The following is a 57,671-nucleotide window of genomic DNA, read 5'->3' as shown; positions in this document are numbered from 1 at the left end:
CGAGGATGACTATTCGGCCGTCTTCGGCATCCGCGGTAACTCGTTATTCGATCAATGGCACTGGGACCTGAGCACCGCCTATGGCGCCGATAGGCCCGAAATCAGCATGACCCAATCGGTCAACGCGGCGCTCTATCGCAACACCGGCACCAGCCCCACCAGTTTCGACCTGGCTACGTATCGCAACACCCAGTGGACCAACAATTTTGACATCGGCCGCGCTTATGACGTCGGGTTCCTTACCAAACCGTTGAATGTCGCGCTGGGCCTGGAGCAACGGCGGGAGACCTATCAGATCAACGCCGGCGATCCGGCTTCGTACGACCTGGGCGGAGCTGAGGGGCTGGCCGGGCTCTCACCGCTGAGTGCGGGCAAATGGTCGCGTGATGTGCTGGCGTCCTACATCGATCTGTCGTCGTCGATCACCGAGAAATGGCAGGTGGACGTTGCCGGCCGCTACGAGCATTTCAGCGAGTTTGGCAGCACGACCAATGGCAAATTATCCACCCGCTATGACTTCACGCCGGGGGTGGCTGTGCGCGCCAGTGTGAGCAGTGGCTTTCGCGCGCCCTCTCTGGTGCAGGAACACTATACCGGGCTGAGCGTGGGGCCGGACATCGCCCTCGGGCTGCTGGCGGCCAATTCACCGGCCGCCAAATTGTTGGGGGCTAAGGACCTGAAACCGGAGAAGTCCACCAATTTCAACCTCGGGTTGGTGCTGACCCCGCGGGACGATGTGAGCCTGAACATCGATGCCTACCAGATCCGCATTCGTGACCGTATCGTCGACAGCGGCACCTATTCGGGTACCGAGGCGATCGATGCGTTGACGCTGGCCGGTATCTCGTTGCCCGCGGGCCTGGACACGGTCAGTACGCACTACCTGGCCAATGGTGCCGACACCCTCACGCGTGGGGTCGATATCACAGGGCATTACCTCACGTCCCTTGGCGCTTATGGCGCGATTGACTGGGAAGCATCGGCCAACTTCAATCGCACCAAAGTAGAAAAGAACCACCAGGGCGCCAACGGTGACGTGCTGCTCAATGCCCAGCAGATTGCCTGGTTGACATCTTCCACGCCGCGCAGCCAAGTGTCGTTGGGCAGTACCTGGAGCCTAGATAACCTTGACGTGAGCCTGCGTCTGACACGCTACGGCAAGACTACCTCGGAGCTCGACTACACCGTTGGGCCTAACGCCTGGTCCCCTACGGTGTTCAATCACTTTGTTAACAGCCCGAAATACATCACCGATGTCGCCGTGCGATACGCGGTAAATCGCAACCTGCAACTGAGTGCGGGCGCCGACAACGTGCTGGACGTACGCCCCGACAAGCTGCCGGCCGCGAGTACTACTTACGGCGATGTGTTGCGTTACGACACCTACGGCTCACAGATCGGTTTCAACGGTGCGTTCTACTACGTGAAGGCGCGGTATCAGTTCTGATACTCAACGGATAGTGGCTGATGGGATACGACTATGGCCCTTGAAACTCAAAAGGGCGGCCACGCGGAGTATTCTCCGGCCGCCCTCGGTGTGCTGCTGGCTTCGGTGATCGCCATCATGCTTGGCCCCACCGGCATCCTGCTCACTACGTTCAGTTTGTTCATCGCGCCGATGAGCCTCGAATTCAGCTGGGACCGCGCCCAGGTCGTGTTGCTGGTGACGCTGTTCGGTCTGGCGGTGGCGCTGAGCAGCCCGGTCAAAGGCTGGCTGATCGACCGCTGGGGGGCCAGGCGGTTGATGCTCGTAAGCACCGCGTTGCTGGCACCACTGCTGATGGGGTTGGCGATCATCGAAGAAGTCTGGCAGCTACGCGGTTTGTTTTTGCTGCTGGGTATCGTTGCACCGGGGAATATGCCCTACGGCAAGATTTTGGGCGGTTGGTTTGTGCAGCGACGTGGCATGGCCTATGGATTGTTGGGGCTGGGATTTGGCATCGGCGGTCCGTTCGGGTTGTGGGTGGGCCATGTGTGCATCGAGGCATGGGGGTGGCGTACCACTTACTTAGTGTATGGCGTTCTGGAGGGCGGGGTGGCGTTGCCATTGTTATGGTGGTTGTTTCGCGAGCGTGCAGTCCCCGCCGTCCAGCAAGCCGCGCCTGCGGTGGAGCAGGGCATGTCCGAGTTCGAAGCCTGGCGAACGCCAACGTTCTGGTTGCTGCTGATCAACCAAGTGCTGACGGTATTTGTGGTGTCGGGCGTGATGACGCACGGGGTACCAATGCTCATAGAACGTGAACTGACTCGGGGTCAGGCTGCTACGGTGCTGTCGGCGTTGTCGATCGGCATGGTGGTGTCCCAGCCACTGATGGGGGGCTTGATGGACCGCTTCCAGACGCCCAGGGTCGCGCTACCCTTTGCGTTGATCGCCGTACTCGGCATGCTGATATTCGAGTCTGCGAACGGCTTTGCCGGCTTGTGGCTCTCGATATTCTTGATCGGCCTGGGTGGCGGTGGCGAAAGCGGTACGACCAAATACTTCATCGCACGCTACTTCGGTTTGCGTCGTTTCAGTGTGATCTATGGGGCGGTGCAGCCGTTCACGTTTGCCCTTTCGATCAGCCTCGGTGCCTGGCTGATTGGCGCGCTGTATGACCAGACCGGCTCTTATGAGTTGGCTGAGTGGACGTTACTTGGTGCGTTTCTGCTAGCGACATTAATCCTGCTTGGATTCCGACCGTATCCATCGCCATACCTTACAGCCTGCGTGGTCTGAATAGCTCCAACGTGCTGGTGCTGGTCAATGGCAAACGCCGCCACAACAGTGCGGTGGTCAACCTCGACTCCACGACAGCCTACCGCACCAACCCGGTCGATCTGGACATGATCTCGATCAGCGCCATCGACCATATCGAGGTGCTGCGAGACGGCGCCTCGGCGCAGTACGGTTCGGACTCCATCGCCGGGGTAATTAATATCATCCTCAAGCAGAACGACAATGGCGGCTCGGTCAGCACCTCCTTCGGCGAGTACACCAAAGGTGACGGTGGCACCATCCAGCAGACCCTGAACAAAGGCCTGGCGTTGCCCAACGACGGCTTCTTCAACTTCTCCCTGGATGCCAAGTCACAACAGACCGCCGTGCGCGCCCGCGATGCCACCGGCTCGTTCTACTACCGGCAACCCGACGGCTCCGCCGACCCGCGAGAGGCCACTGCCGACAAGTCCGTGCAGAAAAACGGCCTGCCGAAAATCAAGGCACTGGGGGTGGCCTACAACGCCGAATTGCCCCTGGATGATGTGACCCTCTACTCGTTCTCGACCTTGACCAAACGCGATGCGCGGGGCGGGCAGAATTTTCGTCGGCCCAATTCCACCAACATCATCCCCGAGATCTACCCGGACGGCACGGCGCCGTTCTACACCCTCGAGGAAACCGACTACCAGGTCGCTGGCGGCGCCAAGGGGTTGGTGGCCGACTGGAACTGGGACTTGAGTTCGACCTTTGGCCGCGACAAGGGACAGGCCGATGCCGACGAAACCCTCAATGCCTCCCTGGGGCCTTCGAGCCCGACACACGTCGACAGCTACACCAACTATTTTGACCAGTGGACCAACAACCTCGACCTGACCCGCGCGTTTGAAGTCGGACTGAGTAAACCGCTGCAAGTGTCCGCAGGTCTTGAGCATCGGCATGAACGCTACAAGACCGAGTCCGATGATCCGTTGTCGTTTATCAACGGCGGCTACATCTACCCCAGTGGTCCGTTGCGCGGCCAGCCCGCGGTGGTCGGCGCTCAGGGTGCCATCACACTTACGCCGGAAGATGCCGGCCAGGCCAGCCGCAACAGCTACGCGACGTATGTGGATGTCGGGCTCAACCCGACCGAGAAGTTCTATGTCTGCCTGGCCGGGCGCTTCGAGAGTTACGACGACAGCGCTGGCAACACCACCAGCGGCAAGTTGTCGCTGCGCTATGACTTCACGCCTGAGTTCGCCATTCGCGGTACCTTGAGCAACGGTTTCCGCGCACCGTCGTTGTCGCAATCGGTGTATGCCCAAACGGCCAACCAATACACTACCGTCAATAGCGTCCCGCAGTTCGTTGAAGCCAAATCAGTGCGTGTCGACTCACCGTTGGCCAAGGCACTGGGCGCTGAAGACCCGCGATTTAGGTCCCGGACGGCGCGCAGGCCACCGACCTCAGCTAGGCAATCAACCATCAGGACCGTCTTGAGCGTGCGCTGCGCCAGCAGATCGTGCGTGAACGCCGTTCGCTGGAAACCGGGCTGGCGATCCTTGCCAGTATCGGCAGCACCTCGCCCTTCATCGGCCTGTTCGGCACGGTGTGGGGGATCATGTCGGCGTTGAGAGGCATCAGCGCGGCCGGTTCGGCCAGCCTGGAAACCGTGGCCGGGCCAATCGGTGCGGCGCTGGTCGCCACCGGCGTGGGCATCGCCGTCGCGGTGCCGGCGGTGCTGGTTTACATCTACTTCCTGCGACGCCTGAAACTGACCTCCGCCGACCTAGACGACTTCGCCCACGACTTCTACAGCCTGGCGCAGAAACATTCGTTCCGTGTGCTGCTGCACCCGGCGCAGAAAAAAATCCGGCGCCACCGCGACCGGGCAGAAAGTGAAGGAGGCGTCCTGAGATGGCCTTTTCCACCCAGGACAGCGATGAAGTGCTGAGCGAAATCAACGTCACGCCGCTGGTGGACGTGATGTTGGTGCTGCTGGTGGTGTTCATCGTTACTGCGCCACTGCTGACCAATGCGATCCCGATCAACCTGCCGAAGACCGAATCGGTGGCGCCGGTGGAGCAGAAAGATCCGCTGGTGGTGAGCATCGACGACAAGGGCAAGGTGTTCATCAACAAGGATGAAATTCAGGCGGACCTGCTCGAATTCAACCTGCAGGCGGCCAGGGCGAAAAATCCTGATGTGCGCGTGCAACTGCAGGCCGACAACTGGGTGAATTATGGGGAAGTGGCGCGGGCGATGGCCTCTGTCGAGCGGGCAGGGATTACCAAGTTGTCGGTGATAACGGCAAAGTAAGAAGCTTTAGAGTCGTGCCCGACGGGGGGGCATTAAGATCAGAGGCGCAAGATAGTGTACATCGGCGGCGTCCTGAGGATGTTCTACTCAAGGGGGCGCTCGATTATTCGTGCGAGCCAAGGAGTGCCGATGTCCCTGGAAACCTCGGCGGTGTCGTTTCTCGCCCCTTACAGTCTAGCGACAGGTTGCCTGCTGACGGCCGCCACTTTGCTGGTCTCGAGGTTCGGAGTGGGCGGGACGTTGCTACAATTTCCGATCGGCTGGATGGCTGACAGAAGCTCCTACAAAGCCGGGCAGTTAGTGTGTTGCCTGGTGTTGCTGGTGGGCACAGTGGCCATTCCGTTGAGCCAGCCTTTTCCATGGTTGGCCACGCTGATGGTCTTTCTCCGGGGCGGCGCGATTGGCGGAATGAACACACTGGCGGTGATTGAGGCCGGAGATCGGGTCACCACGCATCAGGTGTCCACGGCCATGACAGCCATTGCCATGTTTTACACTTTGGGTAGTGTGTTGGGACCGGTGGCTACGGGAGTGACCATCTCCTTTGTCAGTGCCCATGGCATGATGATTGCGTAGGAGGCGTAGGTACTCTCTTCATTGCGCTGTTGGTTCTGAGAAAAAATCATAGCGATTGAATCGAGGTCCGGCATACACCTTCGCATATTTCTCAACCATGTCTGCGACCTTGCTTCGCGTGCGTCTGGTGTGGAGCGGATCTTCTTCCTGTGCTGCTTTTGGCGGCTCTGTCAGCTAGCGGCGCCTGCTGCTCATCCTCTCACCAGGCTGCGCTTGATCCATTCATAAAGGTTGATGCCCTCTGTCGAAAGTTCACTGTTGGAACGACGGCACAGGTAGTACTGACGGCCGTCATCGACCTCCAGATCAAACAGTTTCACCAGCTCGCCATTGGCAACGTGGGGCGCCACCAAGGGTTCGCGCAGCAGTGAGCAACCGAGGCCGGTGAGCGTTGCGGTCAGCGCCAGTTGACCGTCTTCGAGTAACAAACCATTGAGCGCAGTGGCGTGCCGAACTTCGGCGGCCTGGAACCATTGGCCCCAGGTGCCGCGTTCTTCGTCGTGCAGCAGTGGTAGTTCGCTCAGTGCCTGGGGAGAGTCGATAGGGCCATGCTGTTGAAGAAAGGCTCTACCGCAATACGGCGTGACCGCCCCTGAGATCAATGGCTCGCTGTGATAACCCGGCCAGTGCCCGGTGCCGAAACGGATCGACAGGTCTGCGGCATCGCTGGGGTAACTGCGGTGGTTGGCGTACGTGACATTGATGTCCAGCTCCGGATGGTCGCGCAGAAACTCCGCCAGACGTGGAATGAACAGGTTGATCCCGAACAGCGGAATCAGGCTGATGGTGACCTGGCGCGTGGCGCTTTTCTCTCGCACATGCTCGGTGGCACTGCGCAGCACGGCGAAGGCCGAACGGATGGCGCGGTAATACTCGCGGCCTTCTTCGGTGAGGATCAGGTTGCGCCCCTGACGCACGGTCAAGGGTTGCTGAAGGAAACTTTCCAGCAAGTGCAACTGATGGCTGACCGCGGAGGGTGAAACATCCAGCTCGCGGGCGGCGGCATTCACCCCGCCGTGGCGGGCAAAAGCTTCAAAGGTGCGCACGGCACGCAGGGGAGGGTCATTAGCTAACTGTTCTATATAATTCATGTGTTGAATTAAATACTAATGTTGTTGGCAAATAAAGAGCTATAAATGCCGTATTGATGGCGTGTATGGCGCTTTATTGGTTTCGAATATGCATATGAACTTCTGATATTTGATAAAAATAGAATAAAGCCATAGTGTGCCGCGTTCTTGCTTTCCGGTCGGCGCACAGTGCAGTCCGACCCCTTATGTATGGGGTTGATGGTTTTCATGGATGCTTTTATCCAGCAACTGCTCAATGGCTTGATGTCGGGCAGTCTCTACGCGCTAGTGGCCTTGGGTTACACCATGGTCTACGGCATTTTGCGGATCATCAATTTTGCCCATGGCGATGTATTGATGATCGGCGCCATGTTCGGCCTGTCGGTTATTCGTCTGTTGCAGGCGACCTGGCCAGCGCTGCCCGCGGTTCTGGTGCTGGTGTTGGCAACCTTGATCGCCATGGCTTTTTGCGCCTTGCTGGCGGTGTTGATCGAGCGTGTCGCCTATCGACGTCTGCGCCATGCACCGCGTCTTGCACCGCTGATCAGTGGCATTGGAGTATCGCTGCTGCTGCAAACCGCCGCGATGCTGGTATGGACGCGTAATCCGCAGATGTTCCCGCAACTCCTCCCGCTGGAGCCGATCGAGGTACTGTCCGGCGATTCTGGCCACGCGGCAGTCACTCACGCTACCGCGTTGACCACCATTGCCGTAGCGCTGGTTGTGATGCTGGCGCTGCTGGTGTTGGTGGAGCGCACCCGCTTTGGCCGGGCCATGCGCGCCGTTGCCGAGAATCCCCAGGTGGCCAGCCTGATGGGTATCAATCCAAACCGCATCATCGTGCTGACCTTCGCCATTGGCGGGGGGCTCGCCGCGCTGGCCGGCATCATGATGGCCAGCAACTACGGCAGCGCACATTTCTACATGGGTTTTTTGCCAGGCATCAAAGCCTTTACGGCCGCAGTACTGGGGGGGATCGGTAACCTCAAGGGCGCCATGCTCGGAGGCCTGCTATTGGGGCTGATCGAGGCTCTGGGTACCGGCTACCTGGGCACGGCCACAGGTGGTGTCTTCGGCAGCAACTATCAGGACGTGTTCACCTTTATCGTGTTGATTGCGGTGTTGGTGTTCCGTCCTTCGGGGATTCTGGGCGAACGACTGGCGATCCGCGCATGACGCTCTCTACTGCGGTTGCGACCCCCTCCAGCAAGCGTGCCCACTTTGGTCTGCTGCTGTTCACCCTGGCTCTGGTGCTGGCGCCGTGGATTGTCGGCCACGCGGGCGGCAACACCTGGGTCAGAACCCTGGATTTCGCTTTGCTGTACATCATGCTGGCCTTGGGGCTGAACATAGTCGTCGGGTATGCCGGCCTGTTGGACATGGGCTTTATCGCCTTCTATGCCGTGGGTGCTTACCTGGCGGCGCTGCTGTCCTCGCCGCATCTGTTGCTGCAGTTCCCGGCCCTGGCGGCGCTGCTGCCCGTAGGAATGCACACGTCCATCTGGATGATCCTGCCTTTGGCGGCACTGCTGGCGGCCGGCTGCGGCGTGGTGCTGGGAGCGCCGACCTTGCGCTTGCGCGGCGACTACCTTGCCATCGTCACCCTGGGCTTTGGCGAAATCATCCGCATCCTGCTGCGCAACCTCGACCGGCCGGTCAACCTCACCAACGGTCCTAAAGGCATTGCTCAGGTGGATCCGGTGCAAGTGCTGGGGGTCAACCTGGCCCGTACCCAGGAGTTGTTCGGGCTGCGGCTGCCCTCGGTCTATCTGTATTACTACCTGTTTGCGGCGTTGGTGTTGCTGATTCTGTTCGCCTGTATTCGCCTTGAGCGTTCGCGGATCGGTCGCGCCTGGATGGCAATTCGTGAAGACGAGGAGGCCGCCCAAGCCATGGGCCTCAATACCCGGCGTCTGAAGCTTCTGGCGTTTGCCATAGGTGCCGCGTTTGGTGGTGTGAGCGGCGCGTTGTTCGCCTCGTTCCAGGGCTTTGTCTCTCCGGAGTCCTTCTCGCTCAATGAGTCCATTGCCGTGCTGGCCATGGTAGTACTCGGTGGCATGGGCCATATCCCCGGAGTGATTCTTGGCTGTGTGCTGCTAGCGGCCCTGCCCGAAGCGTTGCGAGCCAGCATGGGCCCGTTGCAACAGGCGCTGTTCGGTCAGGTGCTGATAGACCCGGAAATCATCCGGCAGTTGTTTTACGGGCTGGCGCTGATCCTGGCGATGCTCTATCGACCCGCCGGCTTGTGGCCTGCGCAGTCCGGAGGTGCCCGATGAGCGGCCCTTTGTTGCAGATCAATCAAGTGAACAAACACTTTGGTGGTGTTGCCGCGCTGAGTGATGTCAGCCTGAGCATCCAGCCTGGCGAAATCTATGGGTTGATCGGCCCGAATGGCGCGGGCAAGACCACCTTTTTCAATGTTATGACCGGGTTCTACACGCCGGACTCCGGCCGCTTCCAGCTGGACGGCAAGACCTACCGGCCAACTTCGGTGTTCCAGGTAGCCCAGGCCGGCATCGCCCGGACCTTTCAGAACATTCGCCTGTTCAACACCATGAGCGCCTTGGAGAACGTGATGGTCGGGCGCCATGTGCGCACCCGAAACGGTCTTTGGGCGGCCTTGAGCCGTCATCGTCGGGCCCGCGAGGAAGAAGCGCAGACCCGTGAGTGGGCCTATCACCTGTTGGATTACGTGGGCATGGCCGGCTTCGCCGATTACCGCGCCGACTCCTTGTCCTACGGCCATCAACGACGCCTGGAAATTGCCCGGGCCCTGGCCACCGAGCCGCGTTTGTTGGCCCTCGACGAGCCGGCGGCGGGGATGAACGCCAGCGAGAAAGTCCAGTTGCGCAGTCTGCTGGAAAAAATTCGCGACGACGGCCACACCCTGTTGCTGATCGAGCATGACGTCAAACTGGTGATGGGCGTCTGCGACCGCATCAGCGTGCTGGATTACGGCCGGGTGATCGCCCAAGGCGCGCCGGACGAAGTGCGGCGTCACCCGGCGGTTATTCAAGCCTACCTGGGAGCCAGCGCGGATGTCTGAGCCACTGTTGAACATCGACGGTTTGAAGGTGCGTTACGGCGCCATCTAGGCGGTCAAGTCCGTGGACCTGCAGATCGCCGAGGGTGAGCGCGTGACGCTGATCGGCGCTAACGGCGCGGGCAAGACGTCCAGCCTCAAGGCCCTGACCGGGCTGTTGCCGGCCGCGGCGGGGCAGATCCACTTTGCCGGACGTTCGATCCTTGGCCTGGCGCCCAATGAACTTCTACGCCGGGGCATTGCGATGGTCCCGGAAGGGCGCGGCATCTTCGCCCGCATGAGTGTGCTGGAGAACCTTCAGGCGGGGGCCTTCCTGCGTCGTGATCAGCAGCAGGTGAACCGCGAGATCCGCCAGTTGTTCGAGCACTTTCCACGGTTGGAAGAACGCTTGCAGCAGTCCGCCGGATTGCTGTCCGGCGGCGAGCAGCAAATGCTCGCCCTGGCCCGCGCGTTGCTATCCCGGCCGCGCCTGCTGGTGCTGGACGAACCCTCCATGGGGCTGGCACCGATCATGGTGGAGAAACTGTTTCAGGTGATCGATGACGTCTGCCGCCAGGGTATGACCCTGCTGCTGGTGGAGCAGAACGCCCGACTGGCGCTGCAGGTCACCGACCGTGCCTACGTGATGGATACCGGACGCATCAGCCTGAGCGGTGCCTCGCGCGACTTGCTCGACGATCCTGAGGTGCGCGCCGCTTACCTCGGGGAATGAATTAACCACTGACGCTACCGGACGCCCGGCGTGTTCCGACAAGCCCGTTCAGGCCATTTAGGCCTGTGAGATACAGGAAATACCGATGAAAACTTCTGCCCCCTTCAAACTCGTCGTGCTGCTCGGCTTGGCGCTTGGCAGCCTGGCCAGTGCAGTGGCTCAGGCCGACCAACAAATCCTGATCGGCCTCGCTGGCCCCCTGACCGGCCCTTCGGCGCGGATCGGCAAGGACCTGGAAAACGGCGCGCAACTGGCCATCGACAAGGCCAACGCCCAGCACCCGAAAATCAATGGCGAAGCGGTGAGCTTCAAACTGGTCTCCGAAGACGATCAGTCCGATCCACGCACCGCGGTCTCGGTTGCCCAGCGTCTGGTGGATGCAGGCGTGGTCGGCGTCGTCGGTCACTGGAACACCGGCACCAGCATTCCGGCGGCGCGGGTCTACCACGACGCAGGGATTGCTCAGGTAGCACCGGTCGCCACTGGCCATGCCTACACTCAGCAGGGTTTTGACACCAGCTTCCGGATCATGGGGCACGACGATGACGGTGGTCAGGTTGCGGGCGACTACGCGCTGAAAACCCTCAAGGCCCGCCGCATCGCCGTGATCGATGACCGCACCGCATTCGGTCAGGGGCTGGCGGACCAGTTCGTTAAGTCCATCGAGGCCGGAGGTGCCAAGGTCGTGGCCCGTGAGTACGTGGACGACAAGACCATCGATTTCAGCGCGGTACTGACCAATATCCGCAGTCAGAATCCTGACCTGATTTTCTTCGGTGGCGTCGATTCTCAGGCCGCGCCTCTTGCCCGGCGGATCAAGCAGTTGGGGATCAAGGCACCGTTGATGGGCGCCGGCGGCTTTGTCAGCCAGACGTTTCTGCAACTGGCGCAGAACGAAGGTGAGGGCGTGATCGCTCTCGAACCAGGGCTGGCGGTGGCGCAGATGCCTGGCGGCAAGGCTTTCGACCAGGCCTACCAACAACGCTTCAAGGCACCGATCGAGCTGCATGCACCGTTTGCCTACGACGGCGTCGGCGTGTTGATCGCGGCCATCGAAAAGGCCGATTCGACCGACCCGCAAAAGTACCTGCCGGTACTGCGCACTATCAGTTACCCAGGGGTGACCGGAACCATTGCATTTGATGCCCAGGGTAACCTGCAAAACCCGACCTTCACCGTGTACCAGGTCAAGGCCAACCAGTGGCTGCCGGTGAGTGTGGCGGGCGGCGCTAAATAACCAGGCTAAATCTGCGGACGAACCGGTGGGTTCGTCCGCTTCCGTGGAGCTGATGGAGGCACACAATGAGCAAACTCGAAGGTGAACTGGGCATCCTCGCCCGGCGGCGGATTGAAGCCGAAATCATCAAGCCGATCTACGACATCCTGGTGCGCGAGCACGGCAAGCAACATGCCGCCGCGGTGATCGGCGAGGCGGTGGGCAATGCCGCGATCAAGGCTGGAAAACATTTCGCCGCCCTGGAAGAAAAGGGCGCAGACCTCGAAAGTTTCGTCGAGCTACAGGTCCTCTGGGAGCAGGACGATGCGCTGAAAGTCGAGATCATCGCCAGTGACGCCGAACACTATGACTACGACGTCAAACGCTGCCGCTATGCCGAGATGTACCACGAGATGGGCCTCGGCGAGATCGGTCATCTGCTGTCGTGCAACCGCGACGAACTGTTTATCGTCGGCTACAACCCGGACATCGAACTGACCCGTACCCAGACCATCATGGGCGGAGCGCCACGCTGCGACTTCCGCTACCGGGCCAAGCCCCAGGACAAACCTCAGGACCCACGTTCATGAGCGTCCTGGCGCGAGTCAATGGCGAGCGCCTCTGGGACTCGCTGATGGAGATGGCGCAGATCGGTGCCACCGCCAAGGGTGGTGTGTCGCGGCTGGCGCTGAGTGACGAGGACCGTCGTGGCCGAGACCTGTTCGTGGTCTGGGCCGAAGCGGCCGGTTGCAGCATACGGGTCGATGCCATGGGCAATATCTTTGCCCGACGCGCCGGACGCAATGACCAGTTAGCACCGGTGTTGACCGGCTCCCACGGCGACTCCCAACCGGCAGGCGGCAAGTTCGACGGCATCTACGGCGTACTGGCGGGACTGGAAGTGCTGCGCACTTTGAATGACCTTGGGATCGAGACCGAACGGCCCATCGAAGTTGTTAACTGGACCAATGAAGAAGGCTCGCGGTTTGCCCCGGCGATGATCGCTTCCGGTGTCTATGCCGGGGTGTTTGACTTGGAATACGGCCTGTCGCGGACCGATGCCGAGGGCATCAGCATCGGTCAGGCGCTGGAGCAGATTGGCTATGCTGGCGCGCATCCGGTGGGCGGCCAAGCGGTGCATGCGGCCTTTGAACTGCATATCGAACAGGGCCCGATTCTCGAAGCTCAGGACCTCACCATCGGTGTAGTCACCGGGGCTCAAGGCCAGCGCTGGTATGAAGTCGAACTGATCGGCCGAAGCGCCCACGCCGGCACTACGCCGATGGATCACCGACTGGATGCCTTGCTCGGTTTCGCCCGGGTGGTGGAGGCGGTCAATCAGTTGGGCCTGGAACAGGGGGCCGAGGGCCGTGCCACCGTGGGCATGGCGAACGTCTTTCCCAACTCACGCAACGTGGTGCCCGGACGGGTGTTCTTCAGCGTCGAGTTTCGTCACCCGGATGAGGCGGTGCTGGCTCGGCAGGATGTGCAGTTGCGCGAGGTGGTGGAGCGGATTGCAGGGCAGATGGGTTTGCAACACAACGTCAAACAGATCTTCCAGTACGCGCCGATTGCCTTCGACAGTGGCTGCGTAGAGGTCGTGCGTGCGTCCTGCGAAGCCCTGGGTTACAGCCATCGGCCGATGATTTCCGGCGCAGGGCATGATGCCTGCTACCTGAACTGTGTGGCCCCAACTGCGATGATCTTCGTGCCTTGCGTGGACGGCCTCAGCCATAACGAAGCCGAGGAGATTCATCCCCACTGGGCCACTGCCGGAGCCGATGTGCTGTTGCAGGCGATGCTGGCCAAGGCTGGCGTCTGACCGTCAGCGGGGTAATTTCGTCCGTGCCGTGGTTGTCGAGGGCCCAGGCAGTGCTGCACCGAACCACCACTCTCGACCATACGGCATAAGTCAGTACGTTTGATTATTGGACAGGGAAAGTTGAACCGGTGGATGCTGGGAATCCTCTTGATTACGGAGTTCTTCATGAGTATTCGACGCCAACTCAAACTTGGCGCCTTCATGCGTCCGGTCAGCATCCACACCGGCGCTTGGCGTTATCCCGGCGCTTATGGTGACGCCAACTTCAACTTTGCTCATCTCAAGCGTTTTGCTCAAACACTGGAGCGTGCTCGCTTCGATGCGTTCTTCATGGCCGATCATCTGGCCTTGCTCAATATGCCCATCGAAGCGTTGAAGCGCAGCCATACCGCCACTTCGTTCGAACCCTTCACCTTGTTGTCTGCACTCAGTCAGGCGACCGACCACATCGGGCTGGTGGCGACGGCCTCGACCACCTACGACGAACCGTTTCATATCGCCCGGCGTTTTGCCTCGCTTGATCATCTGAGTAACGGTCGTGCAGGTTGGAATATTGTCACTACGGCTAACCCTGATGCGGCGTTGAACTTTGGCCTGGAGCAGGCATTTTCCCATGATGAGCGTTATGCGCGCGCGCGGGAGTTTTACGATGTGGTGACCGGGCTTTGGGACAGTTGGGCGGATGATGCCTTTATTCGCGATGCCGACAGCGGCGTCTACTTCGACCCGGACAAGCTGCATACACTCGATCATCAAGGCCGATATCTGAACGTTCGCGGACCGTTGCATATTGCCCGTCCGGTGCAGGGCTGGCCGGTGATCGTTCAGGCCGGCTCTTCGGAGCCCGGGCGCCAGTTGGCCGCCGAAACAGCTGAAGTGATTTTCGTTGCTCCGGGCACGCTGGAGGAGGGCCGAGCGTTCTATGCCGATATCAAGCGCCGCATGCGGGAAATAGGTCGACACCCCGAACACTTGAAGATTCTTCCTGGCGCCTTTGTGGTGGTGGGCGATACGAAGGAGGACGCCCGGCGAATCCGCGCGCACCTCGACAGCCTTGTGCATTACCAGAGTGCGATAGCTTCTCTGTCCATTGCCCTTGGAACAGATGCCACGAAATTTGATCCCGACCAGTTTCTGCCGTCGATACCTGAAACCAACGGCAGCCAAAGCGCCCGTGAACGGGTGCTGGCGCTGGCTGATCGTGAGCAACTGACGGTACGTCAACTGGCTCAGCGCCTTGGTGGCTACGCTGGCCTTTCGTTCGTGGGGACGGCTCAGAGCATTGCCGATGAGATGCAACAATGGCTGGAGACTGAAGGCAGCGATGGCTTCAACATCATGTTTTCGTGGCTGCCGGGAGGGCTCGATGATTTCGTGGCCAAGGTCGTTCCCGAGTTACAACGACGTGGCATTTTTCGGCGCGAGTATGAAGGATCGACCTTGCGCGAAAACCTTGGATTACCTCGTCCGGCAAATCGGTTCTTTACCTAGACGTGATGATCTGTGTGTTTTCAGGCACATCGACGTTTCGCGTCAACTCGTTCGCCCTGTAATTTTTTGCCATTCTGACCCTTTCAAAGAAAATGAGAACTTCCATGCAACCGTTGTTCACCGCCGCTGATTCCGAGTTTGATAGTGTTCGTTTCGTCCTCACCGACATGGACGAGCCCCTGACTTACCAAGGCCGCTTGGCGGCCGCTACGTACACTGCGCTTGAGCGTTTGCAAGCGTATGGCATCCGCGTTATTCCGGTCACGGCAGCACCCGCCGGGTGGTGCGATCAAATGGCTCGGATGTGGCCAGTTGACGGAGTGATCGGGGAAAATGGAGGGCTGTTTTTCCAGCGCGCAGTCGGTGGGCATGAGTTGCGGCGGCACTTCTGGCCCAATATGGCAGTCGCAACTTTCGCCAGCAGCTGTGGCGTTATCGCATGCGTCAGAGTATGAGCCGCCGAGGAAACTGCTGGGATAATGCGCCAATGGAGCGGGTTTTTCGCAGCTTGAAAACAGAGTGGATACCAACCACTGGCTACATGACCGGCCACCAGGCTCAGAGAGACATTAGCCAGTACCTGATGCATCACTACAACTGGATCCGACCTCATCAATTTAACGATGGACTGGCCCCAGCGAAAATGGAAGAAAAACTCAAAACCGTGTCCGGGATGAGTTGACCACTACAGTACATCTTTGAGGTAGGCATGACAATTTATCAAAAGCACTCACATGTGTTAGCTCAGCTTGATAGAGAAAATCGTTGGGATTTTGAGTCCTCGCACTCATCCGAGATCTCTAGGATCTGGAGTTTGCTGACCGCGCGCGAGCCTAAAATATTCAATGGGCCGGTTTTGATGTCGCGTGATGTGTCGGGGGATTATTCCACGCTGAAGGTGAGTCTGCTTCGGACCTCCTATGCGGCTTTCATGGCATGGCGCGAACTCAAACATCCGAGCAGGAGCGCAAAGCTCTGCTTTCCGATTGCGGCAATCAAGACGTCGGATGATTTTTTCCTTCTAGGCACTATGGCTGCACATACCTCGAATGCGGGAATGAGCTACTTCCCCTCCGGAACGTTGAATGACGACGATGTGCTGCAAGACGCGACGGTAGACTTAGAGCGTTCGCTCATTCGAGAAGTTGAGGAGGAAACGGGCCTGACACTTGAAGATTTCTCCCTAGCAGACGAATGGATTAGAGTTGAGAATGACGTGCGTTGCGCCTTTTTCAAGGAAGCGCAGTTGAAGTGGTCGCGCTTGGACGTCTCAGACCGGATTGAAACATTTCTAGCGGGGCAGGTAGATCCAGAACTGTCTGGCGTCGTGTTCGTAAAAGAAGCGTCAGATCTGGATGGACTCAGCCTGCCCGCAGTCCAGCGAGAATACTTTGAAAGGATTCTGCCTGATCGTTAAATGCGTTTGATGTGTTATCCAAGGTCGATCGCGCATGGAAAACCCGAGTATCGAGTACACCGACAAGCAACGCTGGTTCGCCCTCACCAAGATAAACACCCTCTCGGCCCTGTCGCAGATCGTGCAGATCGGTACAGTTACTCCGCTGCTGTCGCTTTCGCTTGAGCAGCAAGGTGTCGAGCCGGTAAGGATCGGCGTTGTTGTGAGCGCCTCGTGGTTGGCGATCCTGCTGCTCTACAAATGGATTCCTCGCGTGCTGGCCCATTTAGGGCTCGTCAAGACTAATATCCTCAGCTCTGCGCTGACTGTTACTGCGCTGATAGGTATGAGCCTGACAACCCAACTGGTACTTTTCTTTGCGCTGAATTTTGTGCTGGGTGTCGGCTTGATCCTGCGCTGGATCGCCTGCGATACCTGGATTGTCGCGATTGCCTCGAAAGACGAGCGCGGCCGGGCGATCGGCGTACATGAGACCTTGATGGGCCTGGGTATTGCTGTTGGCCCGCTGCTGTTGGTGGTATTCGGCGTCGGGAGCGCCGCGCCTTACTACGCCTGTGCCGTGATCGTATTGTTGTCCGGCGCGCTGGCCTTAGCCCTCAAGGACTACGATACGCAGCCGCAAACCCCGGAAGAAAAACGCCATGGCAAGTTGTTCAGCGTTATCCCTACTGCGCTGTGTGGCGCATTCATCGCGGGCTTTTCGGAAACCTCATCTGTATCGTTCCTTGCAGGCTACAGCCTCTCGGCCGGTTATCTGTTGACCGCCGCGACCCTGCTGATCTCGGTGTTCGGCACTGGTGGCACCGTCCTGCAACTGCCGATCGGCTGGATGGCCGATCGCAGTTCGTACAAAGTCGGTCAATTAGTCTGCGGTTTGATACTGTTGCTGGGCACCCTGACCATTCCGTTCAGCCAGCCGTTTCCCTGGCTGGCGACGATAATCGTGTTCCTCTGGGGCGGCGCCATTGGTGGCATGAACACGTTGGCAGTGATCGAGGCGGGAGACCGGGTGGGCGAACATCAAGTGTCCACCGCGATGACGGCCATCGCGATGTTCTACACCTTGGGCAGCGTATTGGGCCCGATTGCCACGGGCGCCACAGTGTCCTACGTCAGCGCGCATGGATTGATGATCTCGGTGGGGGTAGTCGGTGTGCTATTTAGTGCAATGTTGATGTTGCGCAGAGCCCCCGCTCAAGAATGATCTGCATAGCTTCCATGTCGATACTTATGCATGTTGGACAGAACTAATTCTGGCCGACGTCTACCCGCTCGGCCAGAAAGTCCAAAAACGCGCAGCGGCAGGTAGCCGCCTGGCCAGCCTATACGGCCTGGACTTCCAAGCCGCTCACGCACCATTCGTCCCTGAGCTATTTTAATATGCTATTTATTGAGTTCGTTGTAATTTCTTATTCTTTCCTAATCTATTAGAAGATAAGGCACAGTCCGCATTCCTGGCGATGGTCTCCATCGCTCATCGACAGCGAGGCTGAACGGCCGTTTCCCCGCGGAGCACGTAATGGGTGTGAATCAGAACCTGCACTTCGGTCTCATTGGTCAAATGTTCAAAAGCGACTATAGCTGGCTTTGCGCACGCGTTAACCGGGCGATGGGGTGCCCACATGGGGCTCAGGACATTGCGTCCGAAACCTTTTTGCGAGTGCTGGCGCTGCCGGACCCTTCGTCGATTCGCGAGCCTCGGGCGTTGCTTACGACGATCGCGCGCCGGTTGGTGTATGAAGGTTGGCGCCGTCAGGACCTGGAGCGGGCTTATCTGGAGACCCTGGCTCAGGCGCCGAAATGGGTGCATCCATCGCCTGAAGAGCGGTTGCTGTTGATCGAAACGCTGTTGGAGGTGGATCGCCTGCTCAATGGCTTGTCGGTCAAAGCCAAAGCGGCGTTCTTGTATCACCAACTGGATGGTTTGACTTACGTACAGATTGCCGAACGATTACAGGTATCGGTGAGCAGGGTGCAGCAATACATGGCGGATGCGTTCAAGCGCTGTTATTTGGCGATGGAGCAACCATGAGCAGTGCTTCGCCCGACGAAGTAATGATTGATGAAGCTGCGCAGTGGATGGTGTTGCTGCAGTCGGGTCATGCCAGTACGCAGGAGCAAGCGGCTTTCGATTGCTGGCGTGAGTCGGATCCTCGGCGCGCGGAGGTTTTCAATCGAATGGGCGCCAGCGTTGCGGTGTTGGGCAGTGAAAACTTGCGGCGCGTGCCCAGAGACGGCCTGTTGCATACCCTCAATGCGCCGTCGGGGCGTCGACACTTTTTGCGCAATACCTTGGCATTGGTGAGTTTCGTTTCTTTGGCAGGCTTGGTTACACGCTTGTCCGATACCTGGGCTCCAGCAGGTCTGCTGAGAACGGGTACGGGCGAGCGCTTGAATGTAACGCTGGATGACGGCAGTGCGCTGAGCCTGGCGGCACGCAGCAAAGTGATGCCGCTGTTTGACCGACAGCAGCGGTTGCTGCAGTTGCTTGATGGGCAGTTGCTGGTAGACGTGGCCAAGGACAGCGCCAGGCCGTTTATTGTCGAAACCAGCCATGGACGCATGCAGGCATTGGGCACCCGGTTTGTGGTGCAGCAGCAGGCAGATCGAACGCAGATCACCATGCTGCATTCGCAGGTCGAGATCACCACGCGTAACGGCTCACGGCAACTCATCAAGGCGGGGCAGCAGGCGACGTTCAATCAGGACGGCGTCCTGTCCCTGCACGCCTCTGCGGGCGATGAAGCCGCATGGACCCAGGGTCTGCTGGAGGTACGCAACCGTTCCTTGGGCGAGGTAGTGGAGGCGCTGCGGGACTATCGGCGCGGCATTATCCGCGTCAGTCCAGAGGCGGCGCGCCTGCGCTTGAGCGGGATTTTCCCGTTGGATGACAGCGACAGCACCTTGCAATTGCTGGCCAAGTCTTTGCCGGTGCGGATCGACTATCACAGCGCGTATTGGGTCAGCATTGAGCTTCGCTGAAAATAATTGCGCGGCTGCCTATAAAAATCACGTTGAAGTTGCACAACCCATAAACAAGCTCGGTTTTGCCCGCCAATAACCGCGCCAGCCTTCGTTATAAACCCATGCTTTTTTGGCCTAAACCCAGGCCTATAAAAAACGCCGCCCGGTTGCTCAACCCATCAACCTGACAACAATGATGGGAACTTCAAACCATGCACATCACACTCCCCGGTCGCCTGTTGCTGGCGGCGGCGTCGCTGGCCATCGGCGCCACACTATTGGGCCAGAGCGCGTTTGCGGCCACGTCTGCGGCCGTATCGGCCAGTCAACAGCAAGCGTTTGAGTTCGAACTGGCCGCGGGCCCGCTCGACCAGACGCTGCTGAGCATCTCGCGGCAAAGCGGCTTGAGCATTTCGTTCCAGCAAGACTTGGTGCAGGGGCTTAGCAGCGCAGCGGTACGCGGGCGTTTTAGCACCGAACAAGCCTTGCAGCGGGCCCTGCGTGGGTCGGGCCTTGATGCGCTGCCCAGCGGGGCCGGCGGCTGGGTGTTACAGCGCGCACCCACGACGCCGGTGAAGTCCGTGTCCGCCGCCGCAATCCCGGGCGATGTGGCGTTGCAGAAGGTGGTGGTTACCGGCTCGCGCATTGCACGCGCCCAGGTGGAGGGCCCGTCGCCGGTCACGGTAATCAGCGCCGACGAGATCGCCAACCGTGGCTACAAAAACGTCTACGACGCCATCGCCTCGCAAACCCAGAACACCGGCATGACCCAGGGCGAAGACTACGGCAATACCTTCCAGCCCGCCGCGAGTGCCCTTAACCTGCGGGGGTTGGGCCCCAATCATACGCTGGTGTTGATCAACGGGCGGCGCATCGCCGATTATCCCACCGCGTACGATGGCAGCGTTAACTTCACCAACCTGGCGAATATCCCGTCGGTGATGATCGAGCGCATCGAGATCCTCAGCAGCGGCGCTTCGGCGGTGTATGGCTCGGATGCGATTGCCGGGGTGGTCAACATCATCCTCAAGGACAAGATCAGCGGTGTGGACGTCAATCTGCGCGGCGGGGGCACCGAGCGTGGTGGCGGTGACAACCAGCGCTTGCAGCTCAGCGGCGGTGACAGTTGGGGTGATTTCGACGGCGTGTTTGGCCTGGAGCTGACCAACCGTCAACCGATCTGGGCTGATCAACGTGGCTTCATGAATGACGGCCCGGCCAAGGATGTCGGCTACCGGCGCAACCTCGACAGTGGCCAATACATGGGGCCCGGTTGCGGCGCCTATGGCGGCATCTACAACGGCAAGCTCGGTGGCAGTGGCAGCCGTTGCACCACCAACCTGTACTACAACGATTACTGGACCCTGCAGGCGCAAAAGGAAAACTACGACGGCTATACCCGTGGCACCTGGCACTTCAGCGATACTGGCAAGGTATTTGCCGACCTGATGTTCGGCTTCGACCACACCCAGAACAACACGCGCGGCCCCAGCTTTACCTCGCCGGACTTCATCAACCAGAACACCGGGAACCTGGAGCGCTGGTCGCGCAATTTCGCCGGCGAAGAAATCGGTGGCAAGACCAGTAATAACAGCAAATGGCGTGAAGTCTCCTGGACCGGCACCCTGGGCCTGGAAGACAAAGTTGGCGACAGCGGCTGGGGTTATCAGTTGGCAGCTAATCGCTCGGAATACACCAGCACCCGTAACACCCGCTACACGCCGCTGAGCGGCATTCGCGATTACTTCCTGGGCCCGCAACTCGGTACCCAGGATGGTCACCCGGTGTATGCCCCGGATCCCTCGCGACTGGACCGGCCGCTGACCGAAGACGAGTGGCGCCAGTTTCGCGGCAACCTTGTGCAAAAGAGCAAGTCGGTATCCCAGACCTTCAGCGCCAATATCAACGGCGACCTGTTCGAGCTGCCGGCGGGGCCCGTGGCGTTTGCCGGTGTGACCGAAGTGGGGCGCCAGTCCTACAAAGTCAATGTCGATGACCAGCTCAACGATGGTACCTTCTACAACACCACGCCGGCGTCCAACTCCGGTGGTTCACGTGACCGTTATGCGGCGGGTGGCGAGTTCAGCATCCCGCTGACCGACACACTGCTGGCGTCCGCCGCCGGGCGTTGGGACCAGTACAAGTTCAGTGGCCGCACCGAGCAGCAGAAAACCTACAACCTGGGCTTGGAGTGGCGCCCGGTCACCAGCCTGTTGCTGCGCGGCAGCTACGGCACCAGCTTCCGCGCGCCCGACCTCAATTACCTGTACCAGGCCAGTACCAACGGCTATACGCCTGACCAGATCGACTACTACGGTTGCAGCAAGGGGGTGGAGGGCGCCTGTGATCGCGGGCGAGTCGATTACACCCAGAGCGGCAATGCCGACCTGGCGTCTGAGCGGGGCAAGTCCTGGACCTATGGGTTTGTCTGGTCGCCTTCCCGTCAGTTCGATTTCTCTGCGGACTTCTGGCGCGTCGAGATCAAGGACCTGCTGACCACCGTCGATATCAACCGCCTGCTGCAACAGGAAAACCAATGCCGCAACGGTCAACTCGATGCGGCGACCTGCGAGGACGTGCTGGCGCGCATCCAACGTAATACCAGCACCGCAGCGGTCGACCCCAATGTGCTGCAACGCGTACAAATCAACGCGATCAACGCCGCCAGCGAACGGGTCAGCGGCCTGGACTTGAAGAGCAATATCCGCTGGGGCGCCGGCCAGTACGGTGCGTTCAGTTCTGCAATCGGCTACAGCCTGGTGCTGTCCCATTACCTCAAGGAGTCGGACGACGCGCAAACCCAGGACCTGCGCACCAGCACTGACAACCACGACTGGCGCAGCAAGGTCAACGCCAGCTTGACCTGGGACTTCCAGCGCCTGACCACCAACCTTACTGGTATTCGCTACGGCAGCGTTACCAACGGTTCCGGTGATGGGCGCCTGTCGCCTTGGACCACCTTCAATGCCAGTGCACGCTACCGCGTAAATGACCAAGCCAGCGTCGGCCTGACCGTCAACAACCTGTTGAACCAAGTCAAACACGATGACTCCGCCGGCTGGCCGTACTACCCCAGCGGCAACTACGACCCCTATGGTCGCCAGGTCTGGCTGGACGTGAGCTACCACTTTGGCAAGTGATGCGTGAACGCATAAGGACATGCGTTATTGGTCTAATCGCCGCCCTATAAAAAAACCGGCATCGCCGCACAACCCTGCATACCCACACAAAAGGACAGGGAGCCCTCGACGTATGCCTATTTCACTACCCAACCGATTTTTACTCAGCTTCGCTGCGCTGGTCGCTACCGGCAGCGTCGCGGCGAGCGCACTGGATATTCCTGCCGGGTCGCTGGACCAGACGCTGCTGAGCATTTCGCAGCAGAGCGGCAAGCGCATTTCGTTCGACCAGTCGTTGGTCGACGGTTTGAATGCACCCGCTATCAAAGGCGACTTAAGCGCCGGCGAGGCGTTGCAGATCGCCCTGCAGGGCACGGACCTGCGTGACAGCGAAGGCGCCAGCGGTATTGTGGTGAGCGTCGCGCCGCCCCAACCCGGCACTCAGACCGGTGTTGAAACCCCTTCGGTGATCCCGCAATTACAACGGATCGAGGTCACCGGCAGTGCTATCCGCCGGGTCGATGCCGAGACGGCGGTGCCGGTGACCATCCTGCGCACCGAAGAGCTGAAAAAACAGGGCGTCACCAGCACCGAACAATTGATCAACCGGATTTCCGCCAACCAGTCCTCGGTCGGCTCCGGTCGCTCGGTGGGCTCCAGCAGTGGCGGGGCGGCCTTTGCGGATTTGCGCGGCATCGGCCCGAACAAAACCCTGGTGCTGCTCAATGGCCGGCGCTTGAGCAACAACGCCACCACTGCGATCAATGGCTCGGGGGTCGACCTCAATACCATTCCCTTTGCGGCGATTGACCGTGTTGAAGTCCTGCGCGATGGCGCTTCGGCGCTGTACGGCACCGATGCCATCGGCGGCGTGATCAACTTCATCACCAAAAAGAGCATGACCGAGGGCCAACTCACGGCAGGTGGCAGTTCACCCACCCATGCCGGCGGCGGCGACACCAGCAACTTCAGCGGCAGTTGGGGTTTTGGTGACCTGGAGGCAGATCGCTTCAATGTGTTCGGCGTGGTCAGTCATGACAAACAGCAGAGCCTCAAGGCCCGCGACCGCGACTACACCTACAACTATCAGCCGGGCAAGGGCCTGGATTATTCCTCGGGGATCGCCTCGCCGGCCAACTACAGCCAGGGCTCGAACGCCACCAACCCGCTAGCGGCGTCCGGTTGCAATGCTCCGGGGTTAATCTCGCGCAGTGGCATCTGCCGCCAGTCATTATGGAGCTACCTGGACCTGGTGCCGGAAACCGAGAAGACCTCGTTTTTTGGCAAGGCCACCGGCCAGTTGGCCGACGACCATAGCGTCAGCCTCGAATACTTCTGGGCACGTAACCAGAATCGTACCCAAATCGGACCCGGTCTGTTACAAGGCCTGCAAGTTCAACCCGGCACACCGTTTTACCCCGGCAACGGCATCACCCCAGGCTCGACCAGCTTTGCCCTGGACCCCACACAGCCGGTGGACGCAAACTGGCGCGAAAGCGAAGTGGGCCCGCGCCGCCATGAAGACGACAACGTCGGCCAGCGCCTGCTGCTGACTTTTGAAGGCGTGGTGGCTGGCTGGGATTACAACGTCGGCGCGGCCTACAATCAAAACAAGGTCACCAACGCCATCAAGAGCGGTTATGTGGACGACCGCGCCGTAACCAGCGGTATCAACACCGGTGTGATCAACCCCTTCGGGCCGCAATCACCGGCCGGTGCGGCATTGCTTGCAGCAAACGCAGTGGACGGCGATTACGCCACAGGCGTCGGCCGAGTCAAAAGCCTGGATGGTCGGGTCAGCCGCGATATTGGCGACTGGTTCGGCGCCGGACCGTCGGCGCTGGCGTTGGGCGGTGAGTACCGCAAGGAAGACTTCCACCAGGACTTCGAAGACTTTGCCGCCAATGTGCAAAGCCTGGGCATCGACCCGGCGGCCAGCGTGGCCGGTGACCGTTCGGTGTCGGCGCAATACGCCGAGGTCAATGTGCCGGTGCTCGACAGCCTGGAGTTATCGGCGGCGGTGCGTCACGACAAGTACAGCGACTTTGGCAGCACCACCAACCCCAAGTACTCGTTCCGCTTCCAGCCGTTCCATGAACTGGTGGTACGCGGCGCCTACAGCGAAGGCTTTCGCGCGCCGTCGCTGTACGAGTTGTACAACCCCACCGCGACCACCTTCACCGTGGCCAACTACAACGATCCGCGCCTGTGCGCCGCAGGCTCACCGAGTAACGGCGGGTTGGCCAACCGCGACTGTGCCCAGCAGTTTTTCAGTCGCAACGGCGGTAACCCGGACCTGAGCCCCGAGACCGCGCGCAACGTGACCCTGGGCTTTGTCTACCAGCCGGTCAACAACCTGACCCTGGGCCTGGATTTCTGGTGGATCAAAATCGCCAACCAGATTGCCGAGTTCCCCGAGTCGGCGGTATTCGAGCAGCCGGAGCTGTACCCTGACCGCATCGTTCGCAAGGCCGATGGCTCCATCGACCACATTGTCACTGGGCTCGCCAACCTGGGTAAGGTCAAGACCAACGGCGTGGACGTCACGTTCGATTACCGCTTCCCCGAATCGAAACTGGGGCAGTTCGGTACCAACCTGCAAGGCACCTACGTCGACCGCTACGACTATCAGCAGAAGCTTAAAGGCGCCTATATCGACAAGGCCGGTGACTATCGAGGCGGCGACTTCGCCTCGGCCGGTGCCGTGGCGCGTTGGCGCCATAGTTGGAACAGCACCTGGAACAAAGGCCCCCTCGGCGCGACCCTGACCAACCGTTACACCAGCGGTTACGACGACTACAACCGGGCCTACCACGACAAGGTCGGCGCTTGGAGCGTATGGGACCTGGCCGGCACTTACACCTGGCGTGACACCGCACAGGTCACGGTGGGTATGCAAAACCTGTTCGACAAGGAGCCGCCGTTCAGCAATCAGACTTCGACCTTCCAGAGCGGTTACGACCCACGCTATTCCGACCCCTTCGGCCGGACCCTGTACAGCCGGGTTTCCTACAACTTTTGATCAGGCCACGGCCGACGCCTGAGCGGGCGTCGACCACGTTCGCGAGGAGCGGTGTTTGTGAGTGTGTTGCGTGTTTTTGTGTGGGTGGGGTTGATCGGGCTTTGGCCGCCGTTGCTGCTGGCCCAGCCGGCGCATGCGCTGACGGTGTATGGCGAGGCGCCCAAATACCCGGCGAATTTCAGTCACTGGGATTACGTCAACCCGCAGGCGCCCAAGGGCGGTAGTTTTCGGCGTTCGTCCATGGAAGATGGAGCGTTCGATCACCTGATTCCGTATGTCGACAAGGGCACCGGCATCACCCAGATCCAGGGCTGGTTGTACAGCCCGCTGGCCTATCGATCTCAAGATGAGCCTTACACCGTGTACGGTCTGGTGGCACAGACCCTGGAGTTGGCGCCGGACCATTCGTGGATGCGTTTTTCACTGAACCCCAAGGCACGGTTTGCCGATGGTAGACCCATTACTGCCGAGGACGTGATCTACACCTTCAACCTGCTGCGCACCGAAGGCAGCCTGGTGTATCGCCAGCGTTTTGCCGATGTGGACCAAGTGCTGCTGGAGTCGCCGACCCAGGTGCGTTTCACCTTTAAAAATACCGACAACCGCACCTTGCCGCTGGATATCGCCTCGTTGCCGGTATTGCCGGAGCATTGGTGGCGCGGGCGCAACTTTGCCAACGGCGGTGGCTTTGAAGCGCCGCTGGGCAGTGGCCCTTATCGCATCATCGCGGTGGACAATGGCCGCAGCGTGACCTTCGAACGGGTCAAGGACTGGTGGGGCGAAGACCTGCCGGTCAACCGAGGACTGTATAACTTCGACCGTGTGCGCCTGGAGTTTTTTGCCGACACCGATGTGTCGCGCCAGCTCCTGCGGGCGCAGGGCTATGACTTTAATCGCGAGTATTCGGCGACCAACTACACGGTGGGCTACGCCGGCGATGCCCTGCGCGACGGTCGCCTGCAACGTGAACATTTGGCGCCAAATGCCGTGCAGGGCACTCAGGGTTTTGTATTCAACCTGCAAAGACCACTGTTTCAGGATCGTCGGGTGCGTGAAGCGCTGAGCCTGTTGTGGGACTTTGACTGGACCAATCGGCAGATCATGCACAGCATGTACTTGCGTCAGCACAGCTTCTTTTCCCGCAGCGAGCTGGCCGCCAGCCAACTGCCAGATGCCGCGGAGCGGGCGATCCTTGAGCCTTGGCGCGGGCAAGTGCCGGAGGAAGTATTTGATCAGGTCTACCAGCCGCCACACACCGATGGCAGTGGGCGCATTCGTCCGCAGCAGGCACAGGCCTTGAAGCTGTTGGAGGCGGCGGGCTGGATGCCCCGTGGCGATCAGTTGGTGAATGCCCAGGGGCAACCGCTGCAGTTCACGTTTCTCAGTAATCAGAAGGGTTTCGAGCGCTTGTTGTTGCCCTATAAGCGCAACCTGGCGCAGATAGGTATCGGCTTGCATATCCGTATGATCGACTCGGCGCAGTACGCAAACCGGGTGCGCGCGCGGGACTACGACATGATCGTCAATGGCTACCCGGTCAGCCCCTCGCCGGGCCGTGAGCTGACGAACTACTTTGGCTCCGACAGCGCCGATGACCCGGGCTCCAACAACTACATGGCGCTGCGCAACCCGGCGGTGGATGGCCTGATCGACGGCCTGGTGCGCGCCAATGACCGACCGACCATGGTGCGTTACGCCCATGCTCTGGATCGCGTGCTGCAATGGGGCTTCTACTGGATTCCCAACTACTACCCGCCGGGCTCGTCATCAGTGTGGTGGAACCGTTTCGGTCGCCCGGCCACGGCGCCACTCAATGACGTGGGCATTGATGGCTGGTGGGAGATCAGCCCGACACCACTGACCAACGCGCAGATGCGTCAACTGACTGAGGAGCATCAACATGCTGGCTTATAGCGCGCGGCGTTTGCTGCTGATCTTGCCGACGTTGCTGTGCATTCTGCTGGTAAATTTTTTCATCGTGCAGGCCGCGCCTGGCGGGCCGGTGGAGCAAGCCATTGCCCGCCTGCAAGGTATCGGCAACCAGGCGTCCCTGGGCGGTGGACGCGTGGAAACCGGTGGCGACGCGTCGCGTACGGTACGCGGGCTGGACCCGGCGCTGGTGGCCGATATCGAGCGCCAGTATGGCTTTGACAAACCCTTGGGCGCGCGCTTGTGGCTGATGCTCACCCGTTATGCGCAGCTGGATTTTGGCGACAGTTTTTTTCGCGGCGCCAAGGTCACCGACCTGATCCTGCAAAAGCTGCCGGTCACCTTGTCCCTGGGCTTCTGGGCGACGCTGCTGAGTTACCTGGTGTCGATCCCGCTGGGTATTCGCAAAGCGGTGCGCCATGGCAGCCGCTTCGATATGTGGAGCAGTGCGGCGATCATTATCGGCCACGCCATGCCAGCGTTTCTATTCGCCTTGTTGCTGATCGTGGTGTTTGGTGGCGGTAGCCTGCTGGACTGGTTTCCGGTGCGCGGCCTGGTCTCGGAGAACTTCGCCACGTTGTCGTGGGCGGGCAAAGTGGTTGATTACTTCTGGCACCTGGTATTGCCGGTGCTTGCGCTGGTGATCGGCGGGTTTGCCACCCTGACCATTCTCACCAAGAACAGCTTTCTCGACGAGATCAGCCGCCAGTACGTAGTCACCGCCAGGGCCAAGGGCTTCAGCGAAAAGCAGGTGCTCTATAAGCATGTGTTTCGCAACGCAATGCTGCTCATCGTAGTCGGGTTGCCCCAGGCGCTGACCACCATGCTGTTCGGCGGCTCGCTGTTGATCGAGGTAATATTTTCCCTGGATGGGTTGGGGCGACTGAGCTACGAGGCGGCGGTCGCGCGGGATTACCCTGTGGTATTTGGCACGCTGTTTATCTTCACCCTGGTCGGCCTGGTGATAAAGCTGCTGGGAGACCTGTGTTACCGGCTGCTTGATCCGCGCCTGGACTTTTCTGCGAGGGCCCATTGATGACGGTGTTTTCTCCCATCTCCCGTCGCCGTTGGTTGCACTTCAAGCGTAATCGCCGGGGCTGGTGGTCGCTGTGGATATTTCTCGGGCTATTTACCCTGTGCTTGGGGGGGGAGCTGTTGGCCAACGATAAACCACTGTTGGTGGCGTATCAGGGCGGCCTGTATTTCCCGGCATTCGAGCGTTACACCGAACAGGACTTTGGCGGCACCCTGGCGTTTCAGCCGGATTACCGAGACAGTTATGTGCGTGAGCTGATTGAAGGGCAGGGCGGCTGGTTGCTGTTTGCACCGATCCCGTTCAGCTATGACACGGTCAACTACGACCTCAGCGCACCGTCGCCCACGCCGCCTTCCGCGCAGAACTGGCTGGGTACCGATGACCAGGCACGGGATGTGTTGGCGCGGGTGATTTTCGGCACCCGTGTGTCGCTGTTGTTCGCGCTGGCGTTGACCGTTGTGAGCACGCTGATCGGTATCGCCGCCGGCGCTGTGCAAGGTTATTACGCGGGGTGGGTCGACCTGCTGGGGCAGCGCGTGATCGAAATCTGGTCCGGACTGCCGGTGTTGTATTTGCTGATTATCCTCTCCGGGTTTGTCAAGCCGAGTTTCTGGTGGTTGCTGGGGATTATGGCGCTGTTTTCCTGGCTGACCCTGGTCGACGTGGTGCGTGCCGAATTCCTGCGCGGGCGCAGCCTGGAGTATGTGAAGGCGGCTCGTGCCCTGGGTGTGAGCGATGCGCAAGTAATGTTGCGGCATATCCTGCCCAATGCGTTGACGGCCACCTTGACCTATCTGCCCTTTATTCTGACCGGGGCCATTTCCACCCTGACTGCATTGGACTTTCTTGGCTTTGGCATGCCCACCGGCACGGCCTCCCTTGGTGAGTTGATCGGCCAGGGCAAGAACAACCTGCAAGCCCCTTGGCTGGCGCTGACTGCGTTCTTTGCGTTGGCGTTGATCCTGTCCCTGTTGGTGTTTATCGGCGAAGCCTGCCGCGAAGCCTTTGATCCCCGATCCTGATAAGTGAGCCTGTGCTGTGACCGATGCGTTGATTGAAATCCGTAATTTGCAGGTAGCGTTTGAAGGGCATCAAGCCGTGCGTGCCATTGACCTGGATATCCGGGCGGGCGAGTGCCTGGCCTTGGTGGGGGAATCAGGCTCGGGGAAGTCGGTGACAGCCCATTCGATCCTGCAATTGTTGCCACCGCATATCACCCATACCCAGGGCAGCATCCGTTACCAAGGTGAGGAGTTACTCGGCGCGCGCCCGGAACGTTTGCGCCAGATCCGGGGCGACCGTATCGCGATGATTTTCCAGGAACCAATGACTTCGCTTAACCCGCTGTATACCGTTGAGCGGCAATTGGCGGAGACCTTGTTGCTGCACAAAGGCCTGGGCGGTGCGGCTGCCCGCGAGCGGGTCCTGCAATTGTTGGAACTGGTGGGTATTCAACAGCCGCGCCAGCGCCTCAATGCCTACCCGCATCAATTGTCCGGCGGGCAGCGTCAGCGGGTGATGATCGCCATGGCGCTGGCCTGCGAGCCAGTGCTGCTGATTGCTGATGAACCCACCACGGCGCTGGATGTGACCGTGCAGCGGCGCATCCTGGATTTGCTCAAGGATCTGCAACAACGGTTGGGTATGGCGCTGCTGCTGATCAGCCACGATCTTAATGTGGTGCGCAGTATCGCCCAGCACGTAGCGGTGATGCGCGCGGGTGAGATCGTTGAACGGGCCAGCTGTGCCGCCCTGTTTGCCGCCCCCCGGCATGCCTACAGCCGGCAGTTGCTCGAGGCCGAGCCGCAGGGCCGCGCGGTTGCCCGTGCGCCGGCTGCCAACCTGCTGGAAGTGGAGGGGCTCAGAGTATGGTTCGCCCAGGGTGGCCTGCTGCGGCGCCGCCCGCCGATCAAGGCCGTGGACGGTATCGACTTGTGCCTGCAACGCGGCAAGACCCTGGGCATCGTCGGTGAGTCCGGCTCGGGCAAGTCGACGCTCGGTCAGGCGATCCTGCGCTTGATCGATGCCCAGGGCAGTATTCGCTTTCAGGGACAAGCCCTCGACCGCCTCAAGGGCAACGCACTGCGCCCTTGGCGCCGGCAGCTGCAAGTGGTGTTTCAAGACCCGTTCGGCAGCCTCAGTCCACGGATGAGTGTGCAGCAAATAATTGAAGAAGGTTTGCATGTGCATACCGACCTCAATGCTTTACAGCGAGAATCGCTGGTGATTGCAGCATTGCAGGAGGTAGGGCTCGACCCGCAGGCTCGGCACCGCTTCCCCCATGAGTTTTCAGGCGGACAGCGCCAGCGCATTGCAATTGCCAGGGCGTTGGTGATCAAACCCGAGCTGGTCCTGCTCGATGAACCCACTTCGGCGTTGGATCGTACGGTGCAAAAACAAGTGGTGAGTCTGTTGCGTCGGTTGCAGGAAGAACATGGGCTGACTTACCTGTTTATCAGCCATGACTTGGCTGTGGTACGCGCGCTGGCCCATGATTTGATCGTGATCAAGGACGGCGTGGTGGTGGAGGCGGGGAGCACCGAACAACTGTTCGACGCGCCGCAGCACCCCTACACTCGGGACTTGTTAGCGGCGTCTGTGTTGAAGTGGGACTGAGCCGTTTTTTGACTAGGACCCAGAAGCGTCAGTCATGTAGCTCAAGGTCATGCGACTCAGCGCCCGGATCCCCACCGCCAGGCTTGAGTCATCCACTTGGAAGCCCGGTGAATGGGTCGGCCACACCGTCTTGCCTTCCAGCGCGGGCGGTGTCACGCCCATACGCATGAAAATCCCCGGAATCTGTCGGGCATATTCGGCAAAGTCATCGGCACCGTAAGTGCCGTTGTCGATGCGTACCGGTGTGGTCGACACCTGTTGCAGCACCGGCATCAACCGGTCCACCAGTGCGGTGTCGTTGTAGCCGGCGCGGTAATTGCCCGGTAGGTAGTCCACTTTGGCGGATGCTCCCGAAGCCTCGGCGATTTTCTCGGCGGTGTGGGTCATGCGTCGCAACACGTCCTCACGCTGTTCATCGCTCACCGTGCGAATCGAACCTTCCAGGCGCACCTCGGCGGGAATGATGTTATGTCGGTCACCGGCCTCGATACGGCCCACGGAAATCACCGGCGCCGGCAACAGGCTGAGGTTCGACTGGCGGCTGGGAATGGTCTGCCAGGCCAGGATCACCTGGGCTGCCACTGGCACCGGGTCGATACCGGTCCACGGGAAGGCCGCGTGAGTTTGCCGCCCGATGATGTGTGCAACAAAGGTATCCGCCGCCGCAGTGGTGCGTTGGCGGCTGAGGGTAAAAGTGCCCGCCGTACCGGCCGTGACGTGAATACCGAAGATCACCGCAGGCGCCGGATTTTGCAGCGCGCCTTCCTTGATCATCAATTGCGCGCCACCTTGTTCGCCCAGTGGCGGGCCTTCCTCGGCCGGTTGGAAAATCAGCTTGAGCGTGCCCGGCAATTGCTCGCGATGGGCCGCCAAGACCTCGGTAACCCCCAGCGCCATCGCCATATGCGCATCGTGACCACATGCGTGCGTCACCCCGACGTCCTTGCCTCTGCTGCGAAAGTCAGCGCCTTCATCTTTGCTGCGCACTGTCGACGCAAACGGCAGGCCGGTTTGCTCGGTGAGCGGCAGCGCGTCCAGTTCGGCGCGAATCGCGACCACTGGGCCAGGTTTGCCGCCACGCAAAATGCCGATGACACCGGTATGCGCGATGCCGGTCTGCACCTCCAGCCCCAGTTCCCGTAGGCGTTGGGCGATGCGCTCGCTGGTGTGGAACTCACGATTGCCCAGCTCGGGTTGTTGGTGAATCGCGTGGCGCAGCTCTATCACGCCGGGCAATGCCTGGCTGATCTGCGCGTCCAGATCGTCCCAAGGCTCGGCGGCCGACACTGAGCCAGACAGAAGTAGCAGGGAAATCGGTAGCTTCAACATATCCAGTGCTCAGTAAGTAAACGCAATCGGCGGTGCTTTCGCGTTCAGCAAATAGTCGCCAATCGCCTTGTATTTGTAGGCCAGGGCGTCATGGGTGGTGTGGGTGCGTGCGTTACGCCAGTGGCGGTCAAAGTTGTAGCGCGACTGGGTGGTGGCGGCACCGCCGACTTCATACAGGCGTTCGCACACGAAGAGGGCGGCGCGGGTCGAGGCGATCTTGGCTTCGGCCACGGCAATCGAGGACTTGACCAAAATAGCTTCCAATTCCTCACCCTGCGCCAACCCCTGCAACTGCGTGCGCGCGGCCAGGTCGACCGCCCCGGCGGCTTTCTCCACCAGCGCTTCGGCGCCGTGGATGCGCGCGGCCAGATCGCCCAGGGTGTGCAGGATGTACGGGTCGTGGCGTGCCTGATCCACGCCACTTTCGCGTACCGGCCGCGAGCCGCTGCGCGCCCATTCCACCGCGTCATCCAGCGCCGCCAGGCCGATGCCGACATCGAGGGCGCAGTGGATCAATTGCGCGCTGGCGCCGACATAGTTACGGCGCTGGTACCACTGCGCCAATGGGATCACTTGCTCGGGGCTAACCCGCACATTTTCCAGCAAGGTGCTGCCACTGGCGGTCACACGCTGGCCCATGCCATCCCAATCATCCAGCAGGGTGATGCCGGCGGTATCGGCGGGCAGCATCACGTAGACCGCGTTGCCGGCTTCGTCCACCGCCTGGATTTTCAGCAGGTCGGCAAACAGGCAGCCGGTGCTGTAGAACTTGCTGCCATTGAGCACCAGTTGGTCGCCGCGCTGCTCCAGGCGTGTATGGATTTCACCGCGAAAGGTGCCGCTGCGCTCGGCAATTGCCCCCGACGACAGCTGGCGCTCGGCAAAAGCCCCGAGGTATTCGCGCTGTTGCTCCGGGTTAGCGATCAAACGCAAATGCTCGACGGTGGCGAAGTGCGGAAACAACGCCTGGGCCACACTCGGATCGGCCTTGGCCAGGGTGATGAAAATCTGTGCTACCTGCAGTTGGCTGACGTCGCCGCCCCCCAGCTCAGTGGGGACCCGGGCGGCGCCCAGGCCGGATTCGCGGATCAGGTCGAGCTGCGCATAAGGCAGGATTCTGCCGGCGTCGCGGTCGGCGGCACCGGGTTGGATCTGCGCGGCGAGTTGGTGGGCGAGGGCAAGGTAATCGGTCATGGAAAGGTCCATCAAAGAGGTCAGGAAGCGTCGCGCAGAGCACTGCGCGGGACGCCGAGCAACAGGATCAAGGTGCCGCAGGCCACCAGCGCCGCCACGATATAAAGCGCCAGGCTGATGCTGCCGGTGGAGGTCTTGATCGCACCGATCATGATCGGCGTAAGCAGGCTGCTGATCTGCCCGCAGCAATTGACCAGCGCCAGGCCTGCGGCCTTGGCGTGGTCCGACAGGTAATACGTGGGGATGGTCCAGAAAATCGCGGTGGCCACCAGGTAGCCGCTGGTCATCAGGGTCAGTACGGCGATTGCCGAGTAAGGGCTGAACAGAAAGTTGGGCAGCACCAGCATTGCCAGCGCCGCCGTGAGGCCGCCCAGCGCGAAGTGCCAGCGCCGCTCCTGATTCACATCCGAATGGCGGCACGCCCACAGCATCACGCACACGCCGACTACATAGGGCAAAGCCGAGAGCAAGCCCAGTTGCCCGAGGTTGCTGACCCCGGAATCGCGAATGATCGACGGTGCCCAGATATTGGTGACGTTGCCGGTACACATTATGGTCAGGCAGTAGGCCAGGGTGATAAACCACACCTTGCGGTCCTTCAATGCCTCGACGAAGCGCCTATGCCCGCCGGGTTTGCGCTGTAGCCGTTCACGCGCCAGGGCTTGCTCGATGGCGTGTTTTTCATCGTCGCTCAGCCACTTGGCCGAGGCCGGTTTGTCGTCCAGCCAGTACCAGGCGAACAACCCCGCGAGCACCGGCGGAATGCCGGTGATCACGAACAGCCATTGCCAGCCGGTAAACCCGCCGATACCGGCGAAGTGCCCCATGATCGAAGTCGACAGCGGCCCGCCGATGATCCCGCACACCGCAATCGCCATGATGAAACGCGAGGTGATACGCGCACGGTGGCTGGCCGGGAACCAGTAGGTGAGATACAGGATCACCCCTGGGAAGAATCCGGCTTCGGCGGCGCCCAGCAACACCCGCAGCACATAGAACTGCGCCGGGGTCTGGGCAAACGCGATGGCGATGGTCACCACCCCCCACAGCACCATGATGCGCATCATGGTTTTTTTCGCGCCGATCTTTTCCAGCAGCAGGTTGCTCGGGATCTCGAACAGCAGGTAACCGATGGAGAACACCCCGACGATGATGCCGAACGTGGCGTCGCTGATGTTCAGGTCGGTCTTGAACTGCAAATGCGCAAAGCTGATGTTGACCCGGTCCAGCCAATTGAGCACGAAGCACAGGAACAGGAACGGCATGATCCGCCACGCCAGTTTGCGATACAGGCGTTGGTCGAAGGTCGCCTGCGGGCGTTCGAAGTTCGTCATCACCAGCTCACGTCGACTTTAGCGAAGTAGTAGGCGCCTTCCAGGCCATAGGGCGAGTACCAGCTATAGGTCGGGTTGTCGGTGGGGAAGAAGTAGAATCGCTTGGCCTCGTCATTCAGTTGCTGGGGGCGCCGGTCGAAGATATTTTCGCCGCCAACGGTGACTTTCACCGCATCGCTCAGCCAGTAACCCACGCTCAGGTCGGTGATGAATGCAGGGCGAATTTTTTCATCGCGACTGGCCGAAATCTGGTTACGCCCGGTGACCTTGGAATAGCGGGTTTCCTTGAGATTCACCTCAAAATCCCCCAGTTGCCAGGCGGCATTCAGCGACGTGGTGTTTTTCGGGTAGGCCGAGGTCAGGTTGCCCTGGCGGTCACGGCCCATCACGCTGACACCGGTGCCGGCCAGTGCTGCGGGCTCCTTGATCTTCTCGATGGTTTGCAGGCTCTGATTGCTGAGCAAGGTCCATTTGGTCTTGCCGTAGCGGCCCAGGTCATAGCGGTAGTCGGCCACCAGGTCGATGCCACGGGTGCGGGTATCGGCCAGGTTGCCGAAGTACGAGACGATCTGGTTCGGGTTCAGGCCCTGGGCGGCCAGCACGTTGGAGACCGCCGTGCCTTGCAGGTTACTGGTCTGCAGGATGCGATCCTTGATGTCGATCTGGTACAGGTCGACCGTAATGTCCAGGTTCTCGGTCGGTGTGGCGACAAAGCCGAGGCTGTAGTTCATCGAGCGTTCAGGCTTGAGCTCCTTCGCACCCAATGCCTGGCCGGCGGCGTCGTTGACGGTGACGTAGCGGGTGGTGGCCTGCTCTAGTTGCCCGGTGAGCGGGCTGGTGCGCCAGGCGGTCAGCGACGACGAATAGAACTGCTGTTGCAGGGACGGCGCGCGGAAGCCGTTGCTCACGGTGCCGCGCACGGCGAATTGCGGGGTGAACGCGTAACGTGTGGAGAACTTGCCACTGCCGGTGTCGCCGAAATCACTGTAGTGCTCGAAACGCCCGGCCAGGCTCACGTCCCATTGGTCGGTCAGGCTTTGGCTGAAGTCGACGTAGCCTGCGGTGTTGGTGCGTGAGTAGTTGTGCGCGTCGGCCGGAGTGAAGCCCACCAGCCCAGGCGCGCCGGGGTTGGGGCGTTGGCCGGCGAGTGGGCTGCCGGCGGGGAACACGTAGCCGCCATCGGCATAAGAGGCGTATTCGCCGGCCTGGATCTCGAACCCATCGCGGCGGAACTCAAGGCCGGTCGACACGTTCAGCGGCTTGGCAAACAGCCCGGTATCGAACGCACGGGTCAGGTCGAGGTTATTGGTCCATTGGCTGGCGATCAGGTTGCCGCCGTCCATATCCTGAGGGCTGTTTGGTCCCAGGGACGGGTTCAGCGAACGTTCGTTGCGGGTGTTGGCGTTGTTGTAGCCGTAGCTCGTGCTCAGGTCCCAAGCCCAGCCCAGCAGGTCGTCGTTGCGCACGCCGAACACGCTTTGGAAGTCGTCTTCTTCCACCACGAAACGCGGCGAGAAACCGTCCGGGTACACCGAGACAATGTTCTGCGGCGAGTTGGCGGTGCGGTAGGTGCCCCAACTGGTGGAGTTGCGGTGGCTGAGGGTGGAGAACGAGTACAGCGTGTAGTCCTCGTTCAGCGGCAGTTCGGCGTTGTAGCCGAAGTTATAGGTTTGCGAACGGGGCTGGCCCAGTTGCTGGCGGTAGCGGCTTTCACTGGTTTCGCGCGGGTCGGGCTGGCCGTTCTGGCGGAAATAGATGCTGGTGCGGTCCGGCACGGCGCCGGCCACGTTGGAACTTTCCTGGAGGCCGATATCGGCGCTGAGGCTGAAAAAGCCGTCATTGGGCAGCTCGAAGCCCTGGTTGATCTGGCCCTGGCCCCGCGCACCGAAATTACCCTTGCCGCCCACACGGTTGGCGTACTGCCCATAGAGGGCGCTGCCGCTGCCGCCGGAGCGGTTGGTCTTGAGGATGATGTTGATCACCCCGGCAATCGCGTCCGAACCGTATTGCGCCGCCGCGCCGTCGCGCAGCACTTCCACGTGCTCCACCGCGGCGATGGGGATCAGGTCGAGGTCGGCGGGCGACTGGCCGCTTGAGGTGGCGGCGGTCTGCACAAAGATCAGCGACGTATTGTGGCGGCGCTTGCCGTTGACCAGCACCAGTACATGGTTACCGCCCAGGCCGCGCAAAGTCGCGGACTTGACCGACAACCCGGTGCCGCCGGTAAAGCCTGCGGCGTTGGTGTAGGACGGCACACTGGCGGCCAGGGCGTCGCGCAGGTTCTGTTTACCGGAGCGGGCGAGGTCGTCGGCGCTGATCACATCGATCGGCGCCAGGCTCTTGGCCACGGTGCGACCGCTGTCCCGGGCACCGGTGACCACCACGGTTTGCAGGGCGGTGTCACTGGCCGCCGACGGACGTGACGGGTTCTCTTCAGCGTGGGCTGCCGGTTGGGCGCACAGCCCGAGGATGCCGGCGGTCAGCAGGCTGAGCCTGGGACGAAAGCGGGTGTAAGGGCGAGACATGGTGAGGCTCCAATGGTTAGGTGCCGCTTTCCATTCCTGATGGTGGGAGTTCCTGACAGTACTGGGGAGGCTTATGTGTTGGCTGTTTCTAGTTATAGGGGGGGCTACACCTTCGCATCGCGCCCTAGCATCACGTCCTGGCGGGCCTGGTCGACCAGTGCCATCTGCCGCGTCAGTCGGGCTTTGCGTTCGGCCAGCAGCAAGGTCTTGGTCCACTCCAGCGCCTTGGCGGAATGGCTGGCCAGGCGTGCGGCCAGTTCCAGCGCGCTGGCGTAGGCGTCGTCCACCACCTGATTGACCAGGCCGATGGTCAGCGCCTCCTGGGCGTTGAACTTGCGCGCGCTGAGCATGATGTCCAGGGCCGCTGCTTCGCCGATCAGGCTGGGCAGGGTGATCGCACTGAAACCCGACAACATGCCGTGCTGCACTTCCGGAAAGTGGAACCGCGTGTCATGCCGCGCAATACGGAAATCGCAATGAATCGCCAGGCTGATGCCCAGGCCCAGGGTGTGGCCGTGCAACGCGGCAATCACCGGCTTGCTCAAATCGTTGCCGACACCGGGCAGGGCACGGGCCAGGACTTCGCTGCTGACCGTCTCGCCGGTGGCGTCGATTTCCTTGAGGTCGGAGCCGGCGCAAAACGCCCGCTCGCCGGCACCGCGTAGCACGATGGCGCGCACCGCGTGGTCGTGTTGAGCGCGTTGCCAAACCTCGGCCAACTCGTGCTTGGCCTGGCTGTCCAGTGCGTTCAGGCGCTCCTGGCGGTTGAGGGTGACGACCAGAATTCCTTCGCCAATAGCTTGGTACTCGACTGTCATGGTGTGCTTTTCATTGAGAGAGAAAGAAAGACGCGATTGCCCCTTGAGGTCTGCGTCAAAGTGAGGAAAACTTAAAGGATGTGCACAATGCAAACAATATGTTTGTTATATGAACATATTATTATCGGGTCAAAAACGGTTATATAAAATGAAAGCCATAGTTCTAAAAGCCTTCGGCGGGCCGGAGCAATTGCAGGTCGAGGAGGTGCCGACCCCGCAGGTTGGCGCGGGTGAAGTGCTGGTCCAGGTCGCGGCAGCAGGGGTTTGCCATCATGACCTGTTGCATCGTGCCGGGCGGTTACCGGGAGCCCATACCGGCGTGGTACTGGGCCATGAAGTGGCGGGTGAAGTGGTTGAGGTGGGCGCGGGTGTGCACCACTTGACGGTCGGCGCCCGGGTGGTGGTTTACCAGCGACGCTTTTGCGGTCAGTGTCGTGACTGCCTGCGCGGTCGCCAGGATCTGTGCCGGGCCCTGGGCCTGCCATCGGTGGATACTGAAGGCGCCTATGCCGAATACTTGCGAGTACCGGCGATCTCCGCCATCGAACTGCCCGACGGTCTGGACTACATCCAGGCCGCCTTGGCGTCCTGTCCGATCGGCACCAGCGTGCGCGCGTTGCACGGCGAGGCCGCGCTCAAACCCGGCGAAAGCGTGTTGATCAATGGCGCCAGCGGTGGCCTGGGCGCCCATCAGATTCAATTGGCCAAGGCGGCGGGCGCGCGGGTCATCGCCGTCACGGGCAGTGCGGACAAGCGTGATTTTCTCCACAGCCTGGGCGCCGATGACGTGATTGTGAGCAGCGGCAGCTACAGCGCCGAGGTCTGGAAACTCACCGGCAAACGTGGCGTGGACGTTGCCATGGAAAACCTCGGCAGCACCCTCGAAGACACCCTGCGCAGCATGGCCCTCGGAGGGCGCGTGGTGGTGTTGGGCAATGTGACGCCCGCCAGTGTGCCGATCAACCCGGGGCTGTTGATTGGCCGACGCCTGCGGGTGCAAGGCTCCGGCAGCGCCACCCTTGAAGAAGTGCGCCTGGCGCTGGCATTGATCAAGGGCGGGCAGGTCAAGCCGTTGATTGACCGTGTGCTGGCGTTTCACCAGGTGGCCGAGGCCCATGCGCTGCTGGAGTCGCGTCAGGTCAATGGGCGCATTGTGTTGAGCGGGTGGTAAGCATGGACATCAGTACGCTGCTCAGCCAGGCGGCCTTTAAATGGCCGGACCACATCGCACTGCACGAACCGGCGAGTGCACGCACCCTCACGTTTGCCGAATTGGACCGCGCCCTAAGCGGCGTCGGCCAAGCCTTGGATCAGTTGCAAATCCCGGCCGGTGCGCGGGTGGCCTTACTGGCCGACGCCAGCATCGATTACCTGCTGGCCGACTATGGCTGCATGGCCAGCGGCCGTGTGCGCGTGCCGTTGGACCCGGCCCTGGCGCTTGACGAATTGCTTGCTCAGCTACAGGACGCGGGCGCTGCCTTGCTGCTGTTTTCCGAGCAGTACGTCGTTGTGGCGCAAGGCTTGGGCATTCGTTGCCTGCCGCTGCAAGCCGTGACCGACTCCAAGCCCGTCGACATCCTTCCACGCCCGGCGCAATCACCCCAGGCGCTGGCCTCGCTCAACTACACCGGCGGCACCACCGGCACGCCCAAGGCCGTGATGCACCGGCATGCCAGCCTGTGTGCGGTGTTGCAAAACATCGTCATGGGGCGGGGCGCCGTGGTTGGCGATGTACTGCTCAACGTCCGCCCGCTATGGCCGATTGCAGCGGTGGCGGTGCTGGCCCATGTGCTCAGCGGTGGCCGAGTGGTGTTGGGCGGGCGCTTCGACGGCAAGGCCTTCATCGCTCAGCTCACTGAGCACCGGGTGGCGTTCAGTTCCCTGGTGCCGACGCAATTACTGCGCCTGTTGCGCGAAACCGGCCCCGCAGCGGCCGATCTTCCGGTATTCAAGAGCCTCGATGTCGGCGCTGCCGCGTTGACCGGCGAAGTGCTGGAAGGCTCATGCAGTTTGTTCAGTGAACGCATCGGCGTGCTCTATGGCATGACCGAAGCGCCCTGGAGTTGCTACCTCTCGCCCGCGCAAATGGCGGCGGTGCGCGCGGCTGGCGACAGTGGCGAAGGCGTGGTCGGCCGACCGTTGTTCAGCGCCGCGATTCGCATCGATCAACCGGACGCAAACGGTGTGGGCGAGATTCTGCTCGGCGGCCCGCAATTGATGAGCGGCTACTGGCAGCTGGAAGCACTCAGCGCCAAGACCCTGGACAACGGCTGGCTGCGCAGCGGTGACCTCGGGCGCATTGGCGCCGATGGGTTGCTGCGTGTGCTGGGGCGTTGCAAGGACATCATCCGCAGCGGTGGCAAGTCCGTGCAGCCCGTTGAAGTCGAACAGAACCTGCTGAGCCATCCCGGCGTGCAGGACGCCCACGTGTTTGGCCTGGAGGATCTGGAATGGGGCGAGCAAGTGTGCGCAGCCGTGGTATTGGAGGGTTCCCAAGACCTGTCGGCGCAGCAGTTGATGGACCACTGCCGCGCCGGCTTGTCGCGCTACAAGGTGCCGCGCCGCGTCTACTTCATCGACGAACTACCGCGCTCCCACTACGGCAAGGTGCAGAAAAACCGCCTGCTCGCCGCACTGGGCCTCAAGCCCTAAAGGTTGCCCAACTGCGCCGCGATACCTTCACAGGCGCGGCGCACATGGCTGGCCAGGGACGAGCCGGGGTGGGTTTCGTCTTCCATTTCCAGGCCGGCGACCACCACCGCGCCAATGGCTTGCCCGGCTTCCACGCGAATCGGAAACGCCACCGAAGACAGGCCCGGCTTGAACTCGCCGTGGCCGAAGGCGAAGTCCTGCTGGCTGCGAATCTGTTCCAGTGCCGGCAGGGCTTTGGCGTAACGCGCTTCGCCGAGGATTGCCTGCGCGGCCGCCTCGCTGTAGGTGGCGAGTACCGCCCGCCCGCTGGGGCTGCCGTCGATGGGGAATTGGTCGGCAAGGTCGACAATCACGTTGAGCGGCGTGGTCGGTGTCCACATGCGCTCGATCAACACCACTTGGTCACCCACCGGCACCGACAACGACACAATCGCCTGGCGCTCGCCGATCACCCGTTGCAACTCGATGGCGTAGGGCAGGGCGATCTTGCGCAGGTTCAGGCGGTTCAGGTACGCCGCCGAATAGATCAGGCACTCCGGCCCGATCCGGTAGGTGCCAGCCTGGGATTCGATCAGGCTCCAGTGGGTGAGGGTCTTGAGCAAACGGTGGATGGTGGTGCGGTCGATACCGGTCAGTCGCGCCAGGTCCAGCGCGCTGGCGCCATGCTTGAGGCCCGACAAGGTGCGCAACAGTACGATCGAACGGTCGATGACCTGAACGCGCCCACCGGCGTTTTCCTTACTGCTGGTGGGCGGGGGAGGAGTCGAAGAAATATCCATGGTGGCAGCGGCTTCCGAAATCATTTTGTTCGGCAAGCGCGGATCGCAGGCTTGGCCGGTGACCAAGGTTAGCCGCGATCCGTTGCTGGGTGAAGCCTTGATTTACGTGTCGAAGAACACCAGTGCGCGCAATTCGATGCTGCGCCGTGGCGGCGCGTCCTTTGGCGTGGTGGGGTCATCAAACGCGGTGTGTGCACTCAGCCTGGCCACATCCCGCCGCGAATCGTGGATCTTCAACAGCAAGGCCTCGTTCGGCCGCAACTGCGGGTAGTAATACCAGCGGTGGGCCGGGTTGGCCTTGACCGAAAACGTTTCGCCGACCTTGTCGCGATACACCAGGTAGCTGGGCAACAAATCGCTATCGGCCATACTGCGCGCATCGCACAAGGCAAGGGGCGTGCTCAGCACTGTCGCGCCGATGGGGCGCCACACATTGATGATCGCAAAGCGTTTGAGCAGACGCTGTTCGGCTTCGTCCGGGTCGAGGTGGTCGCGCACGCGGCGAATCGCCGAGCGTTCGGTCTGGTCGTTGTGCACGTAGCGTACCGGCTCGCGCAGGCCGCGCGCCTCACGGCCAGGGTCATCGACGCGAATCGTATGGTCGAAAATCACCACCTTCACCGCGCCGGTCTGCTGTTTGAGCAAGGCTTCGGTTTCCGGGTAGTAGTGCAGGCGCACTTGGTCGTCATCCTCCAGGTTCGCAACGGCACTGGTGTGATCGACTTTTTCGAAGCCTTGGCGGTTGATATTCGCCGGTTCGTCGAGCAACCGGGCGTTATGAATGGTCATCTGGGTCGGGTCCAGCACGCCGCTGCGCAGGGCCTCGCCGTCCGGTGGTGGGTAGGTGTAGTTCACCGGGCGCTGGCCGTTGTCCTGCAGATAATTGAGCACGCCGAGCACGGATGTGGGGGCGAGTTGGGTCTGATGGGTTCCCATAAAAACCTCCGGGTCAAAACGGTTCCTTGAAGGGCCGCAAGTCCAGCTCCTGGGTCCAGGCGCTGCGCGGTTGGGTGTGCAGGTACCAATACGCGTCGGCGATATCGTCGAGCTTCAACGCGCCGTCTTCACCCAGCTTGGCCAGGTAATCCGGTGCGCGGCTTTGCACGCGTTCGCCATCGATGGAACCGTCGATGACCACATGGGCGACATGCACATTTTTCGGCCCGAATTCCCGGGCAAACGACTGCGCCACCGAGCGCAGCCCGGCCTTGCCTGCCGCAAACGCGGTGTACGGCGGCTTGCCACGCAATGACGCGGTGGCGCCGGTAAACAACAGGCTGCCGCCACCATTGGCGAGCAAGGTGCGGGTGGCTTCGCGGGCGAATAAAAAGCCCCCCAATGTCGAGGCGCGCCAGGTTTGCTCGAACAACTCGGCGCTCAACTCAAGCGCAGGCTTGGACACCGAATTGCCTACGTTGAAGATCGCCGCCCTGAGTGTGCCGAGCTCATTGACCTGGGCGATGGCGGCGAGCACGTCGGCTTCGATACCCAAGTCGGCCACGATTGCATTGGCTTTGCCGCCGTTCGCTTCTATATCCGCCACCACCGTCTGCAACTTGTCCAGGCTCCTGCCGCTGACCGCCACGCGGTAGTCCTCGCGGGCAAAACGCCGCGCCAAGGCTGCACCCAGCCCGGCAACCGCGCCGACCCCGGCAATCCACACCACTGATTCCGCCATGCGCCACATCCTCCGATGGGGTAAGTGGCTACCAATCTACCCATGGCCGGGCGGGAGGAATAAGAATATCGACAGCTAAGGTTATGCCCATGTTCTCAGACGTAAGGGAGCGGAAAGGTGCAGCCTGTGAGCGGCAGGTTCAATGCCCTACCAATTCTTCCAGCAACTTCTCCTTATACCCCTGTAGCACTGATGATGTCCGATCCCTCGGATGGGGCAGGTCTACCCGGATTTCATGCTTGATCCGGCCCGGATGTGCGTCCATCAGGATCACTCGATCTCCCAGGTATAACGCCTCTTCAATATCGTGGGTGACCATAATCACCGTGCAACGCTGCTGTACCCAGATGCGTTGCAGCTCGCGTTGCAGGTGCACGCGGGTCAAGGCATCGAGGGCGCCCAGCGGTTCATCCAGTAGCAACACCTTTGGCTTGTTGATCAGCGCCCTGGCGATCGCGGCGCGCTGCGCCATGCCGCCGGAGAGCTGATGGGGGTAGGCATTTTCAAATCCTTCAAGGTTCACCAGCGTGATGTGTTCAGCTACCTGACGGTCTTTCTCCACCTGGGCCAGCTTGTGGTTTTTCAGGGCCAGGGCGATGTTCTGGCTGACGGTCATCCAGGGGAACAGGCGATGGTCCTGGAACACGATGCCGCGTTCCAGGCTGGTGGCGGCGATACGCTTGCCGTCCAGCAAAATATCGCCTCCGTATTCGGCTTCCAGGCCGACAATGAGTCGCAGCAAAGTGGATTTTCCGCAGCCGCTGGCGCCGACAATGCTGACAAACTCGCCAGGGCGCACGTCGAGCTGGATGTCGTGCAACACCGGCAGTGAACGGCCTTCGATCTGGTATGTCTTGTTCAGGCCGCGAATCTGCAGCGCACCGGTTTGCAGGTATAGCGGGGAAGCGATTGCGTTCATATCAGGGCCTTTCAACGGAGGTTGCGCCAGCGCAACAGGTGGCGGCTCAGCAGGGTGAATAACAGGGTCATCAGGTAGCCGAGCAAGCCGATGCACAGCACGCTGAGCACGATCACTTCCATGCGCGAGCCGGCCTCTGCGTTCATCATCAGATTGCCCAGGCCCGCCCCGGAGGACAGGAACAATTCACTGCCTATCGCGGTGACCCAGGCGAATGCCAGCGCGTGCAGCACGCCGGTGGCGATACTCGGCAACGCCGCCGGCAGCAGCACCTGGGTGAATTGCTGAACAGGGGTGAGCACCAGCACCTGGCCAACTTCCCGGTAACGGCGCTCCACATGGCTGAAACCCTGGTAGGTGTTCAGTACCATCGGGTAGAACGCGGCAAGGGTGACGATCAGCACTTTGGAAAACTCGCCGTTGCCGAACCACATCGCAATCAGCGGGATCCAGCCAAGCATCGGTACCTGACGAATCGAGTGGAACAGCGGGCCGATCAAACGGTTGGCTACGCTGGACAGTGCCATCAGCACCCCCAGCATCACGCCGAACACAATGCCCAGTAGCAAGCCACTGCTGGTACGCGCCAGGCTTGCCAGCAGGTTGACCAGTAGTTCGCCGTTGCCGAGCATTTCCAGCAACGCGGGGCCGATTGCCGATAACGGCACGAAGGCATAGGCCCCGGCAGCGTCCTGGCGTGAGGCGTATTCCCAGGCGAGCACCAGCAGCAGTGGCAGCAGCAGTCCTCGGGATTTTTTCAGTAAGGGCAGCATGTGAGGCTCCTAGCGGGTCTGCCAGCGAAACAGGCGCTGTTCGATACGGCGAAAGGCATAGTCGAGGGCAAACCCAATCACCCCGGTCACCACTACACCGACCATCACCACATCGATGCGCAGCATCTGCCGGGCCATCTCGATCATCTGCCCCAGCCCACTGTCGGCCGCCAGCAACTCAGTGGCGACCAGCACCACCCATGCACGGGTCAAGCTGATGCGAAAGCCGGTGATGATCGGTGGCGCGGCGGCGGGCAGAGCCACCAGGCGCACAAAGGTCGGCCAGCGCAAGCGGTACACGTCGGCCACTTCGAAGTAACTGCGCGGAATGCCGCGTACCCCTTCTCCTGCGGCGAGTGCCACCGGGAAGAACGCGGTTTTGGCGACGATAATGATCTTGAAGGTTTCATCAATGCCGAACAGCAGCACGAACATCGGTATCAACGCGATGCTGGGGATCTGGCGCAGGGTGTGGAACAGCGGCCCGCAGTACACCTCGACGTTCTTGGACAAGGCCATCAGCACGCCGAAGGCCAAGCCACACAGTGAACCAATGCCAAAGCCCAGGCCGAGCCGCGACAAGCTATTACCCAGGTGTTCGAGCAATTCGCCGCTGGCCAGCAGTTTTTCGAAGGTGTGCAGCACCTGGGCCGGTGGTACTAGTAGGTTGCGCGGGAAAATCCCGAGATGGGCCACCCACGTCCAGACGCCGAGCAAAGCCAGGGGCGAGATCAGCCAGGTGAGAGGGGTGAACAATCGATGGGTGCGCATGGCAAGTCTTTTTCAGCGAAGTACAACGTGTCCATCGCAAAACATGTGCCACAACCCAACCCATCTGTAGGAGCCCGGCTTGCCGGCGATGAGGCCCGTAAGATCAGCTCATGGCAAACGGGCAATTGGTGATGAGGTGCTGCTGGGGCAGCACCCATTCAGCAGCCGCCTCAGAAGTCGTAGCTCACGCTGGTGTAATAAAACGCCCCCTGTGCGCCTTCCGGGCTGGTGATGGAGTATTTCGGTACCCCATACAACTGCGCACCATCGGATTTGTCAGGGTGGGTATCGAACAGATTGATCGCACCCACCGAGACTTTTACGCCCTTGTGGAAGGTATACGACAGGTCGAGATCGGTCACCCATTGCGGGCTGTAGGTTTGATCCAGGCTGGGATTGGTGGCATTGAGGCTTTTCCATTCGCCATAGCGGCGCTGGGCCACGGTCAGGCCCCAGTTTTCATACAGCCAGTTGGCGCTCAGGGTCAGCTTGGTGTCCGGCGTGCCTTCCTCGATCAGGCCCTGTGTGTTGCGACCGACAATCTGCGAACCCTTGATATTGCCCACATCGCGCAAGCCAGTGATGGTGGTGTCGGTCTTGGCAAAGCCGCCGCTCAGGTTCAGGCGACCCCACTGCTGCAGGTCCCACTGGTAATTGCCGGTCAACTCGATACCGTCGGTGCGGGTGTCGGCGACGTTGGTGTAGAACGCCGCGCTCTGGATATTGGCGTAGGGTGTACCGGCGAAGATCGGCGTGACCACGCTGGCGGGCAACTGGTCGGAAAGGGTGATGCGGTTGTCGATGTTGATGCGGTACGCGTCCACCGTGACCGAGGCATTTTCCAGTGGGCGCCAGACCAGGCCCAGGGAATAGTTGGTCGACTCCTCCGGCTTGAGCGCCTTGCCGCCAAGCGCCTGGGCTTCCGGGCTGTTGGCGCGCAACGTACGTTGTTGCACCTCGACGAAGTTGCCGCTGCCCGGTGGTTGCTCTACCACCTGCACACTGAACGAGGACATGCCGCTCTGCACCAACGAAGGCGCGCGATACCCGGTGCTCGCAGTGGCCCGTGCGGCGATCTGTGGAGTGAAGTCGTAGCGCAGGGACAGTTTGCCGTTGGTGGTGTCGCCAAAGTCCGAATAGTGCTCAGTACGCACCGCCACGCCGGCCTGGAATTTCTCGGTAACCTGGCCCTCGACGTCAATGTAGGCGCCCAGAACCTTGCGATCCAGCGAGGCAGCATCTACCTGGGTGATGCCTGAGTAATAACCTGGAATTCGGCGCCCGGTGATCGGGTCGGCCGTGTTGAACAGCGGGCCGTTCTGCCAGCCCGCCGCTTCACCCGCGCTCAGTTGATAGTTTTCCTTGCGCCAGGCCAGCCCGGCGGAGAGTGTCAGCGGCTTGAACAACAGGTCGGTGGGAAAGTCGCGCACCCAGTCCAGGGTCAAGTTGGTCTGGTCGTTTTCGCGCTCTCCGGTGTAGATCTTCGATGGGCTATTGGTGCCGTAGCTGGGGTTGATCGCATTGCGGTCGGTGGATTTAAGGGTGTTATTACCATGGTTGAGCGCCAGGTCGAATTTGCCCAGACGCTCGTTCTCCCAGCGCAGCCCGCCGGTCACCGCATAATCCTCCAGGCCGTAGCGGGTGATCGGCAAGCGGCCGTCCGGGTAGCGCGCCAACGCGTTACTGCCGTAGTTGTTACGCAAGGTGGTAGGCGGGTCGAAGAAACCTTCGGCGTCGGTGTTCTTGTGGGAGTAGGTGGCGAAGCCGTAGGCGGTCAGGCTCTCGCCGATGCCGACCTCGCTGTTGGCCACGAAGTTGTACTGGTCCGAGACATTGCCTGCACCCCAACGCCAGGTGCGGTAGCGGTTATTCTGCTCGCGGGGCGTGTTAACACTGGTATCTCCGGGGTAAAAGATCCGGTTGTCGGGGTTCGTGTCGCTGGCCGGGTCCTGGCTGCCGGCGTCGAAGCTCAAGGTCAGGAAGCCGTCGTTGGGCAGCGTGAAACCCTTCCAGCCGTTGAGCTTACGCTGCAGGCCGTCGCCTTTGTCATAGCCGCCAAAGCGATAGCCCAGGTTGCCGCCGTCGTCGTTTTCCTTGAGCACAATGTTGATTACCCCCGCGATGGCGTCGGAGCCATATTGGGCTGCGGCGCCGTCGCGCAGGATCTCTACGCGCTGGATCGCACTCAACGGAAACAGGCTCAAGTCCACCGCCGCCGCGCCACGCCCATTCACCAGGCTCTGACGGGTGATATTCGCGCTGCTGTGACGGCGCTTGCCGTTGACCAGCACCAGCACTTGGTCCGACGCCAAGCCACGCAGCGAAGCGCCCTGGGCGATGGAGCCGCCGAAGGCTCCTTGAGGTGATTGTGGGAAGTTGAACGACGGCGACAAGGCGGTGAGGGCGCCGGACAGATCGGTGGCGCCGGTTTGCTGCAATTGCTCGCCAGACAGTACGTCGACGGGTGCTGCGCTTTGCAGGGCGGTCAAGTCGCTGCGGCGGGTGCCTAGTACCACTACGGTGTCCAGGCGATCGTTTTTTGCAGTTGGCTGCGTATCGTCTGCCGCAAATACAGGCACGGCAAGGCTGCCCATGACCAGCGCAATGGCGCCGGCCAACGGAGTGCGTTGGAACATAAAAAGGTCCTTTCAGAATGTAGGAGCCCGGCTTGCCGGCTCCTACAGGGAGTGGAGGTGTGGTTGGGTTAGAAGCGGCTGGTCACGCTCAGGCCTACGGTGCGAGGGTCGCCGTAGGTGATCACGTACTGGCCCAAGCCACCGTTCGGCCGGCCATGGACTTGGTAGCGGCGGTCGGTGAGGTTGTTGACGAAGCCGGTGACGCTGAGTTTTTCGTCGGTGCTGTACCAGGTCAGGCGACTGTTGGCCAAGGTGTAGTGAGACTGGCTCAGGTCCTTGTCGGCGCTACTCTGGCGGTCGGCGAGGAAGTATTCCTTGTCGCGGAAACTCACATCCGCCCCCGCCACCAGCTTGCCGCCGATTTCCAGTGGGATGGTGTAGTCGCCGCCCAAGGACACCACATTACGCGGCGAGCGCACGAAGCTGTTGCCGCTATAGTCGCCGGTGACTGCGCCGGTGGTGGGGTTGGTGTTTTTGAAATCGGTGTATTCGCTGTCCAGGAATGAGATCGCTGCGCGCAGGTGCACGTAGTCGGTGGGTTGGCCTTCCAGTTCCAGCTCGGCACCTTTGACCTTACCCTTGGCGCCGTTGGTCAAGGCGGTTGTCAGTACTCCGTTGTTAACCGTCAGCAGGTTCACCTGAATGTCCGAATAGTCGTAGTAGAAGATATTCGCGTTGGCGGTCAGGCGATGGTTGAACCACTCGGACTTCACGCCGAACTCATAGGCGTCGAGTTGTTCCGGGTCTACCGTGGTCAGTTGCGACAGGCTGGTGGACAACCCGGTGTTGAAACCGCCGGAACGGAAGCCATGGGCGTAGCGGAAAAACACGCGCACGTTGTCGTTGATGCGGTATTCCGGGGTCAGGTCGTAGGTCCAGGCTTCCCAGGTTTTATCCTCCTGGCGATTGCCGTTGCTGCCGGCGGCGGCTAGCGGAATCAATGGGCCGTTGGCGGTGGCGCGGGTCAACTGGGTCAGGCTGAGGTCGATGTCTTTCTTTTCCTGGGTCCAGCGCAGGCCACCGGTCACGCTGAAGTTGTCGGTGAAGTCGTAGGTCAGGTTGCCGAATAGCGCGTAGCTGTCAGTCTTATGGTCGTAGCTCAGGTCACGAAAATCCGTGGCGCCCCCAATCTGGTTCGAACCTGTGCCGTTGGGGGTCGGGCCGGGCTGGATAAAACGCCCGGCGGTGCTATCCAGATCTTCATGGAAATAGTGCGCACCGGCCAGCCAGCGCAGGGTTTCCTGCTGGGGCGAGGCCAGGCGGATTTCCTGGGAATACTGAGTGTATTTGTTGTCTGCAGTGGAGGTCCCGTTGACCTCGTACGGCGTGTAGTCGCCGTCACTGCTGGACTGGCCGCGAATATAGTCATAGGCGCTGATGGACGTGAGGGTGTAGTCGCCCAGGTGCCAGTTGAGGGTCAGCGAAGTACCGTCGTGATTGAGCTTGGAATCGTCTTTCACATTGAGCGCGATATCGCGCCCGGCCGGCCGCTGGTAGCCCACGTTGTAATAGCGGCCCAGGGTCAGCGCACCGTTGGCGCCGTCGCCCTTGAACTCGCGGCTATGGATTTTCCACAGCGCGTCCAGGTCGTCGTTGAGCTGGGCGAAGAACTGCAGGCGCACGGCCTTTTTGTTCACGTCACCGTAGGTGTGATCGTCCACCAGGTTCTTCTGGAAACCGTCGCGCTCTTCGGAGTACAGCGAGATCCGCGCAGCGAGTTTCTCATCCACCAGAGCACCGCCGAGGGCGCCGCTGAGGATGCGTTCGTTCTTGCTGCCAAAGCCGATGGTGCCGAAACCGTCGGTGTCGAACGTCGGTTTCTTCGAGATGATATTTACCGCTCCGGCCGTGGTGTTCTTGCCGTAGAGCGTGCCCTGTGGCCCGCGCAGAATCTCGATGCGCTCCAGGTCCCACAGCGGGCCGCCACCGGCAATCGGTGCGTTCAGGTACACGTCATCGGCATAAATGCCTACGGGGTAAACCGTGGCCGCACCGGTGTCGCCAGTGCCCAGTCCGCGGATGTACCAGCGCGGGCGACCGTCGCCGTCGGGATTCTTGGCCGAGGCGTTGGGAATGAAGGTGGTGATGTCGCCCATGTTACGTACGCCATCGGCGACGATGCTGGTGCCCTGGACCGCGGATACCGCCACCGGAACCTCTTGCAGGGTTTGCTCGCGGTGTTGCGCGGTGACGGTCACGGTCTTGAGTGACGGCTCGGTCTTGCTGGCGTCGTCTTCAGCGGCGTGCGTGCTGCCGGCGACGAGCAAAGCGAGCCAAAGGCCCTTGGTGATCGGATTGATTTTATGCATTGCAGTCTCCCCCGGAAAATATGTCCTTAAGGGGGGTAGAGCAGAGATCGTGCCAAGAGGATTTCAGTGTTGATACATGAGCGTAAGCTTCTGATTTTAATTATAAAAAAATATACAAAGCTGAGTTTTATAACGCTTTCAAGAGGCGTGAAAACGACCTGCGGAGGATTCAGCAGAAAGTGCGCGCAGTGTGTTGCTGGAGCAGCAGGGAAAGTGTTGCCAGGCCAACACAGCTGGCACTGATCACACATTAATTGTAGGAGCTCGGCTTGCCGGCGATGGCGTTTTCACGGCTGCCATCGCCGGCAAGCCGGGCTCCAATAGGTAGGGTAGGACTAAACAGCGACGCGCGAAGTGGAACCAATGACTTTTTCCAGCACGCTGAAGTCGATCCAGTCGCGCACATCGAAGCGGCGCGGGATGAAGTTCCAGCGGAACAGGAAGTCGGTGAAATCCTGCAATGCATCGATCGAGCGCGAGTCCAGCGTGGTCCGCAGTCGACGGTGCGCATCTTCACCATAGGCGGCCGTGACCCAGTATTCGCTGGTATTGAGTTCTTTGGCGAGAAAGCGCCGGGTTTCATCCGGGTTGGCCCAGGCCCACTGCTCGGTGCGCAGCACGGTATCGACGATTTTCACGCTGGCATCGAAATGCTCCTGCAGCAGGTTGATATCCACGGTGAGGGTGCGCGGCGTGCCGTTGTTGCTGCGGATCAACGGGTCAGGGTGCGAGCCAGTATCTACTACGACATGCAAGCCGAACTCATTGGCCAAGTGCACAGCGTGGGCGCCCTTGAGAAAGATCGCGTCGATATCGCCGCGCAGCAGGCCGATCAGTTCATTGTTGCGCCGGCTGAAGCGGCTGACCCCCAGTCCGATTTCGGGGCCATACACATAGGAGGTCTGGTTATCGCTGTAGGTCCCGCCATAGGGGTAATCCACCAGTTCCACGTCCGACACGTTCAAACCTTCGAGTTTGAGTGCGTTTTCCAGGCCACGCAGGGCCTGGGCACGCGTGAAGTCGATCTGTACGTTGGCCCACTTGGGCAGACCGAAACGGCGGTTTTTCAGGTCGCGTACGTTCTTAACACCGCTCTCTGCGGTGGTGAGGATCAACTGCACCTCGTCGCTCCACGACAACCCCAGCACGCGGGTTTCGACGCCACTGGCGTAGGCCCAGATCGCCGGGATATTGCCACCGTGGCGCACCGAATTCTGCAGGTGATGGTCATAGTGGGCTTCGCGCACTTCCCGCTCGGTGGACTCGCGCAACGATTGGATATTGGTGCCAAAGGGCAGGAAGGCTTCGGCCAGTCGCCCGGACTGCACCGCGATGCCAAGCCCGGTGGGGACCGGGCTGTGGGTATACCAGAGCGTATCGAGTGGTTTGCTCATAAAATTCTTCGTTCAAATCCATGAAATGTTCGCACATTGCAGGTGCCCGGCTTGCTGGCGATGGCGCCCGTGAATGATGCAGTAATCATTAGGAGGCCATCGCTGGCAACCCAGCTCCTGCAGAGTTGGCGTTGTCGTTGAGCACAGTGTTCAACGGCCGTGCATCGATCCATTCACGCACATCGAAGCGCTGTGGAATAAAGCGCCAACGGTGCAAAAAGTTGGTGAAGTCCTGCAGGGCAGCAATCGCCTGTTCATCCAGCTCGGTACGCAGGCGCAGGTGCGCGTCGTGGCCATAGGCGGCTGTCACCCAATACTCGCTGCTGTTGGTTTCCCGCGCCAGGTAACGGCGGGTGTCTTCCGGGTGGGTATGGGCCCACTGTTCGGCGCGCAGCACCGCGTCGAGGATGCCAGTGGCCACGTCAAAATGGTTCTCCAGCAGGTTCAGGTCTACCGCCAGCGTGCGTGGGGTGCCGTTGTTGCTGCGGATCAGTGGGTCGGGGTGGGCGCCTGTATCGATCACGATATGCAGGCCGAAATCATGGGCGTGCTGGGCGGCGCTGGCGCCCTTGAGGAAAATTGCATCCACCTCGCCGCGCAGCAGGCCGATCAGTTCCAGGTTGCGCGCGCTGACCTGGGTGTTAACCGGCGTGCCGGCTACATTGCGCACGGCGCTGTCACTGAAGGTACCGCCGTAGCGGAAGTTGACAAGCTTCACATCGCCGACTTTCAAGCCTTCCAGCGACAGCGCGTTTTCCAAGCCGCGCAGGGCCTGGGCGCGGGTGAAGTCGATTTGAACGCCGGCCCAGTCCGGCAAGCCGAAGGTGCGGCCGTTGAGGTCCTTGACGGTCTTGATGCCGCTGTCCGGGCGGGTCAGGATCAGTTGCACTTCATCCGCCCAGGACAAGCCGATCACCCGGGTTTCGCGGCCTTGGGCGCGGGCCCAGATCGCCGGGATATTGCCGCCATGGCGCACCGAGTTCTGCAAGGTGTGGTCGAAGTGCGACTCGCGCACGGCCTTGTCATTCGATTCGCGCAGGGACTGCACCTCGGTGCCCAAGGCGCCGACGGTGTCTTGCAACCAGCCCTTTTGTACGGCGATGCCCAGCCCGGTTGGCACAGGACAACGGGTATACCAGAGAGTGTCGAGGGGTTGTGTCATCAGAGGTTCTCCCCCAGCGCTTAGGCGCTGGCTTTCAAAGGTTGGATCGCCGGGCGTTGGTGCACCAGCGGCAATACTTCCTGGCCAATGCGCAAGGCTTCCTCAAGGTGCGGGTTGCCGGCAAGGATAAAGGTCGAGAAGCCAGCGTCGCGGTATTCCACCAGGCGCTCGGCGATGTTTTCGTGGCTGCCCACCAGGCCGACGGTGGGTCCCGGCTTGGCCTTGGCGAAACCAGCCCAGAGGTTGGGGCCGATGGTCAGGTCGTCGAAGCGGTCGACGTTCTGGTGATAGGCGGTCTGCCGCGCGCCGCCGACTGAATCCGAACCGCTGGTAAAACCTTTGGCAACCGTACTGGTCTTGCCTTCGAGTTTGTCGAATTGGCGTCGCAGGTCTTTCCAGGCCAGCTCTTCGGTCTCACGGGCGAACAGGTCGACCCGCAGGCCGAAACGTACCGTGCGCCCTTGTTTGTCAGCCAACTCGCGTACGCGCTCGATATGCGGCTTGAGCTTGTCGATGGGCTCGGCCCAATTCAGGTACACGTCGGCGTGTTTGGCGGCAACGCCCAACGCAGCATCGGAGAACCCGGAGAAATACACCCCCGGCTTGCGCTCATGACGCAGGCCGGTGGGTAGGGCGCCGTTTTCCAGTTGGTAGATCTCACCATCGTAGGAGAATTTTTCGTTCTCCCACAGACCCTGGATGATGTCGAGGAATTCGCCGGTGCGCTTGTAGCGCAGGTCATGTTCGAGGAAATCGCCATTGGCGCGCTGGCTCGCGGGGTTACCGCCGGTGATGATGTTCCACTCCAGGCGGCCACGGCTGAGGTTCTGCAGGATCGCGGCTTGCTGCGCGGCGTAGGCGGGCAGGGTCCAGGTGGCTTGGAAGGCGATCAGGAACTTGATGCGCCGGGTTTCGCGGGCCAGCGCTGCAGCGGCGATCCAGGGCTCGGGGCCGGTGGGCAGCAAGGCGCCTTCAAAACCGGCAAGTTCGGCGGCCTTGGCCACTTGGGCGATGTAGTCGATGTAGGTGAAGTCATCCGGCTCTCCGTTGGGTAATCGCCCCGGGGCGATATTGCCAGGTCGGTAGTCGGGGTTGCCACGGTTGTGTTTGTCGGTGGTCAGTTGCGGACCGTCGGTGCCCAACGGCAGGCGCCAGAAAAATTCAGTGCTCATGGGTGCTCCTGATTTGAGTCGTGCAAGGGGCGCAGACCTGATGCGCAAGGTCTGTGCAACGTGCATGCCATGGGCGCTTCGGCCAATGGCTACGGGGGCAACTGCACTTCAGCAGGACAGGGCTGCTGCTGTAGCAGCAGCCTCCCAGCAACCAATGCTGGACGCGCAACATAGGCTTTCAGGGGGGGCCGGCACGCCGGCTCCTATAGGGCGATGGCGTCAGGTTGATGGGCGCTGCGCAGGTAGGTGTGGTACAGCGCTGCATAGGGCCCGGCCTGTCCGATCAATTGCTGGTGTGGCCCCAGTTCCACCACTTGGCCGTGGCGTACGACGGCAATCCGGTCGGCATCCCGAATTGTTGCCAGGCGGTGGGCGATGATGATTGCCGTGCGCCCCTCACACAGGCGTCGCAAGGCCCGTTGGATACGCCGTTCGGTATGAATATCCACCGCCGACGTCGCCTCATCCAGAACCAGCACCGCCGGGTCCGCCAGGTACGCGCGCACCAGGCACACCAGTTGCCGCTGACCATGGCTCAGATGTGCCCCCAGCGGCCCTACTTCAGTGTGGTATTGATGGGGCAGGCGTTCCAGCACTTCATCGGCGCCCAGTTCACGGGCAGCGGCGACCAGCGTTGCATCATCGGCATGGGGCGCGGCCAGGCGCAGGTTGTCGAGGATGCTGCCGCTGAACAGTACATTGTCCTGCAACACCACGCCCACATGGCGACGCAAGGTGTGTTGCGCCAGGTCGCGCACATTGATGCCGTCGAGTCGCACGGCGCCGGCTTGGACTTCGTAGAAGCGCGTCAGCAGTTGCACCAGGGTACTTTTGCCGTGGCCGGACGGGCCGACGATCGCCAGCACTTCTCCGGCTGGAATATGCAGGCTCAAGCCTTTGATTACGGGCGCCTGACCATAACCGAACTCCACTTGGTCAAACTGCACTTCTCCACGGGCGCGCTCCAATGCGCGGGGGGTAGCGCTGTCGACGATCTGCGGGCGCGTGTCAAGCAACAGGAAGATCCGCTGGGCCGACGCCGAACCCGTGGCGTAGCGTTCAAACAGGTCCGACAGCTCCTGCAATGGCCCCAGGAACAGAAACACGTAGAACAGGCTTTCTGCCACCTGGCCGACACTGACTTCACCCGCCGCCAACCCATACGCACCCACCAGCAATAACAGCGCGATGCCTGCTGAACTGAGCAGTGCGGTAAACGGTGCAAACCACGACGAGCGCAAACTGCCGCGAATCAGCGCGTGGTTGAAATCATTCAGCAATACGCGATAGCGCTGCAGGTTCGGCGCCTCCTGAGCGCACTGTTGCAGCAAGCGCGCACCGCTGACGCTTTCCACCAAGTGCGCGGTAAAGCGGCTGCGGTTCTCCGCGACCTTGGCCCAGTTGCGCTGGGAAATACGCTTGAAGCTCCATGTCGCGAGCACCAGCAATGGCACCGTCGCTACCAGACTGAGGAAGAACCGTGGGTCGATGCGCCAGAGCATTACCGAGGCCAGGCCGCAGCGCAGCACGGCGCCCAGCAACTCCGGCGGACCCTGGATCACCAGTGGTTCGAGGGCGTCGACATCGCGGTCGACCCGGGAAATGATGCGCCCTGCGCGGGTCTGGTCGAAGTAGCTCACGCTCAGGTTCTGCACATGGGCAAACACCTGCACGCGCAAGGCATTCAACACGCGGATTGCCGCGCCGCCGGCAACAAACTGCGAGACCCCGGCCAGCAGGAAACGCGCCAGCCAACTTGTCGCCAGGCCCAGGCCTAGCCATAGCACCAGGTTTTCATCCAGCAGCCAGTGATCGGCTTGCCGGATCAGTCCTCGGTCCAGCAGCTCGCGTACAAACCAGGGCCGCAGGAACACGGTGAACACCAGTAGGATCTCAATGCCGATAACAGCCGCAATCTTCTGACGGATCGGTCGCAGTAACGGCAGCAAGCGTTTGAACATGCCACGATCGAGGGCCTTTTTCGCCAGCATTTCTTCGATTTCGATATCGCTCAAGGCTTTGCCTGGCAGCGGGTTAGCCATGGTCTATCACCAGCAGGTCGCGGTAGTGCGCATTGGTTGCTTGCAGTTCAGCATGGGTGCCTTGGGCGGTGATCCTGCCGTCATCCAGCATCAGCACGCGGTCGGCCAGCAGGATGGTCGAGAGCTTGCTGGAGATCACCAGAACCGTGGTGCCGCGCAGGTGTCGCAGGTTGTGCAGCACCTGGCGCTCGCTGATGGCGTCGAGGGCGCTGGTAGCGTCGTCCAGGCATAGGATGTCGGGTTTGCCGAGCAGCGCGCGGGCCAGGCACAGGCGTTGGCGCTGGCCGCCGGACAAGGTCACGCCCCTATCGCCGAGAGGGGTTTCAAGGCCCTGGGGCAGGCGCTGCAGGACATCTTCAGCAGCGGCTTGATGCAACGCTTCGCGCAGTTCTTCGTCGGTGGCATTAGGCGCGGTCAGGCGCAGGTTGGCCGCCAGGCTGCCGGCAAACAGGAAACTCTCCTGGGGTACCACATGCACGCGCTGACGCAGCGGGCCCAGTTGCAGGTCACGGATGTCCTGCCAGCCGTCGTTGTCCGAACCGAGCAACAGGCGCCCGGCGGTTACATCGCTCAGGCGTGGCAATAAGCTGGCGAGCAGGCTTTTACCGGTACCGGTTGCACCCACCAGCGCGACGATTTCACCCGGCTGCAAGGTCAGCGAACAGCCGTGCAAAATGTCGCGGCCACCACCGGGCGCGGTCACGCTGACCTTTTCCAGCTTCAGTCCCAGCGGGCTGGCGGGTAGGGTGGCAGCACCGCTGCGGATCGCGGCCGGAGCGTCCAGCAGTTGCCAGATGCGTTCGGCACTGGCGCGGGCATCGGCGAAGGTCTGCATTACCCGGCCGATGCCCTCTATACGAAACACCAGGGTGGTGGCGATCAGCAGCGAAGTGACCAATTCGCCGATTCCCAGTTGACCGGTCGCCACAAGGTGCGCGCCGTATACCAGGATCCACACGTGACCCAGCGCCACTACCGCCTGGGGCAGCGGAATACGTGAGCTGGAATAAGCCAGAGCCTGGCGCGCCAACGCAGCAAACACCGCCACCTGATCGGCAAAGCCCTGGATACGTCGCTGTTCCAGGGCGAACGACTTGATCACCCGTACGCCGCCGATGCCTTCGCTCAGGTCCTGGTTTACCCGGTCATAGG

Annotated in this window: 44 protein-coding genes and 3 pseudogenes (2 of these 47 cut by a window edge); 28 read left to right on the top strand and 19 right to left on the bottom strand. The window is 61.0% G+C overall.

Going from position 1 to position 57,671, the window contains the following annotated elements:
• The 6 genes and pseudogenes from AC1RAC_RS03080 to AC1RAC_RS03055 form a co-directional block, all read left to right on the top strand.
• On the top strand, nt 1-1,447 hold the 3' portion of the coding sequence (locus AC1RAC_RS03080) for a TonB-dependent receptor domain-containing protein (protein ID WP_492616178.1). 1,214 nt of this gene lie to the left of the window's left edge; only the last 1,447 of its 2,661 coding nucleotides appear in the window; its start codon lies off the left edge, out of view; the stop codon is at nt 1,445-1,447.
• Nucleotides 1,448-1,480: 33 nt separating this feature from the next.
• Entirely contained in the window at nt 1,481-2,719 is a 1,239-nt protein-coding gene (locus AC1RAC_RS03075; protein ID WP_492616177.1) for an MFS transporter, read from the top strand.
• Nucleotides 2,626-4,008 (top strand): annotated as a pseudogene (locus AC1RAC_RS03070) (TonB-dependent receptor plug domain-containing protein); the annotation flags it as partial. The gene AC1RAC_RS03075 and the pseudogene AC1RAC_RS03070, both read left to right, overlap by 94 nt.
• Before the next feature lie 146 nt (nt 4,009-4,154).
• Nucleotides 4,155-4,596: pseudogene (locus AC1RAC_RS03065) on the top strand (MotA/TolQ/ExbB proton channel family protein); the annotation flags it as partial.
• A gap of 1 nt (nt 4,597) precedes the next feature.
• Nucleotides 4,598-4,999 carry an ExbD/TolR family protein gene (locus AC1RAC_RS03060; protein WP_492616176.1) on the top strand — a complete coding sequence of 134 codons (402 nt, stop codon included), beginning with the start codon at nt 4,598-4,600 and terminating at the stop codon, nt 4,997-4,999.
• Nucleotides 5,000-5,128: 129 nt separating this feature from the next.
• Nucleotides 5,129-5,575 (top strand): MFS transporter, encoded by a 447-nt coding sequence (locus AC1RAC_RS03055; protein ID WP_492616175.1) that lies wholly within the window; start codon nt 5,129-5,131, stop codon nt 5,573-5,575.
• A gap of 191 nt (nt 5,576-5,766) precedes the next feature.
• Here the strand turns inward: AC1RAC_RS03055 and AC1RAC_RS03050 are convergent, their stop codons facing one another.
• Nucleotides 5,767-6,666 (bottom strand): LysR substrate-binding domain-containing protein, encoded by a 900-nt coding sequence (locus AC1RAC_RS03050; RefSeq protein WP_492616174.1) that lies wholly within the window; start codon nt 6,664-6,666, stop codon nt 5,767-5,769.
• A gap of 207 nt (nt 6,667-6,873) precedes the next feature.
• Between AC1RAC_RS03050 and AC1RAC_RS03045 the strand changes: the two genes are divergently transcribed.
• The 20 genes and pseudogenes from AC1RAC_RS03045 to AC1RAC_RS02950 all read left to right on the top strand — a co-directional run bounded on the left by AC1RAC_RS03045 (nt 6,874) and on the right by AC1RAC_RS02950 (nt 31,032).
• Entirely contained in the window at nt 6,874-7,821 is a 948-nt protein-coding gene (locus AC1RAC_RS03045) for a branched-chain amino acid ABC transporter permease (protein WP_492616173.1), read from the top strand.
• Nucleotides 7,818-8,921, top strand: coding sequence for an ABC transporter permease subunit (locus AC1RAC_RS03040; RefSeq protein ID WP_126587011.1), 1,104 nt, complete (start codon nt 7,818-7,820; stop codon nt 8,919-8,921). The genes AC1RAC_RS03045 and AC1RAC_RS03040 overlap by 4 nt, the downstream gene beginning before the upstream one ends.
• Nucleotides 8,918-9,691 (top strand): ABC transporter ATP-binding protein, encoded by a 774-nt coding sequence (locus AC1RAC_RS03035; RefSeq protein ID WP_126587013.1) that lies wholly within the window; start codon nt 8,918-8,920, stop codon nt 9,689-9,691. The genes AC1RAC_RS03040 and AC1RAC_RS03035 overlap by 4 nt, the downstream gene beginning before the upstream one ends.
• Nucleotides 9,692-9,752: 61 nt before the next feature.
• Nucleotides 9,753-10,400 carry an ABC transporter ATP-binding protein gene (locus AC1RAC_RS03030; RefSeq protein ID WP_492616172.1) on the top strand — a complete coding sequence of 216 codons (648 nt, stop codon included), beginning with the start codon at nt 9,753-9,755 and terminating at the stop codon, nt 10,398-10,400.
• 85 nt (nt 10,401-10,485) lie between these two features.
• Nucleotides 10,486-11,637 (top strand): branched-chain amino acid ABC transporter substrate-binding protein, encoded by a 1,152-nt coding sequence (locus AC1RAC_RS03025; RefSeq protein ID WP_492616171.1) that lies wholly within the window; start codon nt 10,486-10,488, stop codon nt 11,635-11,637.
• Nucleotides 11,638-11,702: 65 nt separating this feature from the next.
• Nucleotides 11,703-12,206: an L-2-amino-thiazoline-4-carboxylic acid hydrolase gene (locus AC1RAC_RS03020; RefSeq protein WP_492616170.1), complete on the top strand. Its 504-nt coding sequence runs from the start codon at nt 11,703-11,705 to the stop codon at nt 12,204-12,206.
• Entirely contained in the window at nt 12,203-13,438 is a 1,236-nt protein-coding gene (locus AC1RAC_RS03015) for a Zn-dependent hydrolase (protein WP_492616169.1), read from the top strand. Before AC1RAC_RS03020 ends, AC1RAC_RS03015 begins: the two co-directional genes overlap by 4 nt.
• Before the next feature lie 165 nt (nt 13,439-13,603).
• Nucleotides 13,604-14,929, top strand: coding sequence for an LLM class flavin-dependent oxidoreductase (locus AC1RAC_RS03010; RefSeq protein WP_492616168.1), 1,326 nt, complete (start codon nt 13,604-13,606; stop codon nt 14,927-14,929).
• A gap of 104 nt (nt 14,930-15,033) precedes the next feature.
• Complete coding sequence (locus tag AC1RAC_RS03005) at nt 15,034-15,384, top strand: hypothetical protein (protein ID WP_492616167.1); 351 nt, start codon at nt 15,034-15,036, stop codon at nt 15,382-15,384.
• Nucleotides 15,321-15,611 (top strand): annotated as a pseudogene (locus AC1RAC_RS03000) (integrase core domain-containing protein); the annotation flags it as partial. The gene AC1RAC_RS03005 and the pseudogene AC1RAC_RS03000, both read left to right, overlap by 64 nt.
• A gap of 27 nt (nt 15,612-15,638) precedes the next feature.
• Entirely contained in the window at nt 15,639-16,346 is a 708-nt protein-coding gene (locus tag AC1RAC_RS02995; protein ID WP_492616166.1) for an NUDIX hydrolase, read from the top strand.
• Nucleotides 16,347-16,380: 34 nt separating this feature from the next.
• Nucleotides 16,381-17,550 carry an MFS transporter gene (locus tag AC1RAC_RS02990; protein ID WP_492616165.1) on the top strand — a complete coding sequence of 390 codons (1,170 nt, stop codon included), beginning with the start codon at nt 16,381-16,383 and terminating at the stop codon, nt 17,548-17,550.
• Nucleotides 17,551-17,865: 315 nt separating this feature from the next.
• Nucleotides 17,866-18,378: a sigma-70 family RNA polymerase sigma factor gene (locus tag AC1RAC_RS02985; RefSeq protein WP_492616164.1), complete on the top strand. Its 513-nt coding sequence runs from the start codon at nt 17,866-17,868 to the stop codon at nt 18,376-18,378.
• Nucleotides 18,375-19,328: a FecR domain-containing protein gene (locus AC1RAC_RS02980; RefSeq protein WP_492616163.1), complete on the top strand. Its 954-nt coding sequence runs from the start codon at nt 18,375-18,377 to the stop codon at nt 19,326-19,328. Before AC1RAC_RS02985 ends, AC1RAC_RS02980 begins: the two co-directional genes overlap by 4 nt.
• Before the next feature lie 194 nt (nt 19,329-19,522).
• Nucleotides 19,523-22,450, top strand: coding sequence for a TonB-dependent receptor (locus AC1RAC_RS02975; protein WP_492616162.1), 2,928 nt, complete (start codon nt 19,523-19,525; stop codon nt 22,448-22,450).
• Between the two features lie 112 nt (nt 22,451-22,562).
• A complete protein-coding gene (locus tag AC1RAC_RS02970; protein WP_492616161.1) occupies nt 22,563-25,451 on the top strand; it encodes a TonB-dependent receptor in 2,889 nt (962 codons plus the stop codon).
• Nucleotides 25,452-25,514: 63 nt separating this feature from the next.
• Entirely contained in the window at nt 25,515-27,365 is a 1,851-nt protein-coding gene (locus AC1RAC_RS02965; RefSeq protein ID WP_492616321.1) for an extracellular solute-binding protein, read from the top strand.
• A complete protein-coding gene (locus tag AC1RAC_RS02960) occupies nt 27,352-28,416 on the top strand; it encodes a microcin C ABC transporter permease YejB (protein ID WP_106119857.1) in 1,065 nt (354 codons plus the stop codon). The genes AC1RAC_RS02965 and AC1RAC_RS02960 overlap by 14 nt, the downstream gene beginning before the upstream one ends.
• Complete coding sequence (locus tag AC1RAC_RS02955; RefSeq protein WP_492616160.1) at nt 28,416-29,438, top strand: ABC transporter permease; 1,023 nt, start codon at nt 28,416-28,418, stop codon at nt 29,436-29,438. The genes AC1RAC_RS02960 and AC1RAC_RS02955 overlap by 1 nt, the downstream gene beginning before the upstream one ends.
• A gap of 16 nt (nt 29,439-29,454) precedes the next feature.
• Nucleotides 29,455-31,032, top strand: a complete 1,578-nt coding sequence (locus AC1RAC_RS02950; RefSeq protein ID WP_492616159.1) for an ABC transporter ATP-binding protein — start codon at nt 29,455-29,457, stop codon at nt 31,030-31,032.
• Nucleotides 31,033-31,044: 12 nt separating this feature from the next.
• On the opposite strand, the gene AC1RAC_RS02945 is transcribed toward AC1RAC_RS02950, so the two are convergent.
• From AC1RAC_RS02945 to AC1RAC_RS02925, 5 genes are all read right to left on the bottom strand, one after another.
• Nucleotides 31,045-32,361 carry an amidohydrolase gene (locus tag AC1RAC_RS02945; RefSeq protein ID WP_492616158.1) on the bottom strand — a complete coding sequence of 439 codons (1,317 nt, stop codon included), beginning with the start codon at nt 32,359-32,361 and terminating at the stop codon, nt 31,045-31,047.
• 9 nt (nt 32,362-32,370) lie between these two features.
• Nucleotides 32,371-33,555 (bottom strand): acyl-CoA dehydrogenase family protein, encoded by a 1,185-nt coding sequence (locus tag AC1RAC_RS02940; RefSeq protein WP_492616157.1) that lies wholly within the window; start codon nt 33,553-33,555, stop codon nt 32,371-32,373.
• A 20-nt stretch (nt 33,556-33,575) separates the two neighbouring features.
• The gene (locus AC1RAC_RS02935; RefSeq protein ID WP_492616156.1) at nt 33,576-34,889 is read right to left on the bottom strand and encodes an MFS transporter; all 1,314 of its coding nucleotides are present in this window, start codon (nt 34,887-34,889) and stop codon (nt 33,576-33,578) included.
• The gene (locus AC1RAC_RS02930; RefSeq protein WP_492616155.1) at nt 34,889-37,414 is read right to left on the bottom strand and encodes a TonB-dependent receptor plug domain-containing protein; all 2,526 of its coding nucleotides are present in this window, start codon (nt 37,412-37,414) and stop codon (nt 34,889-34,891) included. The genes AC1RAC_RS02935 and AC1RAC_RS02930 overlap by 1 nt, the downstream gene beginning before the upstream one ends.
• Before the next feature lie 104 nt (nt 37,415-37,518).
• Nucleotides 37,519-38,232 carry an enoyl-CoA hydratase/isomerase family protein gene (locus tag AC1RAC_RS02925; protein ID WP_492616154.1) on the bottom strand — a complete coding sequence of 238 codons (714 nt, stop codon included), beginning with the start codon at nt 38,230-38,232 and terminating at the stop codon, nt 37,519-37,521.
• Nucleotides 38,233-38,380: 148 nt separating this feature from the next.
• Here AC1RAC_RS02925 and AC1RAC_RS02920 point away from each other — a divergent pair, with 148 nt between their 5' ends.
• Together AC1RAC_RS02920 and AC1RAC_RS02915 are read left to right on the top strand one after the other, a co-directional pair.
• Entirely contained in the window at nt 38,381-39,403 is a 1,023-nt protein-coding gene (locus AC1RAC_RS02920) for an alcohol dehydrogenase catalytic domain-containing protein (protein ID WP_492616153.1), read from the top strand.
• Nucleotides 39,404-39,405: 2 nt separating this feature from the next.
• Entirely contained in the window at nt 39,406-40,884 is a 1,479-nt protein-coding gene (locus AC1RAC_RS02915) for a class I adenylate-forming enzyme family protein (protein ID WP_492616152.1), read from the top strand.
• On the opposite strand, the gene AC1RAC_RS02910 is transcribed toward AC1RAC_RS02915, so the two are convergent.
• The 13 genes from AC1RAC_RS02910 to AC1RAC_RS02850 all read right to left on the bottom strand — a co-directional run.
• Complete coding sequence (locus AC1RAC_RS02910; protein WP_071495196.1) at nt 40,881-41,663, bottom strand: IclR family transcriptional regulator; 783 nt, start codon at nt 41,661-41,663, stop codon at nt 40,881-40,883. The genes AC1RAC_RS02915 and AC1RAC_RS02910 overlap by 4 nt on opposite strands.
• Before the next feature lie 102 nt (nt 41,664-41,765).
• Entirely contained in the window at nt 41,766-42,599 is an 834-nt protein-coding gene (locus tag AC1RAC_RS02905) for a CmcJ/NvfI family oxidoreductase (protein ID WP_492616151.1), read from the bottom strand.
• Between the two features lie 13 nt (nt 42,600-42,612).
• Nucleotides 42,613-43,341: an SDR family NAD(P)-dependent oxidoreductase gene (locus tag AC1RAC_RS02900; RefSeq protein WP_492616150.1), complete on the bottom strand. Its 729-nt coding sequence runs from the start codon at nt 43,339-43,341 to the stop codon at nt 42,613-42,615.
• A 139-nt stretch (nt 43,342-43,480) separates the two neighbouring features.
• Entirely contained in the window at nt 43,481-44,260 is a 780-nt protein-coding gene (locus AC1RAC_RS02895) for an ABC transporter ATP-binding protein (protein WP_492616149.1), read from the bottom strand.
• 11 nt (nt 44,261-44,271) lie between these two features.
• On the bottom strand, nt 44,272-45,033 hold the full coding sequence (locus AC1RAC_RS02890) for an ABC transporter permease (RefSeq protein ID WP_093545084.1): 762 nt from the start codon (nt 45,031-45,033) through the stop codon (nt 44,272-44,274).
• Nucleotides 45,034-45,042: 9 nt separating this feature from the next.
• The gene (locus tag AC1RAC_RS02885) at nt 45,043-45,804 is read right to left on the bottom strand and encodes an ABC transporter permease (RefSeq protein ID WP_492616148.1); all 762 of its coding nucleotides are present in this window, start codon (nt 45,802-45,804) and stop codon (nt 45,043-45,045) included.
• A 170-nt stretch (nt 45,805-45,974) separates the two neighbouring features.
• Entirely contained in the window at nt 45,975-48,440 is a 2,466-nt protein-coding gene (locus AC1RAC_RS02880; RefSeq protein WP_492616147.1) for a TonB-dependent receptor plug domain-containing protein, read from the bottom strand.
• A gap of 68 nt (nt 48,441-48,508) precedes the next feature.
• Entirely contained in the window at nt 48,509-50,749 is a 2,241-nt protein-coding gene (locus AC1RAC_RS02875) for a TonB-dependent receptor (RefSeq protein ID WP_492616146.1), read from the bottom strand.
• Between the two features lie 335 nt (nt 50,750-51,084).
• Entirely contained in the window at nt 51,085-52,143 is a 1,059-nt protein-coding gene (locus tag AC1RAC_RS02870) for an ABC transporter substrate-binding protein (protein WP_065941389.1), read from the bottom strand.
• A gap of 88 nt (nt 52,144-52,231) precedes the next feature.
• Nucleotides 52,232-53,305, bottom strand: a complete 1,074-nt coding sequence (locus tag AC1RAC_RS02865) for an ABC transporter substrate-binding protein (RefSeq protein ID WP_492616145.1) — start codon at nt 53,303-53,305, stop codon at nt 52,232-52,234.
• Nucleotides 53,306-53,325: 20 nt separating this feature from the next.
• Complete coding sequence (locus tag AC1RAC_RS02860) at nt 53,326-54,477, bottom strand: LLM class flavin-dependent oxidoreductase (protein WP_492616144.1); 1,152 nt, start codon at nt 54,475-54,477, stop codon at nt 53,326-53,328.
• Nucleotides 54,478-54,680: 203 nt separating this feature from the next.
• Nucleotides 54,681-56,519 (bottom strand): ABC transporter ATP-binding protein, encoded by a 1,839-nt coding sequence (locus AC1RAC_RS02855; RefSeq protein WP_492616143.1) that lies wholly within the window; start codon nt 56,517-56,519, stop codon nt 54,681-54,683.
• Nucleotides 56,512-57,671 carry the 3' portion of an ABC transporter ATP-binding protein gene (locus AC1RAC_RS02850; RefSeq protein ID WP_492616142.1) on the bottom strand. 607 nt of this gene lie beyond the right edge of the window, so 1,160 of the gene's 1,767 nt are visible here — the last part of the coding sequence; its start codon lies off the right edge, out of view — the gene reads right to left on this strand; its stop codon occupies nt 56,512-56,514. The genes AC1RAC_RS02855 and AC1RAC_RS02850 overlap by 8 nt, the downstream gene beginning before the upstream one ends.

This window comes from Pseudomonas sp. GW823-FHT02F05, from assembly GCF_058797315.1.
The sequence above is the reverse complement of the archived record's forward strand: the minus strand, read 5'-3'. Positions and strand labels throughout refer to the sequence as shown.

What these genes read in the sequence shown, in the direction of transcription:
- AC1RAC_RS03075 (WP_492616177.1), top strand. Translation starts at nt 1,481, where the DNA reads ATGGCCCTTGAAACTCAAAAGGGCGGCCACGCGGAGTATTCTCCGGCC.
- AC1RAC_RS03060 (WP_492616176.1), top strand. Translation starts at nt 4,598, where the DNA reads ATGGCCTTTTCCACCCAGGACAGCGATGAAGTGCTGAGCGAAATCAAC.
- AC1RAC_RS03055 (WP_492616175.1), top strand. Translation starts at nt 5,129, where the DNA reads ATGTCCCTGGAAACCTCGGCGGTGTCGTTTCTCGCCCCTTACAGTCTA.
- AC1RAC_RS03050 (WP_492616174.1), bottom strand. Translation starts at nt 6,666, where the DNA reads ATGAATTATATAGAACAGTTAGCTAATGACCCTCCCCTGCGTGCCGTG.
- AC1RAC_RS03045 (WP_492616173.1), top strand. Translation starts at nt 6,874, where the DNA reads ATGGATGCTTTTATCCAGCAACTGCTCAATGGCTTGATGTCGGGCAGT.
- AC1RAC_RS03040 (WP_126587011.1), top strand. Translation starts at nt 7,818, where the DNA reads ATGACGCTCTCTACTGCGGTTGCGACCCCCTCCAGCAAGCGTGCCCAC.
- AC1RAC_RS03035 (WP_126587013.1), top strand. Translation starts at nt 8,918, where the DNA reads ATGAGCGGCCCTTTGTTGCAGATCAATCAAGTGAACAAACACTTTGGT.
- AC1RAC_RS03025 (WP_492616171.1), top strand. Translation starts at nt 10,486, where the DNA reads ATGAAAACTTCTGCCCCCTTCAAACTCGTCGTGCTGCTCGGCTTGGCG.
- AC1RAC_RS03020 (WP_492616170.1), top strand. Translation starts at nt 11,703, where the DNA reads ATGAGCAAACTCGAAGGTGAACTGGGCATCCTCGCCCGGCGGCGGATT.
- AC1RAC_RS03015 (WP_492616169.1), top strand. Translation starts at nt 12,203, where the DNA reads ATGAGCGTCCTGGCGCGAGTCAATGGCGAGCGCCTCTGGGACTCGCTG.
- AC1RAC_RS03010 (WP_492616168.1), top strand. Translation starts at nt 13,604, where the DNA reads ATGAGTATTCGACGCCAACTCAAACTTGGCGCCTTCATGCGTCCGGTC.
- AC1RAC_RS03005 (WP_492616167.1), top strand. Translation starts at nt 15,034, where the DNA reads ATGCAACCGTTGTTCACCGCCGCTGATTCCGAGTTTGATAGTGTTCGT.
- AC1RAC_RS02995 (WP_492616166.1), top strand. Translation starts at nt 15,639, where the DNA reads ATGACAATTTATCAAAAGCACTCACATGTGTTAGCTCAGCTTGATAGA.
- AC1RAC_RS02990 (WP_492616165.1), top strand. Translation starts at nt 16,381, where the DNA reads ATGGAAAACCCGAGTATCGAGTACACCGACAAGCAACGCTGGTTCGCC.
- AC1RAC_RS02985 (WP_492616164.1), top strand. Translation starts at nt 17,866, where the DNA reads ATGGGTGTGAATCAGAACCTGCACTTCGGTCTCATTGGTCAAATGTTC.
- AC1RAC_RS02980 (WP_492616163.1), top strand. Translation starts at nt 18,375, where the DNA reads ATGAGCAGTGCTTCGCCCGACGAAGTAATGATTGATGAAGCTGCGCAG.
- AC1RAC_RS02975 (WP_492616162.1), top strand. Translation starts at nt 19,523, where the DNA reads ATGCACATCACACTCCCCGGTCGCCTGTTGCTGGCGGCGGCGTCGCTG.
- AC1RAC_RS02970 (WP_492616161.1), top strand. Translation starts at nt 22,563, where the DNA reads ATGCCTATTTCACTACCCAACCGATTTTTACTCAGCTTCGCTGCGCTG.
- AC1RAC_RS02960 (WP_106119857.1), top strand. Translation starts at nt 27,352, where the DNA reads ATGCTGGCTTATAGCGCGCGGCGTTTGCTGCTGATCTTGCCGACGTTG.
- AC1RAC_RS02955 (WP_492616160.1), top strand. Translation starts at nt 28,416, where the DNA reads ATGACGGTGTTTTCTCCCATCTCCCGTCGCCGTTGGTTGCACTTCAAG.
- AC1RAC_RS02945 (WP_492616158.1), bottom strand. Translation starts at nt 32,361, where the DNA reads ATGTTGAAGCTACCGATTTCCCTGCTACTTCTGTCTGGCTCAGTGTCG.
- AC1RAC_RS02940 (WP_492616157.1), bottom strand. Translation starts at nt 33,555, where the DNA reads ATGACCGATTACCTTGCCCTCGCCCACCAACTCGCCGCGCAGATCCAA.
- AC1RAC_RS02935 (WP_492616156.1), bottom strand. Translation starts at nt 34,889, where the DNA reads ATGACGAACTTCGAACGCCCGCAGGCGACCTTCGACCAACGCCTGTAT.
- AC1RAC_RS02930 (WP_492616155.1), bottom strand. Translation starts at nt 37,414, where the DNA reads ATGTCTCGCCCTTACACCCGCTTTCGTCCCAGGCTCAGCCTGCTGACC.
- AC1RAC_RS02925 (WP_492616154.1), bottom strand. Translation starts at nt 38,232, where the DNA reads ATGACAGTCGAGTACCAAGCTATTGGCGAAGGAATTCTGGTCGTCACC.
- AC1RAC_RS02920 (WP_492616153.1), top strand. Translation starts at nt 38,381, where the DNA reads ATGAAAGCCATAGTTCTAAAAGCCTTCGGCGGGCCGGAGCAATTGCAG.
- AC1RAC_RS02915 (WP_492616152.1), top strand. Translation starts at nt 39,406, where the DNA reads ATGGACATCAGTACGCTGCTCAGCCAGGCGGCCTTTAAATGGCCGGAC.
- AC1RAC_RS02910 (WP_071495196.1), bottom strand. Translation starts at nt 41,663, where the DNA reads ATGGATATTTCTTCGACTCCTCCCCCGCCCACCAGCAGTAAGGAAAAC.
- AC1RAC_RS02905 (WP_492616151.1), bottom strand. Translation starts at nt 42,599, where the DNA reads ATGGGAACCCATCAGACCCAACTCGCCCCCACATCCGTGCTCGGCGTG.
- AC1RAC_RS02900 (WP_492616150.1), bottom strand. Translation starts at nt 43,341, where the DNA reads ATGGCGGAATCAGTGGTGTGGATTGCCGGGGTCGGCGCGGTTGCCGGG.
- AC1RAC_RS02895 (WP_492616149.1), bottom strand. Translation starts at nt 44,260, where the DNA reads ATGAACGCAATCGCTTCCCCGCTATACCTGCAAACCGGTGCGCTGCAG.
- AC1RAC_RS02890 (WP_093545084.1), bottom strand. Translation starts at nt 45,033, where the DNA reads ATGCTGCCCTTACTGAAAAAATCCCGAGGACTGCTGCTGCCACTGCTG.
- AC1RAC_RS02885 (WP_492616148.1), bottom strand. Translation starts at nt 45,804, where the DNA reads ATGCGCACCCATCGATTGTTCACCCCTCTCACCTGGCTGATCTCGCCC.
- AC1RAC_RS02880 (WP_492616147.1), bottom strand. Translation starts at nt 48,440, where the DNA reads ATGTTCCAACGCACTCCGTTGGCCGGCGCCATTGCGCTGGTCATGGGC.
- AC1RAC_RS02875 (WP_492616146.1), bottom strand. Translation starts at nt 50,749, where the DNA reads ATGCATAAAATCAATCCGATCACCAAGGGCCTTTGGCTCGCTTTGCTC.
- AC1RAC_RS02870 (WP_065941389.1), bottom strand. Translation starts at nt 52,143, where the DNA reads ATGAGCAAACCACTCGATACGCTCTGGTATACCCACAGCCCGGTCCCC.
- AC1RAC_RS02865 (WP_492616145.1), bottom strand. Translation starts at nt 53,305, where the DNA reads ATGACACAACCCCTCGACACTCTCTGGTATACCCGTTGTCCTGTGCCA.
- AC1RAC_RS02860 (WP_492616144.1), bottom strand. Translation starts at nt 54,477, where the DNA reads ATGAGCACTGAATTTTTCTGGCGCCTGCCGTTGGGCACCGACGGTCCG.
- AC1RAC_RS02855 (WP_492616143.1), bottom strand. Translation starts at nt 56,519, where the DNA reads ATGGCTAACCCGCTGCCAGGCAAAGCCTTGAGCGATATCGAAATCGAA.